At 71.2% G+C, this 53,922-nt stretch carries 54 protein-coding genes (1 of these 54 only partly in view); 31 read left to right on the forward strand and 23 right to left on the reverse strand.

The features are described 5' to 3' along the window. The coding region (locus tag FJ694_RS11890; protein ID WP_157267434.1) for a MerR family transcriptional regulator at nt 1–771 on the forward strand (771 nt) is incomplete at its 5' end. Nucleotides 772–805: 34 nt separating this feature from the next. Here FJ694_RS11890 and FJ694_RS11895 read toward each other — a convergent pair. Then, nucleotides 806–2,047, reverse strand: a complete 1,242-nt coding sequence (locus tag FJ694_RS11895) for an RtcB family protein (protein ID WP_157267436.1) — start codon at nt 2,045–2,047, stop codon at nt 806–808. 65 nt (nt 2,048–2,112) lie between these two features. Beyond that, nucleotides 2,113–2,604 carry a c-type cytochrome gene (locus tag FJ694_RS11900; RefSeq protein WP_157267437.1) on the reverse strand — a complete coding sequence of 164 codons (492 nt, stop codon included), beginning with the start codon at nt 2,602–2,604 and terminating at the stop codon, nt 2,113–2,115. Between the two features lie 202 nt (nt 2,605–2,806). Between FJ694_RS11900 and FJ694_RS11905 the strand changes: the two genes are divergently transcribed. After that, nucleotides 2,807–4,174, forward strand: a complete 1,368-nt coding sequence (locus tag FJ694_RS11905; RefSeq protein ID WP_157267439.1) for a chloride channel protein — start codon at nt 2,807–2,809, stop codon at nt 4,172–4,174. Nucleotides 4,175–4,231: 57 nt separating this feature from the next. On the opposite strand, the gene FJ694_RS11910 is transcribed toward FJ694_RS11905, so the two are convergent. The 3 genes from FJ694_RS11910 to FJ694_RS11920 all read right to left on the reverse strand — a co-directional run bounded on the left by FJ694_RS11910 (nt 4,232) and on the right by FJ694_RS11920 (nt 5,265). Beyond that, on the reverse strand, nt 4,232–4,582 hold the full coding sequence (locus FJ694_RS11910) for a hypothetical protein (RefSeq protein ID WP_157267441.1): 351 nt from the start codon (nt 4,580–4,582) through the stop codon (nt 4,232–4,234). A 43-nt stretch (nt 4,583–4,625) separates the two neighbouring features. Next, nucleotides 4,626–4,841: a hypothetical protein gene (locus tag FJ694_RS11915; protein WP_157267443.1), complete on the reverse strand. Its 216-nt coding sequence runs from the start codon at nt 4,839–4,841 to the stop codon at nt 4,626–4,628. A gap of 127 nt (nt 4,842–4,968) precedes the next feature. Further along, nucleotides 4,969–5,265, reverse strand: a complete 297-nt coding sequence (locus FJ694_RS11920) for a hypothetical protein (RefSeq protein ID WP_157267445.1) — start codon at nt 5,263–5,265, stop codon at nt 4,969–4,971. 125 nt (nt 5,266–5,390) lie between these two features. On the opposite strand from FJ694_RS11920, the gene FJ694_RS11925 reads away from it, so the two are divergent. Next, nucleotides 5,391–5,924 carry a hypothetical protein gene (locus FJ694_RS11925; RefSeq protein ID WP_157267447.1) on the forward strand — a complete coding sequence of 178 codons (534 nt, stop codon included), beginning with the start codon at nt 5,391–5,393 and terminating at the stop codon, nt 5,922–5,924. A gap of 418 nt (nt 5,925–6,342) precedes the next feature. Here FJ694_RS11925 and FJ694_RS11930 read toward each other — a convergent pair whose 3' ends face one another. Further along, a complete protein-coding gene (locus tag FJ694_RS11930) occupies nt 6,343–7,635 on the reverse strand; it encodes a DUF445 domain-containing protein (RefSeq protein WP_232539999.1) in 1,293 nt (430 codons plus the stop codon). Between the two features lie 150 nt (nt 7,636–7,785). On the opposite strand from FJ694_RS11930, the gene FJ694_RS11935 reads away from it, so the two are divergent. Further along, complete coding sequence (locus tag FJ694_RS11935) at nt 7,786–8,118, forward strand: hypothetical protein (RefSeq protein WP_157267449.1); 333 nt, start codon at nt 7,786–7,788, stop codon at nt 8,116–8,118. 67 nt (nt 8,119–8,185) lie between these two features. Then, entirely contained in the window at nt 8,186–9,202 is a 1,017-nt protein-coding gene (locus tag FJ694_RS11940; protein ID WP_157267451.1) for a YihY/virulence factor BrkB family protein, read from the forward strand. On the opposite strand, the gene FJ694_RS11945 is transcribed toward FJ694_RS11940, so the two are convergent. Next, a complete protein-coding gene (locus tag FJ694_RS11945; protein ID WP_157267453.1) occupies nt 9,105–9,434 on the reverse strand; it encodes a hypothetical protein in 330 nt (109 codons plus the stop codon). The genes FJ694_RS11940 and FJ694_RS11945 overlap by 98 nt on opposite strands. Nucleotides 9,435–9,582: 148 nt before the next feature. Here FJ694_RS11945 and FJ694_RS11950 point away from each other — a divergent pair, with 148 nt between their 5' ends. Continuing rightward, entirely contained in the window at nt 9,583–10,065 is a 483-nt protein-coding gene (locus tag FJ694_RS11950; protein WP_157267455.1) for a CreA family protein, read from the forward strand. A 43-nt stretch (nt 10,066–10,108) separates the two neighbouring features. Here FJ694_RS11950 and FJ694_RS11955 read toward each other — a convergent pair whose 3' ends face one another. Continuing rightward, the gene (locus FJ694_RS11955) at nt 10,109–11,902 is read right to left on the reverse strand and encodes a S8 family peptidase (protein ID WP_157267457.1); all 1,794 of its coding nucleotides are present in this window, start codon (nt 11,900–11,902) and stop codon (nt 10,109–10,111) included. 206 nt (nt 11,903–12,108) lie between these two features. Then, entirely contained in the window at nt 12,109–13,599 is a 1,491-nt protein-coding gene (locus FJ694_RS11960) for a S8 family peptidase (RefSeq protein ID WP_157267459.1), read from the reverse strand. Nucleotides 13,600–13,815: 216 nt separating this feature from the next. Here FJ694_RS11960 and FJ694_RS11965 point away from each other — a divergent pair, with 216 nt between their 5' ends. Continuing rightward, nucleotides 13,816–15,192: a glycosyltransferase family 87 protein gene (locus tag FJ694_RS11965; protein ID WP_157267461.1), complete on the forward strand. Its 1,377-nt coding sequence runs from the start codon at nt 13,816–13,818 to the stop codon at nt 15,190–15,192. Here the strand turns inward: FJ694_RS11965 and FJ694_RS11970 are convergent. Further along, nucleotides 15,164–16,060 carry an NAD(P)-dependent oxidoreductase gene (locus FJ694_RS11970; protein WP_157267463.1) on the reverse strand — a complete coding sequence of 299 codons (897 nt, stop codon included), beginning with the start codon at nt 16,058–16,060 and terminating at the stop codon, nt 15,164–15,166. The two genes, FJ694_RS11965 and FJ694_RS11970, sit on opposite strands and share 29 nt — an antisense overlap. A 171-nt stretch (nt 16,061–16,231) precedes the next feature. On the opposite strand from FJ694_RS11970, the gene FJ694_RS11975 reads away from it, so the two are divergent. Continuing rightward, nucleotides 16,232–17,182: an MBL fold metallo-hydrolase gene (locus tag FJ694_RS11975; RefSeq protein WP_157267465.1), complete on the forward strand. Its 951-nt coding sequence runs from the start codon at nt 16,232–16,234 to the stop codon at nt 17,180–17,182. A 7-nt stretch (nt 17,183–17,189) separates the two neighbouring features. Here FJ694_RS11975 and FJ694_RS11980 read toward each other — a convergent pair whose 3' ends face one another. Then, a complete protein-coding gene (locus FJ694_RS11980; RefSeq protein WP_157267467.1) occupies nt 17,190–18,422 on the reverse strand; it encodes a polysaccharide pyruvyl transferase family protein in 1,233 nt (410 codons plus the stop codon). A 192-nt stretch (nt 18,423–18,614) separates the two neighbouring features. Here FJ694_RS11980 and FJ694_RS11985 point away from each other — a divergent pair, with 192 nt between their 5' ends. Beyond that, nucleotides 18,615–19,235: a BPSL1445 family SYLF domain-containing lipoprotein gene (locus FJ694_RS11985; protein WP_157267469.1), complete on the forward strand. Its 621-nt coding sequence runs from the start codon at nt 18,615–18,617 to the stop codon at nt 19,233–19,235. 171 nt (nt 19,236–19,406) lie between these two features. Here FJ694_RS11985 and FJ694_RS11990 read toward each other — a convergent pair whose 3' ends face one another. The 3 genes from FJ694_RS11990 to FJ694_RS12000 form a co-directional block, all read right to left on the reverse strand. Further along, complete coding sequence (locus FJ694_RS11990) at nt 19,407–20,114, reverse strand: phosphatase PAP2 family protein (RefSeq protein ID WP_157267470.1); 708 nt, start codon at nt 20,112–20,114, stop codon at nt 19,407–19,409. Between the two features lie 94 nt (nt 20,115–20,208). Continuing rightward, nucleotides 20,209–21,090 carry a pirin family protein gene (locus FJ694_RS11995; RefSeq protein ID WP_157267471.1) on the reverse strand — a complete coding sequence of 294 codons (882 nt, stop codon included), beginning with the start codon at nt 21,088–21,090 and terminating at the stop codon, nt 20,209–20,211. A gap of 147 nt (nt 21,091–21,237) precedes the next feature. Beyond that, nucleotides 21,238–21,999 carry a TerC family protein gene (locus FJ694_RS12000; RefSeq protein ID WP_157267472.1) on the reverse strand — a complete coding sequence of 254 codons (762 nt, stop codon included), beginning with the start codon at nt 21,997–21,999 and terminating at the stop codon, nt 21,238–21,240. Nucleotides 22,000–22,229: 230 nt separating this feature from the next. On the opposite strand from FJ694_RS12000, the gene FJ694_RS12005 reads away from it, so the two are divergent. The 4 genes from FJ694_RS12005 (at nt 22,230) to FJ694_RS12020 (ending at nt 28,052) form a co-directional block, all read left to right on the forward strand. After that, complete coding sequence (locus FJ694_RS12005; protein WP_157267473.1) at nt 22,230–24,209, forward strand: extracellular solute-binding protein; 1,980 nt, start codon at nt 22,230–22,232, stop codon at nt 24,207–24,209. 6 nt (nt 24,210–24,215) lie between these two features. Then, on the forward strand, nt 24,216–25,253 hold the full coding sequence (locus FJ694_RS12010; protein WP_157267474.1) for a microcin C ABC transporter permease YejB: 1,038 nt from the start codon (nt 24,216–24,218) through the stop codon (nt 25,251–25,253). Nucleotides 25,254–25,362: 109 nt separating this feature from the next. Next, nucleotides 25,363–26,445 (forward strand): ABC transporter permease, encoded by a 1,083-nt coding sequence (locus FJ694_RS12015; RefSeq protein WP_157267557.1) that lies wholly within the window; start codon nt 25,363–25,365, stop codon nt 26,443–26,445. Then, a complete protein-coding gene (locus FJ694_RS12020; RefSeq protein WP_157267475.1) occupies nt 26,442–28,052 on the forward strand; it encodes an ABC transporter ATP-binding protein in 1,611 nt (536 codons plus the stop codon). Before FJ694_RS12015 ends, FJ694_RS12020 begins: the two co-directional genes overlap by 4 nt. Nucleotides 28,053–28,089: 37 nt before the next feature. On the opposite strand, the gene gstA is transcribed toward FJ694_RS12020, so the two are convergent. Further along, nucleotides 28,090–28,698 (reverse strand): glutathione transferase GstA, encoded by a 609-nt coding sequence (gene gstA, locus FJ694_RS12025; RefSeq protein WP_157267476.1) that lies wholly within the window; start codon nt 28,696–28,698, stop codon nt 28,090–28,092. A 73-nt stretch (nt 28,699–28,771) separates the two neighbouring features. Here gstA and FJ694_RS12030 point away from each other — a divergent pair, with 73 nt between their 5' ends. Next, entirely contained in the window at nt 28,772–29,143 is a 372-nt protein-coding gene (locus tag FJ694_RS12030; RefSeq protein ID WP_157267477.1) for a glutaredoxin domain-containing protein, read from the forward strand. 27 nt (nt 29,144–29,170) lie between these two features. Here FJ694_RS12030 and FJ694_RS12035 read toward each other — a convergent pair whose 3' ends face one another. After that, nucleotides 29,171–29,425: a YkgJ family cysteine cluster protein gene (locus tag FJ694_RS12035; RefSeq protein WP_157267478.1), complete on the reverse strand. Its 255-nt coding sequence runs from the start codon at nt 29,423–29,425 to the stop codon at nt 29,171–29,173. Between the two features lie 205 nt (nt 29,426–29,630). On the opposite strand from FJ694_RS12035, the gene FJ694_RS12040 reads away from it, so the two are divergent. The 6 genes from FJ694_RS12040 to FJ694_RS12065 all read left to right on the forward strand — a co-directional run bounded on the left by FJ694_RS12040 (nt 29,631) and on the right by FJ694_RS12065 (nt 35,086). Further along, a complete protein-coding gene (locus FJ694_RS12040) occupies nt 29,631–30,587 on the forward strand; it encodes a PDC sensor domain-containing protein (RefSeq protein WP_157267479.1) in 957 nt (318 codons plus the stop codon). Nucleotides 30,588–30,693: 106 nt separating this feature from the next. Continuing rightward, nucleotides 30,694–30,900 carry a DUF2061 domain-containing protein gene (locus tag FJ694_RS12045; protein WP_157267480.1) on the forward strand — a complete coding sequence of 69 codons (207 nt, stop codon included), beginning with the start codon at nt 30,694–30,696 and terminating at the stop codon, nt 30,898–30,900. Between the two features lie 52 nt (nt 30,901–30,952). Beyond that, entirely contained in the window at nt 30,953–32,953 is a 2,001-nt protein-coding gene (mnmG, locus tag FJ694_RS12050) for a tRNA uridine-5-carboxymethylaminomethyl(34) synthesis enzyme MnmG (protein WP_157267481.1), read from the forward strand. Then, nucleotides 32,940–33,611 (forward strand): 16S rRNA (guanine(527)-N(7))-methyltransferase RsmG, encoded by a 672-nt coding sequence (rsmG, locus tag FJ694_RS12055; RefSeq protein WP_157267482.1) that lies wholly within the window; start codon nt 32,940–32,942, stop codon nt 33,609–33,611. Before mnmG ends, rsmG begins: the two co-directional genes overlap by 14 nt. A gap of 61 nt (nt 33,612–33,672) precedes the next feature. After that, nucleotides 33,673–34,281: a LysE family translocator gene (locus FJ694_RS12060; protein ID WP_157267483.1), complete on the forward strand. Its 609-nt coding sequence runs from the start codon at nt 33,673–33,675 to the stop codon at nt 34,279–34,281. Nucleotides 34,282–34,315: 34 nt separating this feature from the next. Continuing rightward, on the forward strand, nt 34,316–35,086 hold the full coding sequence (locus FJ694_RS12065) for a ParA family protein (RefSeq protein WP_157267484.1): 771 nt from the start codon (nt 34,316–34,318) through the stop codon (nt 35,084–35,086). Between the two features lie 98 nt (nt 35,087–35,184). Here the strand turns inward: FJ694_RS12065 and argC are convergent, their stop codons facing one another. Then, a complete protein-coding gene (gene argC / locus FJ694_RS12070) occupies nt 35,185–36,126 on the reverse strand; it encodes an N-acetyl-gamma-glutamyl-phosphate reductase (RefSeq protein ID WP_157267485.1) in 942 nt (313 codons plus the stop codon). A gap of 58 nt (nt 36,127–36,184) precedes the next feature. Here argC and FJ694_RS12075 point away from each other — a divergent pair, with 58 nt between their 5' ends. Continuing rightward, nucleotides 36,185–36,754 (forward strand): RBBP9/YdeN family alpha/beta hydrolase, encoded by a 570-nt coding sequence (locus tag FJ694_RS12075; RefSeq protein ID WP_157267486.1) that lies wholly within the window; start codon nt 36,185–36,187, stop codon nt 36,752–36,754. Next, complete coding sequence (locus FJ694_RS12080; RefSeq protein WP_157267487.1) at nt 36,748–37,629, forward strand: ParB/RepB/Spo0J family partition protein; 882 nt, start codon at nt 36,748–36,750, stop codon at nt 37,627–37,629. Before FJ694_RS12075 ends, FJ694_RS12080 begins: the two co-directional genes overlap by 7 nt. Nucleotides 37,630–37,726: 97 nt before the next feature. On the opposite strand, the gene otsA is transcribed toward FJ694_RS12080, so the two are convergent. Both otsA and otsB read right to left on the reverse strand, forming a co-directional pair. Beyond that, nucleotides 37,727–39,106, reverse strand: coding sequence for an alpha,alpha-trehalose-phosphate synthase (UDP-forming) (otsA, locus tag FJ694_RS12085; RefSeq protein ID WP_157267488.1), 1,380 nt, complete (start codon nt 39,104–39,106; stop codon nt 37,727–37,729). Between the two features lie 290 nt (nt 39,107–39,396). Further along, nucleotides 39,397–40,158 (reverse strand): trehalose-phosphatase, encoded by a 762-nt coding sequence (gene otsB, locus FJ694_RS12090; RefSeq protein WP_157267489.1) that lies wholly within the window; start codon nt 40,156–40,158, stop codon nt 39,397–39,399. A 510-nt stretch (nt 40,159–40,668) separates the two neighbouring features. Here otsB and FJ694_RS12095 point away from each other — a divergent pair. The 5 genes from FJ694_RS12095 (at nt 40,669) to FJ694_RS12115 (ending at nt 46,954) form a co-directional block, all read left to right on the forward strand. Then, nucleotides 40,669–42,591: a PrkA family serine protein kinase gene (locus FJ694_RS12095; protein WP_157267490.1), complete on the forward strand. Its 1,923-nt coding sequence runs from the start codon at nt 40,669–40,671 to the stop codon at nt 42,589–42,591. Between the two features lie 33 nt (nt 42,592–42,624). After that, complete coding sequence (locus tag FJ694_RS12100) at nt 42,625–43,914, forward strand: YeaH/YhbH family protein (RefSeq protein ID WP_198320806.1); 1,290 nt, start codon at nt 42,625–42,627, stop codon at nt 43,912–43,914. Continuing rightward, a complete protein-coding gene (locus FJ694_RS12105) occupies nt 43,911–45,473 on the forward strand; it encodes a SpoVR family protein (RefSeq protein WP_157267492.1) in 1,563 nt (520 codons plus the stop codon). Before FJ694_RS12100 ends, FJ694_RS12105 begins: the two co-directional genes overlap by 4 nt. 453 nt (nt 45,474–45,926) lie before the next feature. After that, a complete protein-coding gene (locus tag FJ694_RS12110; protein WP_157267493.1) occupies nt 45,927–46,214 on the forward strand; it encodes a hypothetical protein in 288 nt (95 codons plus the stop codon). A 170-nt stretch (nt 46,215–46,384) separates the two neighbouring features. After that, nucleotides 46,385–46,954, forward strand: coding sequence for a cob(I)yrinic acid a,c-diamide adenosyltransferase (locus tag FJ694_RS12115; protein WP_157267494.1), 570 nt, complete (start codon nt 46,385–46,387; stop codon nt 46,952–46,954). Between the two features lie 106 nt (nt 46,955–47,060). Here the strand turns inward: FJ694_RS12115 and FJ694_RS12120 are convergent, their stop codons facing one another. From FJ694_RS12120 to rsmI, 3 genes are all read right to left on the reverse strand, one after another. Beyond that, a complete protein-coding gene (locus tag FJ694_RS12120) occupies nt 47,061–48,188 on the reverse strand; it encodes a 3-deoxy-7-phosphoheptulonate synthase (protein WP_157267495.1) in 1,128 nt (375 codons plus the stop codon). A 282-nt stretch (nt 48,189–48,470) separates the two neighbouring features. Continuing rightward, nucleotides 48,471–49,934 (reverse strand): metalloprotease TldD, encoded by a 1,464-nt coding sequence (tldD, locus tag FJ694_RS12125; RefSeq protein WP_157267496.1) that lies wholly within the window; start codon nt 49,932–49,934, stop codon nt 48,471–48,473. A gap of 197 nt (nt 49,935–50,131) precedes the next feature. Further along, complete coding sequence (gene rsmI, locus FJ694_RS12130; protein WP_157267497.1) at nt 50,132–51,061, reverse strand: 16S rRNA (cytidine(1402)-2'-O)-methyltransferase; 930 nt, start codon at nt 51,059–51,061, stop codon at nt 50,132–50,134. Here rsmI and FJ694_RS12135 point away from each other — a divergent pair. From FJ694_RS12135 to FJ694_RS12145, 3 genes are all read left to right on the forward strand, one after another. Further along, on the forward strand, nt 51,051–51,431 hold the full coding sequence (locus tag FJ694_RS12135; protein WP_157267498.1) for a YraN family protein: 381 nt from the start codon (nt 51,051–51,053) through the stop codon (nt 51,429–51,431). The two genes, rsmI and FJ694_RS12135, sit on opposite strands and share 11 nt — an antisense overlap. Before the next feature lie 99 nt (nt 51,432–51,530). Next, the gene (locus FJ694_RS12140; protein WP_157267499.1) at nt 51,531–52,109 is read left to right on the forward strand and encodes an SIS domain-containing protein; all 579 of its coding nucleotides are present in this window, start codon (nt 51,531–51,533) and stop codon (nt 52,107–52,109) included. Next, nucleotides 52,106–52,729 (forward strand): BON domain-containing protein, encoded by a 624-nt coding sequence (locus FJ694_RS12145; RefSeq protein WP_157267500.1) that lies wholly within the window; start codon nt 52,106–52,108, stop codon nt 52,727–52,729. Before FJ694_RS12140 ends, FJ694_RS12145 begins: the two co-directional genes overlap by 4 nt. Nucleotides 52,730–52,777: 48 nt before the next feature. Here FJ694_RS12145 and FJ694_RS12150 read toward each other — a convergent pair whose 3' ends face one another. After that, the gene (locus tag FJ694_RS12150; protein ID WP_157267558.1) at nt 52,778–53,608 is read right to left on the reverse strand and encodes an NAD(P)-dependent oxidoreductase; all 831 of its coding nucleotides are present in this window, start codon (nt 53,606–53,608) and stop codon (nt 52,778–52,780) included. Between the two features lie 167 nt (nt 53,609–53,775). On the opposite strand from FJ694_RS12150, the gene FJ694_RS12155 reads away from it, so the two are divergent. Then, on the forward strand, nt 53,776–53,922 hold the beginning of the coding sequence (locus tag FJ694_RS12155; protein ID WP_157267501.1) for a YggS family pyridoxal phosphate-dependent enzyme. 567 nt of this gene lie beyond the right edge of the window; only the first 147 of its 714 coding nucleotides appear in the window; it begins with the start codon at nt 53,776–53,778; its stop codon lies off the right edge, out of view.

Raw genomic sequence — 53,922 nt, forward strand, 5'->3', positions numbered from 1 at the left:
GGCGTGCCGGACGGGTCGGCGGACGGTGCCGCCGTGCCGGCCGGCGACACCGCCGCGGGCCATGACGCGGGTGCCGCGGCCCGGGCGCCGCGGGACGCGGACGGCGCGTCGTGGCGCGTGGTCGTGGTGGGCACGGCGCTGGTCAGGCGCCTGGAGCAGCCGGGGCTGCGCACGCGGCTGGGCCGCGCGCCGCAGGCGGTGCGCAGCGGCGAGACGCTGGAGGAGGTGCTCGAAGGCGTGCTGGCCGAGCCGGTGCAGGCCGAGGCCGTGCTGCTGCAGTGCGCGTCACTGCGGCCGCAGGACCTGGCGCCGCTGCAGGCGCTGGCGCAGGGCTGCGGCGCGCAGCGGGTGCACGTGCTCTACGGCTTCGCCACGGCGTCGCTGATCGCGGCCTTCGAGGCCGCCGGCGTGGCGCTGCTGCGCGCGCCGCAGGACGACCGCGCGCTGGCGTCGTGGCTGCAGGCCTCGTGCAGTCCGCTGGCGCTGCCGCTGGTGCTGGCGCCGCGGCGCTGGGACGACGCGGCGCTGGCCGACTTCGCCGCGCTGTCCAACACCATCACCTGCGAATGCCCGCGCCACGTGGCGGATTTGCTGATGCAGCTCTCCAGCTTCGAGTCCTACAGCGGCGAGTGTGCCCACCGCTCCCCGGCCGACGCCGCGCTGCACGCCTATCTCGGCCAGGTCGCCGGCACGGCGCGCGCGCTGTTCGAGCAGGCGCTGGAGCGCATCGCGGCGCAGGAGGGGCTGACGTTGCCGGGCGGGGGCGGATGACGGCCTGCTGAAGCCAGGTGGTTGCGCCCCGCACCTACCCCTTCACGCACACCACCTGCCGCAGCGTGTGCACGACTTCCACCAGGCTGTCCTGCGCCGCCATCACGGCGTCGATGTCCTTGTAGGCGTGCGGTATCTCGTCGATCACGTCCTTGTCCTTGCGGCACTCCACCCCCGCGGTGGCGGCGCGCTGGTCGGCGAGCGTGAAGCGGCGTTTCGCCTCCGTGCGGCTCATGGTGCGGCCCGCGCCGTGCGAGCAGCTGTGGAAGCTCTCCGGGTTGCCCTTGCCGCGCACGATGAAACTGCGCGCGCCCATGCTGCCGGGGATGATGCCCAGCTCCCCCGCGCGCGCGCTCACCGCACCCTTGCGCGTGACCCACAGGTCCTGCCCGAAGTGGCGCTCGCGCTGCACGTAGTTGTGGTGGCAGTTCACAGCCTGCTCCTGCACCTCGAAGCGCTGGCGGATCACCTTGCGTGCGGCCGCAACCACCGCCTTCATCATCAGCTCGCGGTTGAGCGCCGCGTAGCGCTGGGCCCAGCCCACGGCGCGCACGTAGTCGCCGAAGTAGCGTGAGCCTTCCTCCAGGTAGGCCAGGTCGCGGTCGGGCAGGTTGGCCTGGTGGCGCATCGCGTCCTGCTTGGCCAGCTCGATGAAGTGGGTGCCGATGGCGTTGCCCACGCCGCGCGAGCCCGAGTGCAGCAGGAACCACACGGCTTCCGTCTCGTCGAGGCAGACCTCGATGAAGTGGTTGCCCCCGCCCAGCGTGCCCAGGTGCGTGCGCTGGTTCGCCTTCTCCAGCCGCGGGTGCAGCCGGCACAGCTCCCTGAACTCGGGCGCGAGCTGCGCCCAGGCCGCGTCCACCGGCGGCGGCGCCTCGCGCCAGGCGCCGGGGTCGCGCGCGCCGGGCGCGCGCCCGTGCGGCACGGCGTGCTCGATGGCGCTGCGCAGCGGGCCCAGGTTGTCGGGCAGGTCGGCGGCGCCGAGCGTGGTGCGCGCGGCGATCATCCCGCAGCCGATGTCCACGCCCACGGCGGCCGGGATGATCGCCTTCACCGTCGGGATCACCGAGCCCACCGTGGCGCCGATGCCCAGGTGCACGTCCGGCATCGCCGCCACGTGCGGGAACACCACCGGCAGCCGCGCCGCGTTGGCCAGCTGCTGCCGCGCGGCGTCCTCCACCGGCACGCCGCGCGTCCACATCTTCACCGGCACGCCGCCCTCGACCGCCTGCTCCTCGTAATCCCGGTCGCCATCCCTGGCCGCTGACTTCGCCATGGCGCGCTCCTTCACTCGATTCAAAACCGCTTCATTGGACCGGAGCGGCCGGCGGCGCTGCGCCGTCAGGGCTTCTTCGCCTGCGCCGCGTACTGCGCATTGAGGCGGTCGTGCTTCTCCCGCACGGAAGGCGGCCACTTCGACTTGATCCACGACAGCACGGCCACGATCTCCTCGTCGCTGAGCACGCCCTCGAAGGCCGGCATGGCCGACTTGTGGTCCGGCAGGTTGGCGGCGCGGGCGATGCCCAGCTTGGTCATGCGAAACAGCAGCGCGTCGGGGTGGTGCCAGGTGTGGCCGCTCTCGTCGTGCGGCGGCGCGGGCAGCAGCCCGTCGGGGCCGGGCTCGCGCCAGTCGGCCTGGCCCTCGCGGTGGGCGCCGTGGCAGGCGGCGCAGTGCTGCTGGTACAGGCGCTCGCCCTGGCCCACCAGCTGCAGGTCATGGGGCCGCAGCAGCGCCGGCGGCGCGGCGGGCTCGGCAAGGCGCTGGAGGGCAGCCGCGGCCAGGAGCACGCTGCCCGCGGCGGCGACGACAAGGATCAGGGAACGCTTCTTCATCGGCTTCGGGCAGGTCCCGGGGAACCACGCATCAAACCCGGAGCGTGCCACCGCCGGGGCACGCTTTCCGGTGCGGGCGGATGCAACAGTCCTTGTCCGGAGCGCATTACCGCGGGCCCGGTCCTTGCTGGCGCGAGGCGCACCGCCATCCAGCCAGCCAGCACCACCCGCGGCGCCCGCGTGCCGGGCCTGCCGCCGCCCCATGCAGCAGCACGAGCCCGACATCCTGCGCAACCTGCGCGCCGAGCTGGGGGACTGGCGCCCGTGGCTGGACCGCGCGCTGGTGCTGGCCGCGGCGGCCGCCGCCGGGCTGCTGGTGGTGAGCTTCACCTGGCTGGCCGGGCAGGCCCTGCACGCCTTCAACCTGCTGTGGCGCCACGCGCCCTGGGCGCTGTTCGTGGCCGGTCCGCTGTGCGCGGCGGCGATCGCCGCCATCACGCGGCGCTGGCTGCCGGGCGCGGGCGCCTCGGGCATCCCGCAGGTCATGGCGGCGCTGGACACCGCCACGCCGCCGGCGCAGTACGGCCTGTTCGTGTCGCTGAAGATCAGCCTGGCCAAGGTGCTGCTGTCCTCGGCCGGGCTGCTGGCCGGGCTCTCGCTTGGGCGCGAGGGACCGTCGGTGCAGGTCGCCGCCGGCGTGATGCTGGCGGTGCGGCCGTGGCTGTCGCCGCGCACCGTCATCAGCGCGCACGGGCTGCTGGTGGCCGGCGGCGCGGCCGGCGTGGCCGCGGCGTTCAACACGCCGCTGGGCGGGGTGCTGTTCGCCATCGAGCAGCTCTCGCGCTCGCTCAACCAGCGCAGCAGCGGGCTGCTGATCTCGGCCATCGTGCTGGCCGGCCTGATCGCCGTGTCCGTGTTCGGCAATCTCGCCTACTTCGGCGTGATCCGCGTGCCGGCGCTGGGCTGGTCGCTGCTGGGGCCCGGACTGCTGGTCACGCTCGCGGCCGGGCTGCTGGGCGGGCTGTTCGCGCGGCTGCTGGTGGCCTCCATGGCCGGCACGGCCGACCGCTTCAGCGCCTGGCGCCAGCGCTACCCGATCCGCTTCGCCGCCGGCTGCGCGCTGGCCGTGGCCGTGATCGGCGCGGCCACCGGCGGGGCCACCTTCGGCAGCGGCTACGAGCACACGCGCGCGCTGCTGGAGGGCACCGAGTCCGTGGGCGGGCACCAGCCGGGGGTGTTCGTGCTGCTGAAGTTCGCCGCGACCTGGCTGTCGTCCTGGAGCGGCGTGCCGGGCGGCATCTTCGCGCCCTCGCTGTCCATCGGCGCCGGCGTGGGGCAGGACGTGGCGCTGCTGCTGGGCCGCCCGGAACTGGCCACGGCGCTGATCGCCATGGGCATGGTCGCGTTCCTGGCCGCGGTGACGCAGGCGCCGCTCACCGCCTTCATCATCGTCATGGAGATGGTCGCCGGCCACGCCATGGTGCTCAGCCTCATGGCCTCGGCACTGCTGGCCAGCCTGGTGTCGCGCCAGATCAGCCGCCCGCTGTACGAGGCGCTGGCGGAGCTGCAGCTGCGGCGGCTGGAGACGCAGGCACCGGCCGTACCAGCGCGGGACAAGCCCCGCGCCTGACACCGGTCACGCCCGCGCCCGCCGCACCCGCCGGCAGCAGGGCGGCGGCAGGGCCCATCAGGCCGGGCACGGCGACAGCGCCGCCAGCGGCAGCCACAGCGTGGCGATGACGACGCAGCACAGCGCCCCGCAGGCCATGGCCAGCCAGGCGATGAAGCGCCGGCGCTCCTGCGCCGCCAGCGGGTCCGGCGTGTCGGGCAGCATCGAGGGCAGCGGCTCGCTCGGCCGCCGCGCCGCGCGCGCCGCCCACAGCGTCAGTGCCAGGCACGTGAGGAAGGTCGCGGCCATGGGCAGGTGCAGCAGGACACCCTGCTGCCGGTTGCAGCCCGGACCGACCAGCAGGTAGGCGAACGCCAGGCTCGCCAGGGCCAGCAGCGGACTCAGCAGCAGCGGCAGCCAGACTCGCATGGGGTGGGCGCGTGGTCGGGCCGCAGCCGGCTTTCGCGGGCCCTCACCGTGCCGGCGGTGCCGCCTGCGCGGCGCCGGCATTCGGACCCTGCATGCGCGGCTCCGGCAGTCGCGGCGTTCCCGGCTCCGGCACGCGCGGTGCCCCCGGTTCCGGAACGCGCGGCGGCGCGGGGGGTGGCGGGTCGGAGCGCCGACGCTCGCAGCCGCCGGCCAGCGCGGCCAGCGCCAGGACACTCAGCAGCACGGAGACGCGTTTCATCGCGGCGTTTTCCCGGTCGAACCCGGCCCGACGGGGCCTGGGTGAAGAAGGCCCGGCAACCCCCGTGCCGCGCCCGCCGGGCCGGCGGCGCCCCGGTATGGCCGGGGCTGCCGCCTTTTCTTTCCTCTCAGCGCGAGCGGCTGGCGCGCCAGCGCGCGAGCAGCTGCCGCACCAGCGGCACGGTGCACATCATCCCGGCCGAGGCGCCGAAGGCCATGGGCCACATCGAGCCGGTGGCGTCCATGCCCCAGGCGCCCATCAGGATGGCGCCCTGGCCGAGGAAGTAGGTCTGCAGCGGCGTGGTCTTCATGGTGGCGTGGCGGGTGGCGTTCGTGGCGAGCCGCGCGGCGCGCGGCTTCGTCCCTCCTTCGGCCGCGCCGGGGCCGGTCTTGAGCGCCGGCCGCGGCGGCGGCATGCACTCCATCACACCCGCGCCCGCCGCGATGCTCCCGGGGCGCTGGCGGGGACGGGCGCGCGGCTTGCTGACTCCGGCCAAGGCGCCGCGGCATGTGGCGCCGCCCACCGCAACCAGACACAGGAGCTCACACCATGGCTGATTCCCCGTACGTCACCGGCTTGTTCCGCGACCGCGACAGCGCCGAGCGCGCCTACCAGTCGCTGCATGAGCGCGGCTACACCAAGGACGACGTGAACCTGGTGATGTCCGACGAGACGCGCAAGCGCCACTTCGGCAGCGACAGCACCACCACCGGCACGCAGACCGAGCTGGGCAACAAGGCGGCCGAGGGCGCAGGCATCGGCGGCGCCATCGGCGGCACGATCGGCGCGATTGCCGCGGCCGTGGCGGCGGTAGGCACCTCGGTGGCCATCCCGGGCCTGGGCGTCGTGATCGCCGGCCCGATCGCCGCGGCACTGGCCGGCGCCGGCGCGGGTGCCGCCAGCGGCGGCCTGATCGGCGCGCTCATCGGCTGGGGCATCCCGGAAGAGCGCGTCAAGCACTACGAGGAAGGCATCAAGCAGGGCGGCATCCTCATGGGCGTGAAGCCGCGCAGCGAGGACGACGCCGCGCACTTCGAGCGCAGCTGGAAGTCCGCCAACGGCGAGCACGTGTACTACCGCTGAGTGCGCGTCCCCGGGCGCCCGTCCTGACCGGGCGGGCGCCGCCTAGGAGCGACACGGCGGCCTGCGGGCCGCCGTTTTCGTTGGCCGCTGTCCACGAGCCGTCGGTGCAGTGCCATCGGGCAGCCCGAAGCACTGATGTCGTCCTGTCCACGCATGCGCACTGGCGTCCGGGAAAACCGAGCGCGCTGGCATCCCGACAGCACGGGCGTCCCGCCCCCTGCCTCGTCATTCCGGCGAAAGCCGGAATCCACGAATGCTGCAACGCCTCGTTGGCCAGCGTGGGCACGTGCCTGCGCCGGCCTTTCCACCGCAGCGGTGCGCGTGGATTCCGGCTTTCGCCGGAATGACGGATCGGGGTGCGAGGCGTCGTGGCTGACGGGATGCCCGAGCGGATGCTTGCCTGTGCGGCAATGCGCCCTCACCCCCCCAGCGCCACCGTCACCGAGTGGATCAGCAGCCCGATGAGCCCGCCCACGAGCGTGCCGTTGATGCGCACGAACTGCAGGTCGCGCCCGATGTTGCGTTCCAGCTCGGTGGTCAGCTCCTCGGTGGGCCAGGCGTCCACGCGCGCGGTGATGTAGGCGCGGATGTCCTCGCGGTAGCGCTCGATCCAGGCCGGCGCGGCCTGCATCAGCTGCGCGTTGATCCACTCGCGCATGGCCGCGTCCTGCTGCAGCCGCTGGCCCAGCCCCTGGGCGCCCTCGGCCACGCGCAGGCGCAGCGTCGATTCGGAGCGCTGCAGGTCGGCCTGCAGCCAGGCCAGCAGCTGGTCCCACAGCCCGTGCAGGTACTGGCCCAGCGCCGGGTGGCGCAGCCATTCGCTCTGCAGCTCGCGCCCGCGCTCGCGCAGCGCCGGGTCCTCGCGCAACCGCTCGATGCTGCGCGCCATGAAGTCGTCGAAGCGCAGCCGCAGCGGGTGCTCCGGGTCGGCGCCCATCTCGGCCATGAGGTTGCCCAGCGCCGAGATCAGCTTGCGCGTGGCGATGCGCCCGGCCACGGCGTCCAGGCCCAGCAGCTTGAGCATCTTCAGCTCCAGCGCCACGACCTCGGAAATCTTGTCCTGGATGCCCTCGTCCTCCAGCAGCGCCGCGAGCTGCTGCAGCAGCTCGTCGAGCAGTGCCTGGTGGCGGCGCTCGGCCGTCAGCAGCGCCAGCAGCTCGCCGGCCACGGCCGAGACGTCGATCTGCTCCAGCCGCGACAGCACGCTGCCGCGCAGGAAGTGGCGCACGCGCTCGTCGTCCAGCGTCGAGAGCAGGTAGCGCGCGGCCGCCGCCAGGTGCTCGGCCAGCTGCGCCGCGTGGCGCGGGTCGGCCAGCCAGGCCGCCAGGCGCGAGGCGGCGTCGAACTCGCGCAGCTTGGCCAGCACCTGCGGCGTGCCCAGGAAGTTGTTGCAGATGAAATTGGCCAGGTTGCGCCCGATGCGCGCCTTGTTGCTCGGGATGATGGCGGTGTGCGGAATGCGCAGCCCCAGCGGATGGCGGAACAGCGCCACCACCGCGAACCAGTCGGCCACCGCGCCGACCATGGCGGCCTCGGCGAAGGCGGCCAGGTAGTGCCAGCCGCTGCCGGGCCAGCGGTGGTGCAGCACGGTGGCCAGCGCGTACAGCACGGCCGCGCCCAGCAGCAGCCCGAGGGCGATGCGCTTCATGCGCGTGAGGGCCGCCTGGCGCTGGACCGAGGCGGGATCGAGGGTCGGCGTGACGTCGTTCACGGCGGCCATCATGCCCGCCGCGCCGGGGGCCCGGGGAAGCGCCGAACTGCCCGCGCCGGGCCGCGCTTTTCCGGCCATGGCCACCGGGCCGCCGGCCTCATGCTTGCGCATCGCCGGACAGCGCCGGCTCTCCGATTCGCACCTCTCGCCATGAAGAAGCTCCAGATCGACGTCACCAAGTCCCTCTACGACAGCGATGGCTACCGCCACACGCTGGTGACGGCCACGCCGGTGCAGATCGTCACGCTGCTCGAAGGCTTCTACTGGCTGTGGGACCGCGTCACCGGCGTGTGCCTGCTCGAAGGCATGGCTCATGCCCGGCTCACCAACCACATCCCGCCCGGCGAGGACGCGCAGGCGCGGCGCAACCCGGTGGCCGAGACGCGCGCGTTCCTGACCGCGCAGAGCGTCATCCGCAACGCCGCCAGCGGCGGCCGCGACATCGACGACACGCCGGCCGGGCCGCAGGACGTGGCGCATTGACCACCCCCTGACACCCTGACGCCCGGGGCGCGCCCGCCCCGGGCCCGTTCCCTGCTCCAGCGCGCCCATGTCGCGCGCCTTCAACCAGGTGCTGCAGCACCCGGGCCGCTTCCTGGCCCAGTGCCTGGGCGCCTTCCGCAAGAACCAGGGCCTGCTGCTGGCCGGCGCCGTGGCGTACTACGCGCTGCTGTCGCTGGTGCCGCTGCTGATCCTGTGCGTGATCGCGCTGTCGCACCTGGTCAACCCGGCCGAGCTGCTGGCCACGCTCGCGCGCTACCTGGCGTGGCTGCTGCCGGGGCAGAGCGCGCCCCTGGTCGCCGAGCTCGACGTTTTCCTGAGGAACCGCGACACGGTCAGCGTGCTGCTGCTGGCGACGATGCTGTTCTTCAGCTCGCTGGCCTTCACGGTGCTGGAGAACGCGATGTCGGTGATCTTCCTGCACCGCGTCGCCATCCGGCGCCGCCACTTCCTGGTCTCGGCGCTGCTGCCTTACGCCTGCATCGTGGCGCTGGGCCTGGGGCTGCTGCTCATCACGCTGGTGGCCGGCGCGCTGCAGACGCTGGGCACCGACACCGTGCACCTGTTCGGCCGCAACTTCGGGCTCGACGGGCTCTCGGCGGCGCTGCTGTACCTGCTGGGCTTCACCGGCGAGGTGCTCGTGCTCAGCGCCATCTACATGGTCATGCCGGTGGGGCGGCTGCGCTGGCGCCATGCGCTCATCGGCGGCGTCACGGCGGCGGTGTGCTGGGAGATCAGCCGCCACTTGCTGGTGCTGTACTTCTCGACGCTGTCCAAGGTGAACGTGGTCTACGGCTCGCTGGCCACCGCCATCGTCGTGCTGCTGAGCCTGGAGATCGCCGCCACGGTGCTGCTGTTCGGCGCGCAGGTGATCTCCAGCTACGAGCAGCTGCTGCGCGAGGGCCACACCGCCGTGCCCGGTGGCCTGCGCACCGCGGCCCCGGCGCCGGCGGTGGGCCGCGGCCGGCTCAAGTTTCGCGTGCCGGGTCGCCGGGCAGATCCGGACACTCCCAGCCCAGCAGCTCCGACAGCCGCTTCACCACCCAGGCCGCCTCGGCGGCGCTGAAGCCGGATGCCGCATCCGCCAGCCCGGCGTGGTAGCGCAGCAGCAACTCCGGCTCGGAGCCGTGGGCGTGGATGCTGCGGCTGCGCGCGTGCTCGTCGAGCTGCTGCGCCAGGTCCTCGCACAGCTCGTAGCGCGCGCGCACCTCGGCCAGCGGCGCGGTCAGGCGCTGGCGCGCGTCGCGGTACAGGGACAAAAAGGAGTCGGGCAGGTAGATCTGGTTCTCGTCGCTCATGGGCAGGTTCCTTGCGTGTCCGCGGCACGCGCATGGCGGGCCTTGTACCGCATGCCGCGGCCCAGGCCGGCGCTGGTGACAATGGGCTGCATGCGGCGCGCCCCTGCACGGCGCAGCCCCCTGACACCAACCCCGGGAGCCCCTCCTCATGAAATTCCGTCGCCTGCTGCTGATTCCGCCGCTGCTGGCCTGCGCTGCCGCCGCGGCCCGCGCCGAGGCCATCGGCGAGGTGGACACCGTCTTCAAGCTGATCGGCCCGGACCACAAGATCGTGGTCGATGCCTACGACGACCCCAAGGTGCCGGGCGTGACCTGCTACGTCTCGCGCGCCAAGACCGGCGGCATCAAGGGCGCCATCGGCATCGCCGAGGACAAGTCCGACGCCTCCATCGCTTGCCGCCAGGTCGGCCCGATCAGCTTCCCCGACGGCCGGCCGCTGCCCCGGCAGGAGGAGATGTTCAGCGAGCGCATCTCGCTGGTGTTCAAGCGGCTGCGCGTGGTGCGCATGGTCGATGCGCGGCGCAACGCGCTGGTCTACCTGACCTACTCCGAGCGCCTCATCGAGGGCTCGCCGCAGAACAGCATCACGGTGGTGCCGGTGGACGGGGGGACGAGGATTCCGGTGAAGTGAGGGCGCGGACCGCCCGGGCCAACCGGCCACCGGCCCGCCCCCCTCACTCCTCGTCCACCTCCAGCCGGTAGCTCCCCGCCGCGCCGCTGCCCCAGCGCACGCGCAGCACCACCGTCATGGCCGCGCTGCCGGTGTTGCGCACCTGCACCGTGTCGGTCTGCGCGCCGCCCAGGGTGCTGATGGCCAGCCGCGTGCCGTTCGCGTCCACGGCGACCAGGTCGTGGTTGGCCTCGGCGTTGGGCGTGAGCCGCGCCGTGAGGTTGCGGCCGGCGCCGAGCTGCACGGCGTAGAGGTCCAGGTCGTCCGTGGCGCGCAGCGCGCCCTGCACCACGGCCGGCAGCTGCGCGAGCGGCTGGGCGCGGGCGATGTGGTTGTTGGGCTCGACCTCGGCCACCTGCACCGGCGCCGCGGGCGCCACCGCCGCCACGCCGGCGGCGTCCACCGCGGCGTTGGCATCGAGCAGCCCGCTGCCGCAGCCGGCGCAGGCCGCCGGGAAAGGCCGCGCCGAGTCCTTCAGTCGCGCCTCCAGCAGGTCGGGTGTGAGCGCGGGATGGCGCGCGAGCATCAGCGCCGCCGTGCCCGCCACGTGCGGCGCGGCCATCGAGGTGCCCATCAGGGCCGCGTAGCTGTCCGCCCCGGGCACGGTCGTGCCGGCATTGAGCGTGGACAGGATGCGCCCGCTGCCGTCACCGCCCGGCGCCGCCAGCGCCACCGCCGCGCCGTAGTTGGAGTACGAGGCCTTGCCGCCGCCGCGCCCCGTTGCCGCCACCGCGATCACCCCCGGACAGCCGGCCGGCTGCGTCAGCGCGGCGTCGGTGTTGCCGTTGCCCGCGGCCACCACCACCACCGCGCCGAGCGCGCGCGCCGTGGCGATGGCGTTGCGGTAGGTCTGGCTGCAGCTGCCCCCGCCGCCCAGCGACAGGTTCAGCACCCGCGCCGGCGTCGGGTTCGCGGGCTGGTTCGCCACGCTGCCGCCGGCGGCCCAGACCATGGCGTCGGCGATGTCGGAGGTGTAGCCGCCGCAGCGGCCCAGCACGCGCACCGGCAGCACCTTCGCGCCGAAGGCCACGCCCGCCACGCCGATGCCGTTGCCCGCGGCAGCAGCGACGATGCCGGCCACGTGCGTGCCGTGCCAGCTGCTGTTCTTGGCCGCGCTGCCGCCGGCGCATTGCCCGGCCGTGGTCCAGTCGCCGGGGTCGGACGGATCGGCGTCGCGGCCGTCACCGTCGCGCGCTATGAAGGTGTCGGTGATGAAGTCGCGCCCGGGCAGCAGGTTCACCCTGAGGTCCGCGTGCGCTCGCACGCCGGTGTCGATCACCGCCACCACCACGCCGGCGCCGGTGGACTTGTCCCAGGCGGTCGGGGCGCGGATGCCGGCCATGGCGTCCCGCAGCGCCCACTGCTCGGCATGGCGCGCGTCGCCGGGTTCCCACTGCGGCTGCATCAGCGCGTCGGCTTCGGCGTACTCCACGTCGGCGTCGCCGTTGCGCAGGTCGTCGGCCAGGCGGCGCAGCGCCTCGGCCTCCAGCGGCCGGTCCAGCCGGAACACGTGCGCCCCGTCGGCCAGGCGCCGCAGGTGCGACAGCCGCACGCCGTGGCGCTGCACCGCGGCCTCGGCGCGCAGCTGCGCGGCGGCCAGCGGCGCGGCCAGGCGCGCGGCGCTGCGGTACCTGACGATCAGCCGGTCGGTGGCCGCGGGCGCCGACAGGGCGGCCGACGCCGGTGCGCCGTCGCGCTCGAAGGCAGCGGCCGGACGGGCCTGCAGCAGGAGGAGGGGAAGCAGCGCGGCCGCCAGGGCGGCGCCGCGAAGGCGGAAGGGGGAGGACTGCGGTGACATGGACGCCTGGGGCCGTTGCGAAGGGCTGCCGCGGCGTGCACGAGGAAAAACGGCCCGCGCAGGGCAGGCCGTCAGTGGAGGCGCCGGGGGCGCACCGGGTCAACCGCCCGGCTCCGGTCCTCCAGGCAAGCGGAAGTTTCGAAGGAAACCGTCGCCGCAGGATGTTTCAGCCATTCAGCCAGCCGGCGCGCTGCGCCGACCGGGGCTTACTTGCCCTTCTTCGTCGTCGTGGTGGACGTCGTCGGGGCCGGCGAGGTGGTCGTGGTCGGGGTCGGCGTGGGCGAGGTGGCCACCGTGCCGGTGCCGGCCGCGTCCACCGCGGCGTTGGCGTCGAGCAGTCCCGTGCCGCAGCCGTTGCAGGCGCCGGGGAAGGGGCGCACGGCGCCCTTGAGGCGGGTCTCGACGTCGTCGGGCGTGAGGGTCGGGTTGCGCGAGAGCATCAGCGCCGCCACGCCGGCCACGTGCGGCGTGGCCATGGACGTGCCCATGTAGTACGCGTAGCTGTCGGCGCCGGGCGTGCTGGTGCCGGCATTGAGCGTGGACAGGATGCCCGCGCCGCTGTCGCCGCCCGGCGCGGCCAGGTCCACCACGGCGCCGTAGTTGGAATAGGACGCCTTGGCACCGGTGCGGCCCACCGCCGCCACCGTGACCACGCCCGCGCAGTTGGCCGGCGCGGTGTTGGCGGCATCGACGTTGGCGTTGCCGGCGGCCACGACCACCACCGCGCCCCGGGCGCGCGCGGCGTTGACGGCGTTCTGGTAGGTGGTGGAGCACAGCCCCGAGCCGCCCAGCGACAGGTTGAGCACCCGCGCCGGGTTGGGGTTGGCCGGCACGCCGTAGACGCTGCCGCCCGCGGCCCAGACCATGCCGTCGGCGATGTCGGAGTTGTAGCCGCCGCAGCGGCCCAGCACCCGCACCGGCACCACCTTGGCGCCGAAGGCCACGCCGGCCACGCCCAGCGCATTGCCGGTGACGGCGGCAACGGTGCCGGCCACGTGCGTGCCGTGCCAGCTGCTGTTGGTGGCCGCCGAGCCGATGTAGCACTGGCCGGCGGTGGTCCAGTCGCCGGCGTCGGACGCATCGGCGTCGCGCCCGGTGCCGTCGTTGGAAACGCTGGTGCTGGTGATGAAGTCGTAGCCCGGCAGCAGGTTGGCCTTGAGGTCGGCATGCGGGCGCACGCCGGTGTCGATCACGGCCACGACCACGCCGGCGCCGGTGGACTTGTCCCAGGCGGTGGGCAGGTTCAGCCCGGCGGTGGCCTCGAACAGGGCCCACTGCTGGGCGTAGCTGGTGTCGTTGGGGGTGTACTGCGGCTGCGCGATCAGGTCGGGCTCGACGTACTCGACGTCGGCGTCGCCGTTGCGCAGCTCCTCGCCCATGCGGCGCAGCTCGGCCAGCGTCATGGCACGGTCGAGCTGGAACACGTGGGCGCCGTCGGCCAGGCGGCGCAGGTGGCCGAGCCTGGCGCCGCGCTGCTGCGCGATCACCTTGGCGCGCGCCTGCGCGGACGCGCCGGGCGCGTCGGCACCGGCGGCGCTGCGGTACTTCACGATCAGCCGGTCCGTCACCGCCTGCACCGCGGCGGCGCCCGGGGTGACACCGCGCTGGAAGGCGGCGGCCGGCATGGCCTGCAGGGACAACAGCGTGGCGGCGGCCAGGGCCAGCAGCGGGAAGGACTTCTTGGAGCGCGAGGACATCTACAACACCTGCAAGGACGCGCCGTCCGGGGCCAGGGCCGGCTCCGCGGCGATGACCCCTCTTCGTCCCGGAGCCCGTGCTGTTGAGGGCCGGCGTGAAAAAATTTTGTGACCGGCTTCAACGCACGGACACGGACGGCCCTGGCGCAGGGCCGGCATGCTGGCCGCGCCGGCCGCCCTTGGGTGCTGGCGCACTGGCTCTCCCGGGGACGACCGATGAACGAATTGAAACTGCAGCCTGGATTCATTTTCCGGGCGCTGCTGCTGATCGTGGCCGGCGTCGTCGTCATCGACGGTATTCACCAGATTCTTTATGCCAGGTCCGCATTGGGCGAGCTGGGCAAATGGCTGCGCGGCCATGCCACCGACGATTCGTGGCGCCACATGCGCCAGGCTTATGCCGTGCTGCGCGGGCCGCGTGACGATCCGGCCTACCAGGAAATATTCTTTGACCAGAAAATAAAATTCCAGTATCTGCTCACCAGTTTGCTGCCTTTTTATTTTGCCGAGAAGCTGGGCATTTTCCTGGGCAACCGCACGCTGAATTTCGTCAGCGGCATCTGCGTGGTGCTGCAGATATTGGCGGTGGCGCAGGTCGCGGTGATGGCCTTCAGGCGCCGCGTTGCCGCGGGTGCCGGCGCGCTGGTGCCGCAGGGCCCGGCCTGGGGCGTGTGGGCGGTGGCGGCGGTGGCGGCGCTGCTGTTCTACCCGCAGCTCAAGGCCTACAGCCTGGGGCAGGTGCAGGCCTGGCTCAACGCCTGGTTCGCCCTGGCCTGCCTGGCCTGGATGCTCAACCGGCCCTTCGCCGCCGGGATGCTGGTGGCGCTGGTGTGCCTGTTCAAGCCGCAGTTCGCGCTGTTCCTGCCCTGGGCGCTGCTGCGCCGGCAATGGCATTTCGTCGCCGGCTGGTGCGCGGTGGCCTTCACCGGCGCGGCGATGTCGCTGGCCTTTTTCGGCTGGCGCGACAACCTGGACTACCTGTCGGTGCTCTCGTTCATGAGCCGGCACGGCGAGGCCTATTACCCCAATCAAAGCGTCAACGGGCTGCTGAACCGGCTGCTGGGCAATGGTGATTCGACCCAGTGGGAATCCGGCGGATTCCCGCCCTACCACGCGGTGGTGCACGCCGCGACGATATTGACCTCGGCGCTGCTGGTCGGCTTTTGCCTGTTCCACAAGTTCAGGGCGGCGAATTTCAGCGTGGTGGACGTGCTGATTGCCGCGCTGAGCTTCACCATGGCCTCGCCGATCGCCTGGGAGCACCACTACGGCGGCCTGGTGGTGGCCTTCCCGGTGCTGGCGCTGCTGCTGCTGGAGTGGTCGCAGCCCCGCGAGCGGCGCATGCTGCTCGCGCTGCTGGCCGTGAGCTGGCTGCTGTGCTCGCGCTTCTGGCCGTCGGCGCAGGAACTGGCGCCGACGTGGGCCAACCCGCTGCAGAGTTACCTGTTCTTCGGCTTCCTGGCGCTGCTGTGGCTGATGTACAGGGTGCGCGACTTCGCCGCGGACCGGCTGGGCCAGACGCCGGCCACCGCGGGCCGCCGCCCGCAGTGGCCGCTGCGCCGGCTCAGCGCGGCACGATTCGCGCGCCGCTGAGCTGCTCCTGCGCCTCCAGCAGCGAGGGCACGTACTTGGCGCCGTGGCCCAGTGCGCTGGCCAGCGTCAGCGACTGGTGCACCGCCTCGCCCATGACGCTGGGCACGGCCAGGTCCTCGGCCAGGTGGGTGTAGTAGCGCAGGTCCTTGCGCGCGTTGTCCAGGCCGAAGCGGATGCCGGCCAAGTCGCCGCCGAGGCCCTTGGCCATGGCCTGGAACAGCCCGGAGTTGACCGGCCCGGCCGACAGCAGCTCCACCAGCCGCGACAGGTCCACCCCGGCGCGCTGCCCCACCGCGAAGGCCTCGGCCGTGGCGGTGCAGATGGCCTGTCCGATGAAGTTGTTGAGCAGCTTCACCGTATGCCCGGCGCCCGGGCCACCGACGTGGAACACGTTCTCCGCGAAGCAGCGCAGCACCGGCTCCAGCCGCGCGAACACCTCGGCTTCGGCGCCGACCATGACGTTGAGCCGCCCGGCCTCGGCCTCGGTGGGCGTGCGCGCCAGCGGCGCGTCCACCAGCACCGCGCCGGCGCCGGCGCAGGCCTCGCGCAGCCGCGCGGTGGAGCCGGGCTCGCTGGTGGAGCAGTCCACGATCAGCAGCCCGGGCCGCGCGCCGGCGAGCAGCCCGCCCGCGCCGGTCACCACGGCCTCGACCTGCGGCGAGCCGGTGACGCAGACGAAGACGACGTCGCTGTCCTGTGCCAGCGCCGCGGCCGAAGGGGCCTCGACGGCGCCGGCGGCGAGCAGGTCGGCCACGCGCTCGCGGTTGCGGTGCACCGTCAGGCGCAGCTCGTGGCCGCGCGCGAGCAGGTTCTTCGCCATGCCGTGGCCCATGAGGCCCGAGGCGCCGATGAATCCGATGCGTGCCATGCGTGTGTGTCCTTGGTCGGGGGTGATGCGGAAGAGGGGGGGCCGCGGCCCTGACTTCGAGCAGCGGCCGGCGCGGGGCATGGTAGGCAGCGCGGGCCATCCCGCGCCGCCAGGGAAAAGGCCGGCGGCTATGCTCGCGCCGCCTTCGTCCCACCTTCTGGAAAGCACCGCATGAGCGCCTCGCCCGACACCCCCGCCGACACCCTGCGCCGCCTGGGCGCCCGGCTGTTCGTGCGCGGCTGGCTCTCGGCCAACAACGTGCTGTTCGAAGGGGGTGCCGAGGACGGCGCCGCGGTGGTGGACACCGGCTACGTCACGCACGGCGCGCAGACCGTGGCGCTGCTGGAGCATGCGCTCGGGGCCCGGCCGCTGACGCGCATCCTCAACACGCACCTGCACTCGGACCACTGCGGCGGCAACGCCGCGCTGCTGCGGCGCTGGCCGCAGGCGCACCTGAGCGTGCCCGCGGGCTACGCGCCGCACCTGCGGCCCTGGGACGCGCGCGCGCTGGGTTTCACCGACATGGACCAGCAGTTCGAGCCCTTCGAGGCGCACGGCTTCCTGGTGCCGGGCACGACGGTGCGGCTGGGGCTGCACGACTGGGAGATCCACGCCGCGCCCGGCCACGACCCGCATGCCGTGCTGCTGTTCGAGCCGGCCAGCCGCACGCTGGTGAGCGGCGACGCGCTGTGGGAGGGGCGGCTGGCGATCATCTTCCCGGAGCTGGTGGGCCGCTCCGGCTTCGAGGCGGCGCAGCAGGCGCTGGACTGCATCGAGCGCCTGGCGCCGCGCGTGGTGCTGCCTGGCCACGGCGAGGCTTTCACCGACGCGGCGGCGGCGATCGAGGCTTCGCGGCGGCGCCTGGAGGCCTTCATGGCCGCGCCGGCGAAGCACCACCAGTACGCCGCCCGGGCGCTGGTCACCTACCACCTGCTGGAGCACCGCGCCGTGCCGCGCGCCGACCTGGAGCGCTGGATCGTCGAGACGCCGGTGCTGCGCCTGGCGCCGGGCGAGCGGGCCACGCCGCAGGAGCGGCATGAATTCGCCCGGGAGACGGTGCGGCGGCTGGTGGCGGACGCGGTGGTGAGCGAAGAGAACGGCTGGATACGGATGGCGGGGTAGGGCGACCTCAGCCCGGGCGCAGCCACGGCGCGAACTCCCCCTCAAAACCCGCCCTGAACGCCGCTGCCAGTGCGTGCCCATGCGCGCGCAGCCGCGCCGGGTCCGCCGCCAACGCCACCCGCAGCGCCTCGCCCGCGTCCGCCACCGCCACGCAGCCCGGCAGTCCCGGCAATTCCCAGCTCTCGACGTAGGCCCGGTGCTTGGCCGCGCCTTCCACGCTGTCCGCGCCGCCCTGCGGCGGCAGCAGGTTCAGGCGCGGGCGGCCGAAGGCGGTGGCGACGATGCGCCCGTGCAGGCTGCTGCCGCAGTAGGCCGCGCTGCCGGCCAGCAGCGCGCAGAGGTCCCAGAGATGGACGCTGTCCATCACGGCGGCCGGCGCGCGCAGCCGGGCGGCCAGGCGCCGCAGCACCGCGGCGTCGTCGTGCCAGGGCGCGGTGCCGGCCCGGAACAGCACGAGGCCCAAGTCGTGCGCGGCGGCGACGGCGTCGAGCCGCCGTGCCAGCGTGTCGAGGGTGGCGTCGTCGCCGAACTCGGCCGCGAGCTGCAGCGCCAGGTAGCCGCCGCCGAAGCGGGAGCGCAGCGCCGCGATCTCGCCGCGCGCCGCGCGGCGCCGGATGGGAGCGCCGAAGAGCCGTGCCGTCAGCACGGCCGGGTCGGGCAGCAGCCGCGCCCGCACCCCGGCCGCGGCCAGCAGTGCCTGCGTGGCCGCGTCGCGCACCGCCACGGCGTCCATGGCGCGCAGCTTGGCCAGCGCTTCGGCGCGCAGGCGGCGCGGGCCGTGCTCCAGCCCGGCACCTCCCAGGCCCAGCGCTAGCACGGGCGCGAAGCGGCCGGCCAGCGCGCGCGGCAGCAGGTAGGGCACCTGGTCGTCCAGGCCCAGCGAGGCGCGCGTCCAGCGCCGGCGCGCCAGCGCGCGCGGCGCAAGCCAGGCGATGGCGGCGCCGGCCTCTTCGGGCGGCAGCAGCATGGCGGCGGCCTGCCAGGCGCTGCAGGTCAGCAGCTGGCCGCCCACGTGCAGCAGCGGCGCGGGCGGCTCATCCCGCGCCGGCGCGCATTGCGCCAGCGGCCGCACGCGGTGCCCGCCGTCGGCGCGCAGGTCGCGCGCGGCCAGGCCGGCGCAGCGTACGGGGCGCCCGCGCAGCAGCCGGGCCGCGACCCGGGCCAGCAGCAGGTCGCCGAAGTTGTGGCGGTCGAAGGCGCCGAAGAGGGTGACGGGCGGTGCGGGCGCGGCGGGGCTCATCGCGCCATGGTGGCGCCGCGCGACCCGGCCGCGTGGCCGGTCGGGACCAGGCGGGCTGGCCACCGGTGCGCGGGCAGCGCATTTGCCAGGGTGCCGGTGCCCGGACCGGGGCCGTGAAAAGACCCCGGGTGCCGGCCGGCGCCGATGCCTTCGTCGGCAAGCCCAGAACAACGCAACTGGAAAGGACACGTGATGGACCGCAACCTCGTCTCCCGGATCGATTCCCCGTTGCCCGCCGCCGGCCGCCGTGGCGTGCTCGGCGCGCTGGCCGGCGTGCCGCTGCTGCTGCTGGCCTCGGGCTGCGCCGTGACGCGCGGCGGCGACAAGTCGCCTGAAACGAGGCGACGCGATATCAACGCCGGCGCCGACGCCACGCTGGCGCGGCTGCACGAGCAGGTGCGCGGCTCGCGCGAGGTCACGTCCAAGGCCAACGGGCTGCTGGTGTTCCCCTCCATCCTGGCCGCCGGCCTGGTGGTGGGCGGCGAGTACGGCGAGGGCGTGCTGCGCGCCGGGGGCCGTCCCCAGGGCTACTACCGCGCTGCCAGCGGCTCCTTCGGCTTCCAGGCCGGGGCGCAGTCCAAGGCGGTGGTGATCGCGTTCCTGTCGCAGGCCGCGCTGGACAAGTTCCGCAACAGCAACGGCTGGACCGCGGGCGTGGACGGCTCGGTGGCGCTGGCCAAGATCGGCGCCAACGGCGAGGTGGACACCAACTCGATCCGCGGCGACGTTGCCGCCTTCGCGCTGACCAACGCGGGGCTCATGTACAACCTGACCATCGAGGGCACCAAGATCGCCCGCATCAACGACCTGTGAGGGCGACCGGGTCAGCCTCGTCAGGCTGACCCCCTCCCGTTCGCCCTGAGCTTGTCGAAGGGCAGGCGCTGATATGCCGGCGCGTCAGAGGCTTCGACAGGGCTCTCCTGAGCTTGTCGAAGGGCTCAGCCCGAACGGTTTTTGTAGTACGCCAACGGCCTCGAACCCGGCTCAGTCCAGCGGCCGCATCCGCCCGCGCACCATCGGGCCGTTGAAGAAGGGCGGCAGCGGCTGGCCCTGGCGCTGCAGCTCCTGGCGGTAGTCGCGCAGCATCATCCAGCGCTGGTAGGGCTCGTCGCGGCCCGACAGCGCCACCGACAGCCGCATGACCCAGCCGTGCGTTTGCGAGGGCGGGGCGCCGGCGGGCGTGAGCAGCATCCACGCCGCCAGCGCCGCCACCAGCGTGCGCGGCGCGTGCAGCGGCGGCGCGTGCATGCGGCGCAGCGCCACGAAGCTGGCGGCGGCACCCAGCACGAAGCCCAGCACGGCCTCCACCGGCGAGTGCGCCTGCACCACCACGCGCGACCAGGCGATCAGCGCCGCCAGCCCCAGCCCGGTGAGTTCCGCGGCGAGTTGGCGGCGCGGGCCGCGGTCGGCCACCAGCACGCGCGCCAGCACCGGCAGCACCGCGGCGGCGAACATGGCGTGGCCCGAGATGCCGGTGAAGTTCAGCGGCGCGTAGCCGATCTCCCAGCCGAAGAAAGCCACCTTGGTGATGGTGGTCAGCAGCGCCGCCACGCCCGTGCAGGCGGCCCACCACAGCGCCGCGTGCGGCTTGTGCGAGCGCAGCGCCAGCCACGCCGAGGTGGCGAGCATGGCGGGCAGCAGGATCTGGGCTTCGCCCAGGCGCGTCAGCAGGTTCCAGAAGTCCAGCGGCATGTCGTCCGCGCGGCCGGCGCGGTGGGGCAGTGAAAACCGGTGGGCAGCTTACTGGAGGGGCCCGCCGCGGCGGGCCCAAAAGTCAGGGTTCACCCTAGGCAAAACGGCCGGCGCGGAAGTCCTCCACGGCCTGGAACACCTGCTCGTTCGTGTTCATGACGAAGGGGCCGTACTGCGCGATGGGTTCGTTCAGCGGCTGCCCGGCGATGAGCAGGGCGCGCGCGCCTTCGGGACCGGCCGCCAGGCGCACGCCGTCGCTGCCGGCCTCGTTGCGCAGGATCGCCATGCGCTGCAGCGGCACGGCCGTGCCGGCGATGTCCAGCGCGCCGCGATAGACGTAGGCAAACGCGTTGTGTCCCGGCGGCAGGGCCTGCTCGAAGGCCGCGCCCGGCGGCAGCTGCAGATCCAGGTACAGCGGCTCGGTGCGCTCGCGTTGCACCGCGCCGGCCACGCCGTGGCTCGTGCCGGCGATGACGCGCACGCGCACCCCTTCGGCGCTGGTGAACTCCGGGATCTCGCCGGAGGCGATGTCGCGGTAGCCGGGCTCGCACAGCTTCCGGTCCGAGGGCAGGTTCAGCCAGAGCTGGAAGCCCTCCATGCGGCCTTCCTGCTGCTCGGGGATCTCGCTGTGCACCAGGCCGCGGCCGGCGGTCATCCACTGAACGCCGCCGCCCGCCAGCAGCCCCTCGTGGCCGGCGCTGTCGCGGTGGCGCAGGCGGCCGGCGATCATGTAGGTCACGGTCTCGAAGCCGCGGTGCGGGTGATCGGGAAAGCCGGCGATGTAGTCGTCGGGGTTGTCGGTGCCGAAGGCATCGAGCATCAGGAACGGGTCGAGCCGGCGCTGCAGCGGCTGCGTCAGCACGCGCGTGAGTTTTACCCCTGCACCATCGCTCGTCGGCATGCCTGTCACCAGGCGTTCGACGCTGCGCGGGTGGCGGACGGTGTCAGGGGTGGTGGCGGAGGTGGTGGTGTCCATGCAGGTCACTGTAGGCGCCGCATCCCGCCTTGGCATTGCATGCGGCTGCATGCCGGGTTCCATGAAACGAAAGGGGCCGCCCCGAGGGCGGCCCCGTCAGTCAGCGCGTGGCGCGGTGCTGCGGCGCCTTGGCGCCGCCCAGGGTGTTCAGCGCGGCGGCTGGGCGTCGTCCGGGCTGTAGGCCGAGTGCAGGTGCGTGGGCTGCGCGGCGCGCTTGCGCAGGCGGATGTTGAGCATCTCCACAATCAGCGAGAAGGCCATGGCGAAGTAGATGTAGCCCTTGGGCACGTGGTGGCCGAAGCCCTCGGCCAGCAGCACCACGCCCACGGCCACCAGGAAGGAGAGCGCCAGCATCTTGATGGTCGGGTGGTCGGAGACGAAGCGGCCGATGGGGCCGGCGAAGACCATCATCATCCCGACCGAGGCGACGACGGCGGCGATCATGACCGCGACCTCGTCGACCATGCCCACGGCGGTGATGATCGAGTCGAGCGAGAACACCAGGTCGATGATCATGATCTGCAGGATCACGGCGCCGAAGCTCGACGCCACGGCCTTGGACTCGTGGCCTTCCTCGCCTTCGAGCGACTGGTGGATCTCGCCGGTGCTCTTCCAGACCAGGAACAGGCCGCCGAGGATGAGGATCAGGTCGCGCCCGGAGATCTCCTGGCCCAGCACCGTGAACAGCGGCTCGACCAGGCCGATGATCCAGGACAGCAGCAGCAGCAGCCCGATGCGCATGAACATGGCCATGAACAGGCCCAGGCGCCGCGCGAACTCGCGCCGCTCGCGCGGCAGCTTATCGACCAGGATCGATATGAAGATGATGTTGTCGATGCCCAGCACCAACTCCAGCGCGGTGAGCGTGAGGAAGGCGATCCAGGCTTGCGGGTCGGTCAGCAGTTCCATCGAGGTGTGTCCTTTGGGCTGGGCGGCGCGGAGTCCGTGTCCGGGCGCCGCGGGACGCGCGCTTTCAGCATGCGGCATGCCGTGCGTGCGGGCGCGATGCCCATGATGCCCGCGGCGCGGGCACCGGCGGTGCCCGGCGCGCGGCCCTCGCATTGCCGCCGCGGCGCCATTTCGCGCATGATCCTTCGGACCATCCCACCCCGGGCCCGCGGGCCCGTCCGTTGACAACGATGTCCAACAAGCCTGCCGCACCCACGCGGCGCGACCGCCGCCGCTGCGCGGCGCTGCTGTTCTCCACGGGACTGTGGCCGGCCTGGCCGGCGCTGGCGGCGCTGGCGGCCTCCAGGAGCGCTGGCGCCGCCGCTCCCATTGCCCCCGCCACGCCCGCCCCGGCCCCGGCCGACGCCGCGGGCGCCGTGCCCGAAGGCGGGCGCTGGGTGCATGCGCTGGCCGCCTTCGGCGAGCCCAGGTACCCGCCGGGCTTCACGCACTTCGAGTACGTCCGGCCCGACGCGCCCAAGGGCGGCGTGCTGCGGCTGCGCAACCCGGACCGGCGCTCCAGCTTCGACAAGTTCAACCCCTTCACCGTGCGCGGCAACGCGCCGGCGGGGGTGTCGCTGTTCATGTTCGAGGGGCTGTGCACCGCCTCCGACGACGAGCCGCAGACCATGTACGGGCTGCTGGCGGAGGCCTTCCTGGTGGCGCCGGACCGCTCCTCGGTCACGTTCCGGCTGCATCCGCGGGCACGCTTCGCCAACGGCGACCCGGTGACGGCCGAGGACGTGAGGTTCAGCTTCGAGCGCCTCACCAGCAAGCAGGCCTCGCCGGCGCTGGTGCAGACCTACGCGCCGGCCGGCCCGGTGACGGTGCTCGACGAGCGCACGGTGCGTTTCGGCATCAAGGACCGCAGCATGGACACGGTGTTCCTGGTCGGGGGCCTGCCGGTGTTCTCGCGCAAGTGGGGTCTGGGGACGGACGGCAAGATGAAGCCGCTGGACCAGGTCGTCACGGAATACCCCATCACCACCGGCCCCTACACCATCGCCGCGGTGGACATGGGCCGGCGCATCGAGTTCCGGCGCAACCCGGACTACTGGGCCAAGGACCATCCGGCGCGCCGCGGCTGGTTCAACTTCGACCGTGTCGTCTACCGCATGTACAAGGACGCCGCGGTGGCCTTCGAGGCCTTCAAGACCGGCGAGTACGACCTCTACAAGGAGTACAGCTCGCGCGCCTGGGTGCGCCAGCACCAGGGGCCGAAGTGGGAGGACGGGCGCATCGTCAAGAAGTCCTTCGAGACCGCCACCGGCCAGGGGCTGCAGAGCCACCAGTTCAACACCCGGCGCGAGCTGCTGCGCGACCGGCGCGTGCGCGAGGCCATCGCGCTGGCCTACGACTTCGAGCGCATCAACCGCTTCGGGCTGCTCAAGCGCGCCTACAGCGTGTTCAACAACTCCGAGTTCGCGGCCGAGGGGCTGCCCTCGCCGGGCGAGCTGGCGCTGCTGGAGCCCTACCGCCGCGAGCTGCCGGCCGAGGTGTTCGGCCCGGCGTTCCGCCCGCCCAGCACCGCCGGCGGCGCGCCCGACCTGCGGCGCAACCTGCTCAAGGCGCGCGCGCTGCTGGAGGACGCGGGCTGGAAGCTCGCCGCCGACGGCCGGCTGCGCAACGCGCAGGGGCGTGCGCTGGAGCTGGAGTACCTCAACCCCGGTGACAGCGGCGGGCGCATCGCCGACTGGCAGAAGAACTGCGACAAGCTCGGCATCACGCTGCGCGAGCGCAACGTCGATTTCGCGCTCTACCGCAACCGGCTGGAGAACTACGACTTCGACGTCATCACCATCGTCGAGGGCAAGTTCACGCTGCCCAATGCCGCGGGCTACATCACCAGCTACGGCTCGCAGGCCGCCGACGAGAAGGGCAACGGCAACTTCCGCGGCATCAAGAGCGCGGCCATCGACCACATCCTGGCCGTCATGGCCAAGGTGCAGACCCTGGCCGAGCTGCGCGACTGCTGCCGTGCCATGGACCGCATCGTGATGTGGAACCACTGGCAGGTGCCCGACGTGTACGTCGCGGCCGAGCGGGCCTCGTACTGGAACCGCTTCGGCATACCGGCCAAGCCGCCGCTGTACTTCAGCATCGACACCGCGGGCGAGAACAGCGCCTGGCCGATCATGTGCTGGTGGATCCCGGACTCCGAAAGGCGCTGACGACCGATGCTCGGCTACATCCTCAAGCGGCTGCTGCTCATGATCCCCACGCTGCTGGGGGCGCTGACCATCACCTTCATCGTGATCCAGTTCGTGCCCGGCGGGCCGGTGGAGCAGCTCATGGCCGAGGCCCGCGCCAACCAGCGCGGCGGCGACAGCGACGCCTACAAGGCCGGGCGCGACAGCGACGCGCGCCAGATCGAGGAGCTCAAGAAGCTCTACGGCTTCGACAAGCCCGCGCACGTGCGCTACGTCGAGATGCTGGGCCAGTTCGCGCGCTTCGACCTGGGCACGAGCTTCCTGCAGAACAAGGACGTGTGGACGCTCATCAAGGAGAAGCTGCCGGTGTCGATCTCGCTGGGGCTGTGGTCCTTCTTCATCTCGTACCTGATATCGATCCCGCTGGGCGTGGCCAAGGCGGTGCGCGAGGGCACGCGCTTCGATGCGTTCACGACGCTGCTGGTGCTGGTGGGCTACGCGATTCCCGGCTTCGTGCTGGGGGTGCTGCTGATCGTGCTGTTTGCCGGCGGCACCTTCTACGAATGGTTCCCGCTGCGCGGGCTGACCTCGGACAACTGGGCCGAGCTGTCGTGGCCGGCGCGCATCGCCGACTACTTCTGGCACTTGACCCTGCCGCTGATCTGCCTCGTGATCGGCAGCTTTGCCGTGATGACCATGCTGACCAAGAACACCTTCGTCGAGGAGATGCGCAAGCAGTACGTGCTGGTGGCGCGCGCCAAGGGGCTGTCGCAGCGGCGCGTGCTCTACAAGCACATCTTCAGGAACGCGCTGATCCCGCTGGTGACGGGCTTTCCGGCGGCCTTCATCGGCGCCTTCTTCGCAGGATCCGTGCTGATCGAGACGCTGTTTTCGCTCGATGGCCTGGGGCTGCTGGCCTACGAGTCCGTGATCCGGCGCGACTATCCCGTCGTGCTCGGGTCGCTGTACCTCTTCACGCTGATCGGCCTGGTGGTCAAGCTGATCTCCGACCTGCTGTACGTGGTGGTCGATCCGCGCGTGCAGTTCGGCAGCGTGGCTAAGTGAGGCGCGGCGCATGAGCTCATCCCCCCTCCTGCCCGGCGCCTCCGGCGCCCCCGGCCGCGGCCCGGCCACGCCCGCCGCCGCCCAGGGCACCGACCGGCCCGTGGACCTGATGCCCGACGCGCCCGCGGGCGCGGCCGACGCCGCCGCCGCGCCGGCGCCCGCGGCGGCGCAGGCGTCCCGCTCGCGCAACCAGCGCGCCTGGGCCCGTTTCAAGCGCAACCGCGTGGGCTACGTCTCGCTGTGGCTGTTCATCGCGATGCTGGTGGTCTCGACGCTGGCCGAGCTGGTGAGCAACGACCGGCCGCTGGTGGCGAAGTACGAGGGGCGCTGGTTCTTCCCCGTGCTCAGCAACCCGCCGGAGACGGCGCTGGGCGGCGACTTCGCCACGCCCACCGACTGGAAGGACCCCTTCATCGCCGCGCAGTTCGACAAGCCTGGCAACTGGCGGCTGGGCACCGTCAACCCGCATTCCGCCACCTCCACCGACTACTTCTCCAGGCAGCCCGACCCGGCGCCGCCGGGCGCGCGCAACGTGCTGGGCACCGACAGCCAGGGCCGCGACATGCTGGCGCGGCTGCTCTACGGCTTCAGGGTGAGCATCTGGTTCGCGCTGGCGCTGACCTTCGTCGGCACGGTGCTGGGCGTGCTGGCCGGCGCGATGCAGGGCTACTTCGGCGGCAAGCTGGACCTGACCCTTCAACGGGTCATCGAGGTCTGGGGCGCGGTGCCGGAGCTGTACCTGCTGATCATCTTCGCGTCGATCTTCGAGCCCTCGCTGCTGCTGCTGCTGATCCTGCTGTCGCTGTGGGGCTGGATGGGACTGTCGGACTACGTGCGCGCGGAGTTCCTGCGCAACCGCTCGCTGGACTTCGTCAAGGCGGCGCGGGCGCTGGGGCTGACGAACCGGCAGATCATCTTCCGCCACGTGCTGCCCAACTCGCTCACGCCGGTGATCACGTTCCTGCCGTTCCGCATGAGCGCGGCGATCCTGGCGCTGACCTCGCTGGACTTCCTGGGCCTGGGCGTGCCGCCCACCGTGCCCTCGCTCGGTGAGCTGCTCAACCAGGGCAAGGCCAACCTCGACGCCTGGTGGATCATCGTCCCGACCTTCATCCTGCTCGCGCTCACGATGCTGCTGCTGACCTTCATCGGCGACGCGCTGCGCGACGCCTTCGACACGCGCAAGTCATGAGCCACCCCGTGAGTGCATCCGAGCCGCTGCTCAGCGTCGAACACCTGACGGTGCGCTTCGGCGCCGCCACGGTCGTCAATGACGTGAGCTTCCAGGTGCGGCCGAGGGAAAAGTTCGCGCTGGTGGGCGAGTCGGGGTCGGGCAAGTCGATCACCTCGCTGTCGGTGCTGCGGCTGGTGGACGGGGCACAGAGCAGCGGCGTGATCCGCTTCGGCGGTGAGGACCTGATGCGGCTGCCCGAGCGGCGCATGCAGGGCCTGCGCGGGCGCGACATCGGCATGATCTTCCAGGAGCCGATGACGGCGCTGAACCCGCTCTACCGCGTGGGCAACCAGATCGCCGAGGTGCTGGAGCTGCACGAGGCGCTGCGCCCGAACGCGGCGCGCGCGCGCGCCATCGAGCTGCTGGCGCGCACCGGCATCCCCGAGCCGCAGCGCCGGGTGGATGCCTACCCGCACGAGCTCTCGGGCGGGCAGCGCCAGCGCGCCATGATCGCCATGGCGCTGGCGTGCAAGCCCAAGCTGCTGATTGCCGACGAGCCCACGACGGCGCTGGACGTGACGATCCAGGCGCAGATCCTGGCGCTGCTGGATGAATTGCAGGACGAGATGGGCATGGCGCTGCTGTTCATCACCCACGACCTGAACCTGGTGCGCCGCTTCACGCACCGCGTGGGCGTGATGGAGCGCGGGCGCCTGGTCGAAACCGGCGACACGGCCGCCGTGTTCGCCGACCCGCAGCACCCCTACACGAGGAAGCTGCTGGGCAGCCGCCCGAAGCGCGTGGTGCAGCCGGTGCCGGCCGAGGCGCCGGTGCTGCTGCAGGGGCAGGACATCCGCGTGCACTTCCCGCGCAAGGGCAACTGGTTTCGCAAGCAACCACCGTTCGAAGCGGTGCGCCAGGCCACGCTGGAGCTGCGCCGCGGCGAGACGCTGGGCATCGTGGGCGAGTCGGGCTCGGGCAAGACCACGCTCGGAATGGCGCTGCTGGCGCTGCAGCCCATTGCCGGCGGGCAGGTGCGGCTCGACGGGCAGCGCATCGACGACGCCGGGCGCGACGCGCTGCGCGCCATGCGCCGGCGCATGCAGGTGGTGTTCCAGGACCCCTTCGGCTCGTTGAGCCCGCGCATGACCGTGGGCCAGATCGTGGGCGAAGGCCTGGCCCTGCACCAGCCGCAGCTCAGCCGCGAGCAGCGCGAGCAGCGGGTGCTGAAGATGCTCGACGAGGTGGGCTTGAGCGAGCGCCACGGCGTGGCCGACGTGCTGCAGCGCTATCCGCACGAGTTCAGCGGCGGGCAGCGCCAGCGCATCGCCATCGCGCGCGCGGTGGTGCTGGAGCCGGAGCTGCTGGTGCTCGACGAGCCGACCTCGGCGCTGGACGTGTCGGTGCAGCAGCAGGTGCTGGCGTTGCTGGCGCAACTGCAGCAGCGCTACGGGCTGAGCTACGTCTTCATCAGCCACGACCTGGCGGTGGTGCGTGCCATGTCGCACCGCGTGATCGTGATGCGCCAGGGCGAGATGGTGGAGCAGGGCGAGGCGGAAAGCCTGTTCAGCGCGCCGCGCCAGCCCTACACGCAGGAGCTGCTGGCGGCGGCGCGGCTGGGTTGAATGGCCGGGTCAGCTGTTGCGCAGCCGGCCCCAGGCTTTACTTGATCAATCCCTCGTGCTTCATCGCCGCCTGCACCGCCGGGCGCTGCAGCATGCGCTGGCGGAAGGCCTGCAGGTTGGCCAGGTCGGCGATGTCCACCTGCGTGGGCTCGGCCCAGTTCGTCACGGTGAACAGGTAGGCGTCGGCCACGCTGAAGGCGTCGCCCATCAGGTAGGACTTGCCGGCGAGCTGGTCGTCCACGTACTGCAGCTTCTGGCGCAGCCGGGCACGGTAGAGCGCCTTGGCGTCGTCGGGCATGCCTGGCGTGAAGAAGGCGCCGAAGCTCTTGTGCAGCTCGCTGGTGATGAAGTTGAGCCACTCCATGAGGCGGTAGCGCTCCATGGTGCCGGCGGCAGGGGCGAGCTTGCGGTCGGGCACCTGGTCGGCCAGGTACTGCACGACGGCCGGCCCTTCGGTGAGGCGCTCGCCGTTGTCGAGCTCCAGCAGCGGCACCGAGCCTTTGGGGTTGATGGTGTAGTAGTCGGTGCCGTCGGGCAGCTTGTGCGTCTTGGTGCTGGCCAGCACCAGCTCGCAGGGCAGGGCGGCCTCGTGCAGCACGATGTGGGGGCTCAGCGAGCAGGCGCCCGGGCTGTAGTAGAGCTTCATGTGTCGGGTCTCCTTCATTCGGGGGGTCGGCCACGTACGATAGCCGCTGTCGCGGCTTCCCCTTCCTCCTGGCATGTCCCGTTCCATCCTCGAAGAAGCGCGGCTGCATCCGGCCATCCGCGAGCATGTCGCCACGCTGCATGCCGACATCGTGGCCGAGGTGCAACGCGCGGTGGCGGCGCACGCGGTGGTGGTGGTCGGCATGGCGCAGAACCCGTTTCCGAAGCGCGCGCGCCGCGCGCTGGACCGCGCCGGCATCGGGCACTTCGACCTCGACTACGGCAGCTATTTCAGCCAGTGGCGCCGGCGCAATGCGCTGAAGATGTGGACCGGCTGGCCCACCTTCCCGATGGTGTTCGTGCGCGGCCAGCTCGTGGGCGGGGCGCAGGAGCTGGAGAAACTCATGGCCAGCGGGGAGCTGCAGCGGCTGCTGCAGGCCGCTTGAGCGGCAGGCGCTGGAACCGCGGCGCGTTCAGGGCGCCGTCTGGCGTTCCATCCAGGCGAGCCACTGCATCGCCTGCTCGCGGCTCGTACCGCACATGGCCGCGCTCGGTTGCAGCGAGGCGCACACCGCCGGGCGCTTCGGGTGCCCAAAAATGAGGCAGCGCTCGTCCGTGCCCAGCTGCACGCAGCGCACGCCGGCCGGCTTGCCGTCGGGCATGCCGGGAATGGCGCTGGAGATCGAGGGGGCGGTGCAGCAGGCTCCGCAGCCGGGGCGACAGTCCATGAGGCGAAGGCGTGTCCCGCAATGCGGACGAAGCGCGCATTGTGCTGCCTCAGGGTTGGCCCTTGCCTTGGGCGGCTTGTCAGTTTCGATCAATGCAGCGCTGGCAGCATCAACGCATCCCCACTGCGGCCCGCTCCGCTTCCCGCCCTGCCGCAGCCCTGGAGCTGCCTCCTTCCCCTTCCCCTCTCTTGCTTTCCCGCCTGCGATGCGAGCCCCCCGCCGCCTGCTGACCTGGTCCCTGCCCGCTGCCGCCGTGCTGGCCTGCGGCGCGTACTGGACCCAGCTGCTGCATACCCAGCAGCAGGCACGCGAGCGCGCGCTGGTCAACGCGGCCACGCGCGCCACGCACCTGGCCGACACGCTGGCACTCCAGGCCGAGACGCTGCTGCAGTCGGCGGACTTCGTGCTCTCCACCGTGGGCGCCCAGTGGGGGGGCGACCGCCAGCCGCTGCCGCCGCTGCCCTATCCGGCCGGCGCCGTGCTGCAGCTGGGCGTGCTCGATGCCAAGGGCCGGCTGCAGCCGATGGACGGTGGCACCGCGCCGGGAGCGATCGACGGGCTGCCGGCATCCGCCCCCGGTCTTGCGGTCGGCGCGCCGGCGCGTGCGCCGGTGGCCGGTGCAGTGAGCTTCACGCGGCCCTTGCCCGGCCATGGCCAGGTGCTGCTGACGCTGTCGCCCGGCTATCTCACCGGGCTGCTGCGGCGGCTGCAGCCCACGCGCGGCGACCTGCTGCTGCTGGTGCGCAGCGACGGCGTGGCCGTGGCGCGCAGCGACGGGCTGGTGGAGCCGCTGCCTTTCGCGGTGGCGCCGCTGTTCGAGCGCGCGCCGCGTGCCGGTGAAGTGACGAGCCAGAGCTGGCCGCCGGAAGAAGGGCGCCGCATCCTGGGCTGGCAGCGCACGGCCGGCGCAACGCCGCTGCTGGCCCTGGCCGCCGTGGACGAGGCCGGCGTGCTGCGCGGCGTGCAGGCGGAGCAGGCGGCGGTGCGCTACCGCGCCGCCGTCGGCAGCGCCGCGCTGCTGGCGCTGGCCGGCGCTTTCTCGCTCCTGGCCCGGCGCCGGCAGCGCCGCCGTGCCGCCGCGCAGCGGCCGGCAGCGCCTGCGCCCATGGCTACGGCGACGCGCCCGGCCAAGCATCCCGATTCGGCCTCCACGCCCGCTTGACGTCTTCAGGCTATCGCCGGCATGGCGCCAATTGATTGGCGCTTATGTCCTGGGTCCGCCACCATGGCGTCAGGAATCATTCTCATTGAGGCGAACGGAGAACGGCATGGCCAAGACGGCGGCTTTCGGCGTGGTGCACGTCGGCACGGCATTCGGCGTGAGCTACGCCCTGACGGGCAGCGTGGCGGTGGCCGGCGCGGTGACGCTGGTGGAGCCGCTGGTGAACATGGTCGTGCATTACTTCTTCGACAAGACCTGGGAGCGGCATTTCGGCCATGCCCCCGCAGGTGGGCCGGTAGCCCCGCAACCTTAAAATCGAGGGTTTGCCACTTCATGAGGCCGTCGCGGGAGCGGCGGTGTGCGCCGTGCTGCATCCCCAGGAATTCGAGGTCATCGTCGTCGGCGGTGGCCATGCCGGCACCGAGGCGGCGCTGGCCGCGGCCCGCATGGGCTGCCGCACGCTGCTGCTGACCCACAACATCGAGACGCTCGGCCAGATGAGCTGCAACCCGTCGATCGGCGGGATCGGCAAGGGTCACCTGGTCAAGGAAGTGGATGCGCTGGGCGGCGCGATGGCGGCGGCCACCGACGAGGCCGGCATCCAGTTCCGCATCCTCAACGCCAGCAAGGGACCGGCCGTGCGCGCCACGCGGGCACAGGCGGACCGCATCCTGTACAAGGCCGCGATCCGGCACCGTCTGGAAAACCAGCCCAACCTGTGGCTGTTCCAGCAGGCGGTGGACGACCTGATGGTGGAGGGCGACCGGGTGGTGGGCGCGGTGACGCAGATCGGCCTGCGCTTCCGGGCGCCGACGGTGGTGCTGACGGCCGGCACCTTCCTGGACGGCAAGATCCACGTCGGCCTGCAGAACTACAGCGCCGGCCGCGCCGGCGACCCGCCGGCGGTGAGCCTGTCGGCCCGGCTCAAGGAGCTGAAGCTTCCGCAGGGCCGGCTCAAGACCGGCACGCCGCCGCGCATCGACGGGCGCAGCATCGACTTCTCGAAGCTCACCGAGCAGCCCGGCGACCTGGACCCGGTGCCGGTGTTCAGCTTCATGGGCCATGCCTCGCAGCACCCGCGCCAGCTGCCGTGCTGGATCACGCATACCAACGGGCGCACGCACGAGATCATCCGCAGCGGCTTCGACCGCAGCCCGATGTTCACCGGTGTGATCGAGGGGGTCGGCCCGCGCTACTGCCCCAGCATCGAGGACAAGATCAACCGCTTTGCGGACAAGGACTCGCACCAGATCTTCCTGGAGCCCGAAGGGCTGACCACGCACGAGTTCTATCCCAACGGGATTTCCACCTCGCTGCCCTTCGACATCCAGCTCGCGGCGGTGCGCTCCATGCCGGGCCTGGAGAACGCGCACATCCTGCGCCCGGGCTACGCCATCGAGTACGACTACTTCGACCCGCGCGAGCTGTCGCCGAGCTTCGAGACGCGCGCCATCAAGGGCCTGTTCTTCGCCGGGCAGATCAACGGCACCACCGGCTACGAGGAGGCCGCGGCCCAGGGCTTGTTTGCCGGCCTCAATGCGGCGTTGCAGGCCAGGGGCGAGGCGCCCTGGCTGCCCGGGCGGGACCAGGCCTACCTGGGTGTGCTGGTGGACGACCTCATTACCCGCGGCGTGAGCGAGCCTTACCGCATGTTCACCAGCCGGGCCGAGTTCCGGCTGCAACTGCGCGAGGACAATGCCGACCTGCGCCTGACCGAGGAAGGGCGCCGGCTGGGCTTGGTGGACGATGCGCGCTGGGAGGCTTTCAACCGCAAGCGCGACGCTGTTTCACGTGAAACACAGCGCCTGCGCGAGAGTTGGGTGCATCCGCGCTGGCTGGCGGCAGAGCAGGCCGAGGCACTGCTGGGCAAGGCCATCGAGCGCGAGTACGCGCTGGTGGACCTGCTGCGGCGTCCCGGTGTGGATTGGGACAGGATGGCTGCAATCGACGCGCTGGCGAAGCAGGCCCGGGGCAATGAGCGGGGAGCGCCGGAAACCGTTGTTTCACGTGAAACACTGGGCGCCGAGCTGGGCGTGGAACTGGCCGATGCGGTGATCGAGCAGGTCGAGATCGGCGTCAAGTACGCCGGCTATATCGACAAGCAGCAGGAAGAAGTGCAGCGCGCAGCCCAGTACGAGAAGCTGCCGCTGCCCGAGGACCTGGACTATTCGGAAATCACGGCCCTGTCGTTCGAGGTACGGCAGAAGCTGGCCAAGCACCGGCCGGCCACGCTGGGCCAAGCTTCGCGCATTTCAGGCATCACGCCGGCGGCCATCTCGCTGCTGCTGGTGCACCTGCGCAAGGGCAGCTGGAAGGAATTCAAGGTGACGGCATTGGCCGAGGCGGGTGGCGATGCAGCAGCCTGACACCACCGCCGCAGTGCCAGCCGATACCGGGCGCATCGCGGCGCTGCTGTCCGCGCTGGGTCTGCAAGCGGATGAGCGACAGCTTCTGCAGTTGCAGGACTACCTCGCGCTGCTGCAACGCTGGAACAAGACCTACAACCTGACGGCGCTGCGCGATCCGGCGCAGATGTTCACGCATCACTTGGCCGATTGCCTGGCAGCCCTGCCGCCGCTGCAGCGGGCCTGGGGTGGCCGCGAGGGCCTGCGGCTGCTGGACGTGGGCAGCGGCGGCGGTTTGCCGGGCGTGCTGATCGCCATCCTGTGCCCGGCTCTGCAAGTCAGTTGCGTGGACACGGTCGGCAAGAAGGCGGCGTTCATCCGGCAGGCCGGAGCGGAGCTGCGGTTGCCGAACTTGCGTGCCGAGCATGCCCGCGTGGAACAGCTGCCCGGCCGCTACGACCTGATCACCAGCCGGGCCTTCGCCACGCTGCTGGACTTCGTGACGCTGACCCAGGAACGGCTGGCTGCCGGGGGGCTGTGGCTGGCCATGAAGGGCAAGCGGCCCGACGACGAAATGGCCGTCTTGCCGGGCGACGTGGAGGTGTTTCACGTGGAACCGCTCACTGTGCCCGGTCTGGACGCAGAGCGCTGCCTGGTATGGATGCGGCCGCGCGCCTGACACGGGACAATCGAGGCTTCAGCCGGACAGCGGTGCCGGTGTCCAAGCTTTGGAGAACTGCATGCTCGGCATCGACGTCGGCGCGTTCTGCGCGTCCGTGATCCTGTTCCTGGCCTTGCCAGGTCCCGGCACGTTCATGCTGCTGAGCAGTACGGGGCAGGGCGGTTTCAAGGGCGGTGCGGCCGCGACGCTGGGCCTGATCCTGGGCGACCAGGTTTTGCTGTGGCTGGCCGTGGCGGGCATGGCGGCGCTGCTGGCGGCGAATCCGCTGCTGTTCAAGGCGCTGCAGGTGGCCGGTGCGGCTTACCTGGGTTGGTTGGGGCTGAGAATGCTGTTGAGCCGGGACGAAGGCGCCGCCTTGCCCGTGCGCGTCAGTCCGGGGCGCTACCTGCGCCAGGGCTTCCTGATCACCCTGTCCAATCCGAAGGCCATCGTGTTCTACATGGCTTTCTTTCCGCTCTTCATCGACCCCGCGCGCCAGCAGGGCGTCTGGACCTTTGCGTTCATGGCGCTGCTTATCGCCCTGATCACGGCGGCCTGGTGCCTTGCGCTGTGCGCCGGTGCCGAGGCGGTGGCCGGCTACGTGCGAGCCCATCGCCGGCTGGCGCGCGCATTGCAGCGGCTTGCGGGCCTGGCCTTGCTGGGTTTCGGTCTGCGCCTGGTGCGCTGACTCCTTCTTCATCATCACAACAAACACCTCGACCATGGCCAAGATCTTTTGCATTGCCAACCAGAAGGGCGGCGTGGGCAAGACCACCACGGCAGTCAACCTGGCCGCCGGGCTGGCGCGCATTGGCCAGCGGGTGCTGGTGGTGGACCTGGACCCCCAGGGCAACGCCACCATGGGCTCGGGCGTGGACAAGCGCACCCTGGAACACAGCGTGTACGAGGTGCTGATCGAGGCAGCCTCGGTGCGCGACGCCCGCGTGCATGCCGACAAGGCCGGCTACGACGTGCTGGGCGCCAATCGCGAGCTTTCCGGCGCGGAGGTGGAACTGGTGGGCGTGGAGCGGCGCCAGGACCGGCTACGCTCCGCGCTGGCTGCCTGCGATGCCGACTATGACTTCGTGCTGGTCGATTGCCCGCCGTCGCTGAGTCTGCTCACGCTCAACGGCATGTGCGCAGCGCACGGCGTGGTGGTGCCGATGCAGTGCGAGTATTTCGCGCTGGAGGGGCTGACGGACCTGGTCAACACCATCAAGCAGATCCACGCCAGCCTGAACCCGCAACTGCAGATCATCGGACTGCTGCGCGTGATGTTCGACCCGCGCATGACGCTGCAGCAGCAGGTCAGCGAGCAGCTGAAACACCATTTTGGCGATAAGGTCTTCGATACCGTCATCCCGCGCAACGTGCGCCTGGCCGAAGCGCCCAGTTACGGCCAGCCCGGCGTGGTGTTCGATCCGAACGCCAAGGGGGCGCAGGCCTACGTGGAATTTGCCGAGGAACTGGTGAAGCGCTGCGGCAAGCGCTGAGCGCCGGACGGTGCCGAGGTGAAGGCCGCGGGGCCGTGGCTCGCGACCATGAAAAAGCCGCCCGCAGGCGGCTTCATGCAGCGCAGGGCCGCCGGGGTTCAGAGACCCAGGCCCTCATCCAGGCCCAGGTGAATGTTCATCGACTGCACCGCGGCGCCGCTGGCGCCCTTGCCCAGGTTGTCCAGGCGCGCCACGACGATGGCCTGCTTGTCGCTGGCGAACACGGCGATGTCCACGCGGTTGGTGTCGTTGCAGGCCTGCACGTCGAAGAAGTTGCCGTCCAGGTTGGCGGCGTCGCCCAGGGGCAGCACGTTGATGAAGCGCTCGCCCTCGTAGTGCGCGGCGTAGGCGGCGTGCAGCCGCTGCGCGTCGGTGCCGGCGGCCAGTTGCGAAAAGTGCAGCGGCACGCTCACGGCCAGACCCTTCAGGAACGGGCCGACCACGGGCATGAACACCGGCGCCACCTGCAGCCCGGTATGGGCCGTCATTTCCGGGATGTGCTTGTGCGCCAGGCTCAGGCCGTAGGGCCGCGGCGAGGCCAGCTTCGCATTACCGCCCGCCTCGTACTCGGCGATCATGCTCTTGCCGCCACCGGAATAGCCGGTGATGGACGTGGCCGACAGCGGCAGGTCCGGCGCGACGATACCGGCGTCCAGCAGCGGGCGCAGCAGCAGGATGAAGGCGGTGGAGTGGCAGCCCGGGTTCGAGATGCGCTTGGAGCGGCGGATCAGCTCGCGCTGCCCCTTGGCCAGCTCCGGCAGGCCGAACACCCAGCCCGGCGCGGTGCGGTGCGCGGTGCTGGCGTCGATCAGGCAGGCGTCGGGATTGCGCACCAGCGCCGCGGCCTCGCGCGAGGCGGCGTCAGGCAGGCACAGGAAGGACACTTGCGCGGCATCGAGCAACCGGGCGCGCTCGGCCGGATCCTTGCGCTTGTCGGGGTCGATGCGCAGCAGCTCGATGTCGTCGCGCTGCGCCAGGTACTCATGGATGCGCAGCCCGGTGGTGCCCTCCTGACCGTCCACGAACACGGTATGTTTCATCGTCGCTTCTCCAAACTCACTTCACTTCGAGCAAACGCATGAGGATAAGCCAAGGCCCATGGACGACCTGCAAGTACTGATCCTGCCCGGCTGGCAGGGCTCCGGCCCCGAACACTGGCAAAGCCGCTGGGAACAGCGCCCCGGCTTCACCCGCGTGCAGCAGGGCGACTGGCTGTGGCCGCGCCGCGGCGACTGGATGGCGCAACTCGAAGAAGCCGTGCTCGCGCGCCGCGGCCCGCTGCTACTGGCGGCACACAGCCTGGGCTGCCAGCTGGTGGCGGCGTGGGCGGCGCATTCGCGCAACACCGCGCGCGTGGGCGGCGCGCTGCTGGTGGCACCGCCCGACCCGGAGCGCGAGGACATGCCGCCCAACCTCTACAACTGGCGGCCCATCGTGCGCCAGCGGCTGCCGTTCGCGGCCACGGCGGTGATCAGCAGCGATGACCCCTACTGCACCCCGGCGCGCGCCGCCGCCATGGCGGCCGACTGGGGTGCGCGGTGCGTGGACATCGGCCCGCTCGGCCACATCAACGCCGACTCCGGCCTGGGCGACTGGGCACAAGGTCTCGAACTGTTGCGCGAGGTCGCGGTGGCCGCCGGGCTATCGCCGACAATCGCGCCATGGTGACGAAGAAACCCAAGGGGCTGGGACTGGGCCTCGAAGCCTTGCTCGGCCCACGCGTGGAGGCACCCGAGGCGCCGCCGACGGTCTTGAAGCTGGACCTGCTCACGCCCGGGCGCTACCAGCCGCGCACGCGCATGGACGAGGGTTCGCTCTACGAGCTGGCCGAGAGCATCAAGAGCCAGGGCGTGATGCAGCCGATCCTGGTGCGACCGGCCGACGAGGGGCGCTACGAGATCATTGCCGGCGAGCGCCGCAGCCGCGCCGCGCGCATCGCCGGGCTCGAAGAGGTGCCGGTGCTGGTGCGCGAGGTGCCCGACGAGTCGGCGGCCGTGATGGCGCTGATCGAGAACATCCAGCGCGAGGACCTGAACCCGCTGGAAGAGGCGCAGGGCCTGCAGCGCCTGGTCACGGAGTTCAACCTGACGCACGAGCAGGCCGCGCGTGCCGTCGGCCGCTCGCGCAGCGCCGCGAGCAACCTGCTGCGGCTGCTCAACCTGTGCCCGCCGGTGCAGCAGATGCTCATGGCCGGCGACCTGGACATGGGCCACGCCCGTGCGCTGCTGGCGGTGGAGCCGGCACAGCAGATCCTGCACGCCAACGAGATCGTGGCGCGCAAGCTCTCGGTGCGCGAAGCCGAGAAGCTGGTGGCACGCCAGGCGGCGCCGGCACGGCCCAAGCCGGGCCCGGACAAGGCGCAGGACAAGTCGCGCGACCTGCAGCGCATCGAGGAGTTGCTGGCCGACGCGCTCACCGCCGCGGTGGAAATCCGCATCCGCCGCAAGACGCTGCACGGCGAGAAGGGCGAGATCGCCATCGCCTTCGGCTCGCTCGACGAGCTCAACGGCCTGCTCGACAAGCTGGGCGTCAAGGAAACCTGAGCCCGCAGCCGGGCGCGCGGTCGCGCGCGTCCCTTACTTGTTCAGTGTACTGATCCTGCTGCAGGAGCGGGTGACAGGCTGCGCCGGGTGTGGCCGATCACTGGCGCAGTTCGTCCAGGAAACGGCGCTGCCACCAGTGCACATCGAACTCGCGGATGCTGGCCAGCAGCCGCTCGTGGCGCGCCTGGCGCTCTTCGAGCGGCATGTGCAGCGCGTGCTGGATGGCGTCGGCGCTGCCATCGCTGTCGTAGGGATTGACCAGCAGGGCATCGCGCAGCTGCTCCGCGGCGCCGGCGAAGCGCGACAGCACCAGCACGCCGGGGTCGGCCGGGTCCTGCGCGGCGATGAACTCCTTGGCCACCAGGTTCATGCCGTCGCGCAGCGGCGTCACCAGCGCCACGCGGCTGGCGCGGTAGAGGCCCGGCAGCCGCTTGCGCGCCACGGTGCGGTGGATGTAGCGGATGGGCATCCAGTCGAGCTCGCCGAAGTTGCCGTTGATGGAGCCGCATATACCTTCGAGCTGGCGGCGCAGGTCGTTGTAGGCGCCCACGGTCTCGCGCGAGGGCGAGGCGATCTGGATCAGCGTGGCGCTGTTGCAGTTGTCCGGGTAGCGCGTGAGCAGGCTGCGCATGGCGCGCAGGCGCTGCGGCAGGCCCTTGGAATAGTCGAGCCGGTCCACGCCCACGAGCAGCCGCCGCTTCGCGTACTGCTCGCGCATGGTGGCCAGCGTGTCCTGGGCCTCGCGTCCCTGCGTGAGCGCGGCGAACTCGTCGACGTCGATGCCGATGGGAATGGCCTGCACGCGCACGTCGCGGCCGAAGGCGCGGAAGCGGCCGTCGGCCGCCTGCTCGGCCTGCGCCTCGGTGTAGACGTAGCGGGCGAAATGGTTCAGGTCGGCCTGGCTCTGCAACCCGACCAGGTCGTAGGCGAAGAGGGCGCGGATGAGCCACTCGTGCGCCGGGATGGCGGCCATGATCAGCGGCGGCGGCAGCGGGATGTGCAGGAAGAAGCCGATGCGCTGGCGGCAGCCCAGCGCGCGCAGCTCCTCGGCCAGCGGGATCAGGTGGTAGTCGTGGACCCAGATCAGGTCGTCGGGCCGCAGCAGCGGCAGCAGCTGCTGGGCGAAGAGCCGGTTCACGCGCCGGTAGCCGCCGATGAAGCCGGAGTCGAAGTCGGCCAGGTCGAGCCGGTAATGGAACACCGGCCACAGCACGCCGTTGGAGTAGCCGAGGTAGTAGGCGTCGTGGTCTTCCTGGGTCAGATCCAGGGTGGCGAGCGTGACGTCGCCGGCGCGCTGCACGTGCAACCGCGGTGGCGCCGCGGCGCCGCCCTCGGCCTTGTCGAGGATGTTGCCGCTCCAGCCGAACCACAGCCCGCCGGTGGCGTTGAGCGCCTCGCCCAGCGCCACGGCCAGGCCGCCGGCGGCGGTCTTGCGTGGATCGGCCACGCGGTTGGAGACGACGACCAGTCGCGGCATGCGCTTCCCCCTTTCTTTGCGCGCGCCGGTGGCGCGCCGCCTTTGTACGGTGAACATCGCCGCCGCCCCAACAGGTCCACGGCGGTCCCGTCAGCGCCCAGGGCAGGGCGCATGCCTTGCCCTGCGGCTCCCGTGCAACCCGGCTGCGGCAGGCACCGTCCGCGGGCATGCCGCCCCTGCGCGGTGCAGACGCTGACTTGAAGCCAGCGCGCAGGGCAAGCGGCGTGCGCAGCAGGGACCTGGAAACCGGGGCGGCGAACGGCGGTGCGCGGGAAAGGGACCGCGCTGCCTCAGCCCTCCCCGCCGGGCTGCGAGGTTGGGCCCTGCAAGGCCTGCAGCGCCGTCTGCAGCCAGCGCTGCAGCGCAGCAGGGTCCGATATGCGGAAGCCGGCGCAGGTCGGGCCCGGGCCGACCTTGACGGCCACACCACCCAGTGCCTGCACCGCCTCGAATCCGGCCTCGTCGGTGACGTCGTCGCCGAAGAACCAGGGCTGGCGCCCCTGGAACGGCGCTTCGGCCAGGAAGGCGCGCACCGCGTTGCCCTTGCCGGCGGCGCGCGGCTTGAGCTCGACGACCTGCTTGCCGCGCATCAGCGCCATGTCGGGCAGTTGCCGCAGCGCCGCCTCCATGGCAGTCAGGCACGCCGCCTCCAGCTGCGGCGCAAGCCGGTAGTGCAACGCCAGGGCACCGGTCTTGCGCTCCAGCAGCAATCCGGGATGCGCCGCACACAGGGCCTGCAGCGGACCCAGCACGGCGTCCAGGTCGGGTACTGGCAACCGGTGCCAGCCGCCGGCGGCGTCACGGCGCTCGGCGCCATGCACACCCGCCGCGGGCAGGTGCAACGGGTGCAGGAAATGGTCGATCTCGGCAATGGGCCGGCCGGACACCGCGGCCAGCGCGCCATCGAGCGTCGCGGCCAATGCCTGCAGCCGCGCCGGCACGTCCTCGGCCACGACCACGGCCTCGGGCCGCGGCGCGATGTCGGCCAGGGTGCCGTCGAAATCCAGGAACAGGGCGATGCGGGGCGTGGCGGGCAGGGGGGGTGCTTGCATGGGCGCAGCCTAGCCACGCACGGCGAACCGGGGATGCGGCCAAGTCACCGTTGCTGGCGTGGCTTTGAGGCAGGGCTTAGCGTTGCCTCAGGCCACAAGCTGCGGCGCTGGTTCGGGAAAGCCCTCGCAACCCGGCGGCGCGAAATGTGAACGAATGGTTCAAGGCCGGGGGCCTGTTGTAACGCGGGCACCCGTTGCACGAAACGTCAGCCGCCAACAAGGTTGCGGCGTTGAGAATGAGTACAAGCGGGCGCGCCGGCCCCGCACCAGGAAGGAGGGTCCCAGCGGGGCACGGTCCTTGCTGAGGGTGGGGCAGGCGGCATCAAGAAACCCGCCTGGTGAATCGCGCTGACTTTGGCTCCCTTGGAGGGACGATCACGCAAGCCACACGCTGAAGACCGGAAAGCTCTGATGGCGCCCGGGCCCGTACAGCCGGGACTTCATCAGAACTTCCCAGACGCTCTGGCGGCCGGCTACCGCCTGTGTGCGTCTTCCATTCAAGGAGGTCCCATGGACGTGATCAGCAGCTTCGCCGCCCGTTACGAACGCACCCGTGAGGAGGAACTCACGCTGGAGGAGTACCTCGCGGAGTGCAAACGCAATCCGCTGGCCTACGCCACCGCGGCCGAGCGCATGCTCAAGGCCATCGGCGAGCCGCAGATGATTGACACGCGCAACGACCCGCGCCTGTCCCGGCTGTTCGCCAACAAGGTCATCAAGATCTACCCGGCCTTTGCCGAGTTCTACGGCATGGAGGACTCGATCGAGCAGGTCGTCTCCTACTTCCGCCATGCCGCGCAGGGCCTGGAAGAGAAGAAGCAGATCCTCTACCTGCTGGGCCCCGTGGGCGGGGGCAAGAGCTCGATTGCCGAGCGGCTGAAGCAGCTCATGCAGGAAGTGCCCTTCTTCGCCATCAAGGGCTCGCCCGTGAACGAGAGCCCGCTGGGCCTCTTCGACGCGGTGGAGGACGGCCCGATCCTGGAGAAGGAGTACGGCATCCCGCGCCGCTACCTCAACCGCGTGCTCTCGCCCTGGGCGGTGAAGCGGCTGGAGGAGTTTGGCGGCGACATCCGCAAGTTCCGCGTCGTCAAGCGCTACCCCTCGATCCTCAAGCAGGTCGGCATCGCCAAGACCGAGCCCGGCGACGAGAACAACCAGGACATCTCCTCGCTGGTGGGCAAGGTCGACATCCGCAAGCTCGAAACCTATGCCCAGGACGACCCGGACGCCTACAGCTACTCCGGCGGCCTGTGCCTGGCCAACCAGGGCCTGCTGGAGTTCGTGGAGATGTTCAAGGCGCCCATCAAGGTGCTGCACCCGCTGCTCACGGCCACGCAGGAAGGCAACTACAAGGGCACCGAGGGCTTCGGCGCCATCCCCTTCGACGGCGTGGTGCTGGCGCACAGCAACGAGAGCGAGTGGAAGGCCTTCCGCAACAACAAGAACAACGAGGCCTTCCTGGACCGGATCTACATCGTCAAGGTGCCGTACTGCCTGCGCGTGAGCGAGGAGGTCAAGATCTACGAGAAGCTCATCCGCGGCTCCTCGCTGGCGCAGGCCACCTGCGCGCCGGGCACGCTCAAGATGATGAGCCAGTTCGCGGTGCTCACGCGGCTCAAGGAGCCCGAGAACTCCAGCCTGTTCAGCAAGATGCAGGTCTACGACGGCGAGAACCTCAAGGACACCGACCCGCGCGCCAAGAGCTACCAGGAGTACCGCGACTATGCCGGCGTCGACGAGGGCATGAGCGGCATCTCCACGCGATTCGCCTACAAGATCATCTCCAAGGTCTTCAACTTCGACTCCACCGAGGTCGCGGCCAATCCGGTGCACCTGATGTACGTGCTGGAGCAGCAGATCGAGCGCGAGCAGTTCCCGCCGGAGCTGGAGCAGAAGTACGTGGCCTTCATCAAGGAGCAGCTGGCGCCGCGCTACGCGGAGTTCATCGGCAAGGAGATCCAGACCGCGTACCTGGAGAGCTACAGCGAGTACGGCCAGAACATCTTCGACCGCTACGTCACCTACGCCGACTACTGGATCCAGGACCACGAGTACCGCGACACCGACACCGGCGAGGTGTTCGATCGCGCCTCGCTCAACGCGGAGCTGGAGAAGATCGAGAAGCCCGCGGGGATTGCGAACCCGAAGGACTTCCGCAACGAGATCGTCAACTTCGTGCTGCGCGCGCGGGCCAACAACCAGGGCAAGAACCCGGTGTGGACCAGCTACGAGAAGCTGCGCACCGTGATCGAGAAGAAGATGTTCAGCAACACCGAGGAGTTGTTGCCGGTCATCAGCTTCAACGCCAAGGCCAGCGCCGACGAGGCCAAGAAGCACGAGGACTTCGTCACGCGCATGGTGCAGAAGGGCTACACCTCCAAGCAGGTGCGGCTGCTGTGCGAGTGGTACCTGCGCGTGCGCAAGAGCAGCTGAGCCGCGGAGCCGCAAGCACCGATGGGAGACTCCATGCTTCAACAGATCATCGATCGCCGGCTCGCGGGCAAGAACAAGTCCATTGGCAACCGCGAGCGTTTCCTGCGCCGCTACCGTGAGCAGATCCGCGAGGCCGTCAAGCGCGCGGTGGACGGGCGCGGCATCCGCGACATCGAGCGCGGCGAAGAGATATCGATCCCGAAGAAGGACATCTCCGAGCCGGTGTTCCACCACGGCCAAGGCGGCGTGCGCGAGATCGTGCACCCGGGCAACCAGGAGTACGTGCGCGGCGACCGCATCCAGCGCCCCAAGGGCGGCGGCGGCGGGGGCAGCGGCAGCGGCCAGGCCAGCGACTCCGGCGAGGGCGAGGACGACTTCGTCTTCAGCCTGTCCAAGGAGGAGTTCATGCAGGTCTTCTTCGAGGACCTGGCGCTGCCGCATCTCATCCGCACCCAGATCGCGGAAGTGCCGGAGTGGAAGAGCCAGCGCGCGGGCTTCACCTCCGACGGCACGCCCAACAACCTGCACGTGCTGCGCTCGATGCGCGGCGCCCTGGGCCGGCGCATCGCGCTGGGCTCGGAGTCGCGGCGCGAGCTGCGCGATCTCGAGGAGCGGCTGGAGAAGTTGCAGGCGCACCCGCATCCGACCCCGGCGATGGCCGAGCGCGAGATCGGCGAGTTGCTGGAGCAGATCCAGGCGCTGCGTGCCCGGCTCGCGCGCATCCCGTACCTGGACCCGATCGACCTGCGCTTTCGCAACCGGGTGCGCGTGCCGGTACCCTCGTCCAAGGCGGTGATGTTCTGCCTCATGGACGTCTCGGGCTCGATGGACGAGGCGCGCAAGGACCTGGCCAAGCGCTTCTTCATCCTGCTCTACCTGTTCCTGACCAAGCACTACGAGAAGATCGAGCTGGTCTTCATCCGCCACCACACGCAGGCGCAGGAGGTGGACGAGCAGAACTTTTTCCACGCCACCGAGACCGGCGGCACGGTGGTCTCCAGCGCGCTGGTGCTGATGGAGGAGATCGTGCGCCAGCGCTACGCCGGCGGCGAGTGGAACATCTACGGCGCGCAGGCCAGCGACGGCGACAACTGGCACCACGACAGCGGCCGCTGCCGCGAGCTGCTGGCCGACAAGATCCTGCCCATGTGCCGCTACTACGCCTACGTGCAGGTGGCCGAGGAAGAGCAGAACCTTTGGGAGGAGTACACCCAGCTGCTGGCCGCGCACCCGCACTTCGCCATGCGCAAGGCCACCGAGGCCTCGCAGATCTACCCCGTGTTCCGCGACCTCTTCAAGAAGGAAGGAGCGGTGGCCGCATGAATGCGCTTGTCATCAAGAACCCGCTGCGCGAGCCCAAGCTGCTGGCCGAGCGCCCGCGCGAGCCGCTGCCCGGGCCCAGCGACTGGACCTTCGAGCTGATCCAGCAGTACCACGACGTGATCCGCGCCACGGCGGAGCGCTTCGGCCTGGACACCTATCCCAACCAGCTGGAGATCATCACCGCCGAGCAGATGATGGACGCCTACGCGTCGGTGGGCATGCCGGTGAACTACCGGCACTGGAGCTACGGCAAGGAGTTCATCGCCACCGAGAAGAACTACCGCCGCGGCTTCATGGGCCTGGCCTACGAGATCGTCATCAACTCCAATCCCTGCATCAGCTACCTGATGGAGGAGAACACGATGGCGATGCAGGCGCTCGTGATCGCGCACGCCGCCTACGGCCACAACAGCTTCTTCAAGGGCAACTACCTGTTCCGGATGTGGACCGACGCGTCGTCGATCATCGACTACCTGGTCTACGCCAAGAACTACATCGCCGAATGCGAGGAGCGCCACGGCCTGGACACGGTCGAGGCCTTCATCGACTCCTGCCATGCGCTGGCCAACTACGGGGTGGACCGCTACCGCCGGCCGAGCAAGCGCACGCTGGCCCAGGAGCTCGCCGAGCGCAAGGACCGCGAGAACTACGCGCAGCAGCAGGTCAACGACCTGTGGCGCACGCTGCCGCGGCGCCAGGACGAGAGCAAGGAAGCGCCCGAGGCACAGCGCCGCTTTCCCGATGAGCCGCAGGAGAACCTGCTCTACTTCATCGAGAAGAACGCGCCGCTGCTGGAGCCCTGGCAGCGCGAGGTCGTGCGCATCGTGCGCAAGGTGGCGCAGTACTTCTACCCGCAGCGCCAGACGCAGGTGATGAACGAGGGCTGGGCCACCTTCTGGCACCACCGGCTGCTCAACCAGATGTACGACGACGGCTACCTCACCGACGGCGTGATGATGGAGTGGCTCAAGTCGCACACCAACGTCATCTACCAGCCACCCGTGGGGCACAAGGCCTACAGCGGCCTGAACCCGTATGCGCTGGGCTTCGCGATGTACACCGACTTGCGGCGCATCTGCGAGAACCCCACGGCCGAGGACCGGCAATGGTTCCCCGACATCGCCGGCGCGCCCTGGCTGCCCACGCTCGACGAGGCGATGCGCAATTTCAAGGACGAAAGCTTCGTCGGCCAGTACCTGTCGCCGAAGCTCATGCGCGACTTCCGCCTCTTCGCCATCGTCGATGACGAGAAGGACTCCGAGATCGAGGTCAGCGCCATCCACGACGAGCAGGGCTACCGCCGCGTGCGCGAGGCGCTGTCGCGCCAGTACGACCTGGGCACGCGCGAGCCCAACATCCAGGTCTGGAACGTGAACCTGCGCGGCGACCGCTCGCTGACGCTGCGCCACACCCAGCACCAGGACCGGCCGCTGGCCGACTCCGCCCAGGAGGTGCTGCGCCACGTGGCGCGGCTGTGGGGCTTCGGCGTGCACCTGGAAAGCGTGGACAGCCGCAACGAGGTGCGCAAGCGCTGGTCGGTGCCGGCGCCGCCGGCCTGAGCTGAAAGTCTCCCTCGCCGCCACCGGACCGCGTCCGGTCCGGCGGTGCGCGGCTGGCCTGCCGATGCCCGGCACGCCGGGTCCGTCCGAAGGGTGTTCATTCGCCCGCGCAAGGGGCCGGCACCGCGCCGTGCCGGCGTTGCAGTTGCGACTGCCTGGGTGCTTGGAGCCCTGCCGCCAGCGGCAACGACGGCGGCAAACCGTGCCGATGCGCGGTAATTCACGGCAGATCAGGGCAAGTTAAAGCCCCCGTGCTTCACTTGTCGGGTGTTAACCCCAACAATGTCGGCTGTTGGGGCCGTCGCAGTCCGGTTCTCGGGAACTGCGTCTTTTCCTCGCGTGCGCGATGCCGCCGCCAGCGCCTTCACGGGGCGCGGCGCGTCGAAGTCATGCCAACGCTTGTCGCATCCTTCCCGTCGGTTTCAGGCGGGATCAATTCCTCGCAGTACCCGCATGAAAATCCTGGGCGTTCAACTCCGCAAACCTTCCTTCAACGAAGTCACCGCCTCGGCCGTCATGGCCTCGGGCCTGTGGCTGCTCTACGTGGCGGCGATGCATGCCACGGGCAGCGTGATCGATCCCATCAATGCCGGCGCCACGCTGCTGGTCATCTTCTGGGGCTGCGTCTGCGTGCGCCTGGGCATCCACGTCGGCCGCGGCCTGCCGCACCTGGCCCTGAACGTGGGCTTCGGGGCCGCATTGCTGGGCGTGTACCAGGCACTCATCACGCTCTTCGGCTAGTCGGCAAGCGGCGTACCCGCTTTTGTGTGCGCTTGGCGCCGCCAGCGCACGATCGGCGGCCAACGCCCGATGTCTCCTTTACTGACTCGGTAAGCCTGAAGCGCCGCGCCTGCCACGGCAAGCCTGGGCAATCGGGCAGCCGCCGTGCCTGCGGCTGCTAGCATCGTTCGATGGCAAACCGACTCACACAAATCGCCACCCGCACCGGCGACGACGGCAGCACCGGCCTGGGCGACGGCAGTCGCGTACCCAAGAGCCACCTGCGCATCCATGCCTTGGGCGAAGTGGACGAGCTCAATTCGCACCTGGGCGTGCTGCTGTGCGAGCCGCTGCCCGACGAGGTGCGCGAGCTGCTGGTGAGGATCCAGCACGAGCTGTTCAACCTGGGCGGCGAAATCTCGATTCCTGGCTTCGAGCTGCTCAAGCCCGACGCGGTGTTGCGCCTGGACGAAGCGCTGGCCGAGTACAACGCCCGGCTGCCGCGGCTGCAGGAGTTCATCCTGCCCGGCGGCAGCCGCAGCGCCGCGCTGGCGCACGTGGCACGCACCGTGGCGCGACGCGCCGAGCGCTCATTGGTGGCGCTGGGCACGCAGGAGCCGCTGCGCCCCGAGCCGCGCCAGTACCTCAACCGCCTGTCGGACCTGCTGTTCGTGCTGGCGCGCGTGCTCAACCGCGCCAACCTCGACGGCCTGGGCGGCGACGACGTGTACTGGCACAGCGAGCGGCTGCAGCGCGGCTGAGGCGCCGCAGCCGGGGTCTGTTTCAGGCCCCCCTTTCAAACCCCTCCTGAAAGCCGGCCGCGGGCCGGCTTTTCCATTCCAGGCAGGGTGGTGGCTTGGAGGGGCCTCAGCCCCGGCGCGCCTTCACCGCCGCGCTGAGTTCCTCCAGCACCGTCAGCGAGTCCTCCCAGCCGATGCACGCGTCGGTGATGCTCTGGCCGTAGGCCAGCTTCGCCGGGTCGTCCTTGCCCGGCGTGAACTTCTGGGCGCCGGGCTGCAGGTGGCTTTCCACCATCACGCCGAAGACCGCGCGGCTGCCGCCGCGGATCTGGCCGGCGATGTCGCGCGCCACGTCCACCTGGCGCTCATGCTTCTTGGAGCTGTTGGCGTGGCTGAAGTCCACCATCAGCGAGCACTCCAGCCCCGCGGCCTCCAGGTCGCGGCAGGCGGCGGCGACATGGTCGGCGTCGTAGTTGGGCGCCTTGCCGCCGCGCAGGATGACGTGGCAGTCCAGGTTGCCCTTGGTCTGCACCGTGGCGACCTGGCCGTTCTTGTGCACCGACAGGAAGTGGTGCGGGCGCGAGGCGGACTGGATCGCGTCGATGGCGATCTTGATGTTGCCGTCGGTGCCGTTCTTGAAGCCGATGGGCGCCGAGATGCCCGAGGCCAGCTCGCGGTGCACCTGGCTCTCGGTGGTGCGTGCGCCGATGGCGCCCCAGGCGATCAGGTCGCCGATGTACTGCGGCGAGATCACGTCCAGGAACTCGCTGGCCGCCGGCAGGCCCAGCCGGTTGATCTCCACCAGCAGCTGCCGCGCCATGCGCAGGCCCTCGTCGATGCGGTAGCTCTCGTCCAGGTACGGGTCGTTGATCAGCCCCTTCCAGCCCACCGTCGTGCGCGGCTTCTCGAAGTACACGCGCATCACCACTTCCAGCGTGTCGGCGTAGCGGCGGCGCTGCTCGACCAGGCGGCGCGCGTATTCCAGCGCGGCCTGCGGGTCATGGATGGAGCAGGGGCCCATGATGACCAGCAGCCGGTCGTCCTTGCCGTGCAGCAGGTTGCCGATGCGCTGGCGCGTCTGCGTCACCAGCGCCTCCACGGGCGTGTTGCGGATCGGGAAGAAGCGGATGAGGTGTTCGGGCGGAGGCAAGGGCGTGATGTCCTGAATGCGGGCGTCGTCGGTCTGGCTGGTGCGGTCCGGCGGCGCCTGCCAGCCCTCGACAACGGCGGGCGGCGACTTCAGGTTCTCGTTCATGTCTTGCACTCCTGGGAAAAGATGCGGGTTCGAAAAGGTCGGGGTGAAAAAAAACCGCCGGGGTTCACCCGGCGGTTTCGAGGATCTTGCGCTGCGCTTTGGCTGTCGGCTTAAGCGCGGGCCTCTCCTCCGCCGGGGCGGTGCGAGAACCAGTAAAAGCCGAAGAAAAATCGTGCAAAGCGCATAAGTCCCGGATCATGGGGGTGACCTCCTGAATGCGTCAACGCATTTCGGGTACGTACCAGATCGTTCATTTCGCTGTCCCGCACCCGAGGCCCTGCATCAGGCCGTGCCGCCGACGGTCAGGCCGTCGATGCGCAGCGTGGGCTGGCCCACGCCCACGGGCACGCTCTGGCCTTCCTTGCCGCAGGTGCCCACGCCGGAGTCGAGCTGCAGGTCGTTGCCGATCATCGACACGCGCGTGAGCGCGTCCGGCCCGTTGCCGATGAGCGTGGCGCCCTTGACCGGGTAGAGGATCTTGCCGTTCTCGACCCAGTAGGCCTCGCTGGCCGAGAACACGAACTTGCCGCTCGTGATGTCCACCTGCCCGCCGCCGAAGTTCGTGGCGTACAGGCCCTTCTTGATCGAGGCCACGATCTCGTCCTTGGGCTTGTCGCCGGCGAGCATGTAGGTGTTGGTCATGCGCGGCATGGGCAGGTGCGCATAGCTCTCGCGCCGGCCGTTGCCGGTGGCCTTGACCTTCATGAGCCGGGCGTTGAGCGCGTCCTGGATGTAGCCGCGCAGGATGCCGTCCTCGATCAGCACCGTGCGCTGCGTGGCGCAGCCCTCGTCGTCCACATTGAGCGAGCCGCGGCGGTCGGGCAGCGTGCCGTCGTCGAGCACCGTCACGCCCTTGGCCGCCACGCGCTGGCCGATGCGCCCGGCAAAGGCGCTGGAGCCCTTGCGGTTGAAGTCGCCTTCCAGGCCGTGGCCGATGGCCTCGTGCAGCAGGATGCCCGGCCAGCCCGGGCCCAGCACCACGGTCATCTCGCCGGCCGGCGCGGGGCGCGCCTCCAGGTTGGTGAGCGCGGCATTGACGGCCTGGTCCACGTAGCGGTCGATCACGTCGTCCTGGAAGTAGCCCAGGCCGAAGCGCCCGCCGCCGCCGCCGGAGCCGATCTCGCGCCGGCCGTTGGACTCGGCGATCACGGTCACGCTCAGCCGCACCAGCGGGCGCACGTCCGCCGCGCGCGTGCCGTCGGCGCGCGCCACCAGCACCACGTCGTGCTCGGCGGCCACGCCGGCCATGACCTGCACGATGCGCGGGTCGCGTGCGCGGGCGCGCTGCTCCACCTTCTCCAGCAGCGCGACCTTCTGCGCGCTGTCGAGGGTGCCGATCGGGTCGGTGGGCGCGTACAGCGCGCGGCTGCCGGCCACGCTGGTGGCCGCGGGCACCTTCACGCGCCGGCTCTGTCCTGCCGCGGCGATGCTGCGCACGGTGCGCGCCGCGTCCAGCAGCGCGGCCTCGGAGATGTCGTCGGAGTAGGCGAAGGCCGTCTTCTCGCCGGCCACGGCGCGCACGCCCACGCCCTGGTCGATGCTGAAGCTGCCGCTCTTGACAATGCCTTCCTCCAGGCTCCAGCCCTCGTGGCGCGTGGTCTGGAAATACAGGTCGGCGTCGTCGATGCGGTGCTCGCTGATCAGGCGCAGCGCCTGCGTCAGCGTGGCCTCGCTCAGGCCGTAGGGGTCGAGCAGCAGCGACTGCGCCTGGGCCAGTCGTTCGAGAGTGGGTTCGCGGGAAATCATGGCGTTTCTGGGCTGAGCCCTGGGTGGGATAGGGAACATCATGGCCGACGGCAGCGGTGCCGCGCCACGCCGGCCGTGCCGGCGCCGTTGGAAAGCGGCTTCGATGTTCCCACGCCCGTGCCCGCGGCAAGTGCGGCGCGCCGCAATGCCCCGGCCACCGCCGGCCCGGCATGCGCTGCCGGGTGCTGCCGCGGCGCTCAGCCGGCGTCCGCGTCCTCGTCGCGCAGCGCCAGCGCGCGCTGGTAGAGCGCGTTGCGCGGCGCGCCGCTGAGCGTGGCGGCCAGCGCCACGGCCTGTTTCAGCGGCAGCTCGGCCAGCAGCGTGCGCAGCGCGCGCTCGGCCTCGGCGGGCAGCGCGTCGGCCTCGTCGGACACCGGCACCGCCTCGGGGGCATGCAGCACCAGCACGAACTCGCCGCGCAGGCGCTGCGCGTCGCCCGCGAACCAGTCGGGCAGCTCGGCGGCCGTCAGCGTGTGGATGCTCTCGAACTGCTTGGTCAGCTCCCGGCAGACGCTCACGCGCCGCGTCGGCAGGCCCTGCGCCAGCTCGGCGGCCAGCGCCTGCACGCGGTGCGGCGCCTCGAACAGCACCTGCGCCCGCGGCTGCGCGGCCAGCGCCTGCAGCGCCGCGCGGCGTTCCGCGCCCTTGGCCGGCAGGAAGCCGACGAACTCGAAGCCGCTGCTGCGCACGTCGCCCGCGGCGCTGAGCGCCGTCACGGCGCTGCTGGCGCCGGGAATGGGCACGACGCGGTGCCCGGCCGCGCGCACCGCCGCCACCAGCACCGCGCCGGGGTCGGAGACGGCGGGCGTGCCGGCGTCGCTGACGTAGGCCACGCGCTGGCCCTGCGCCAGGCGCTCGACCACGCCCTGCGCCGCGCCGTGCTCGTTGTGCTCGTGCACGGCCAGCAGCGGCTTGTCCAGGCCCAGGTGGCGCAGCAGCGCCGCGCTCACGCGCGTGTCCTCGCAGGCCACGGCGTCGGCGCGCGCGAGCACCTCGATGGCGCGCAGCGTCAGGTCGGCCAGGTTGCCGATCGGCGTGGCCACCACGTACAGAGAAGCGGCGGGATACTGCTGCGCACCCGCGGCCGCGGTGGCCGCCTGACGGAGCAGGGAAGCGATGTTGGACAAGGGACAGACGACCAGGCAGCGGGGAGAGGCAGCCGAGGCGCTGGCACTGGCGCACTTGCAGCGCCACGGCCTGCGGCTGGTGGAGCGGAATTATCGGCTGGCGCAGGGCCCGGCCGCGCACGGCGGCGAGATCGACCTGATCCTGCGCGAGCGCGACGGCACGCTGGTGTTCGTGGAGGTGCGCTCGCGCCGCAGCCGCGCCTGCGGCGGCGCCGCGGCCAGCATCGGCGCGTCCAAGCAGCGCCGACTGCGCCGCGCCGCCGAGCATTTCCTGCTGCGCTGGCCCGTGCTGCCGCCGTGCCGCTTCGACGTGGTGGCGATCGACAACGGCGAGGTGACGTGGCTGCGCGGCGCCTTCGGCGTGGACTGAAGCCCGGAAAACGGCCTTCCGACACCGGATCGCGGCTCCCGGCGCGGGCTTCCTCCACCGAAACAGGGCGTTCACACCGCGTCGCTATCATCCCCGCCCATGCTTGAGCAGCGCATCCAACAACATTTCTTCGAGAGCGCCGACCTGCTCTACCAGGTGGCCGAGACGCTGTCGCGACCGATCGCCGACGCGGCGCAGGTCGTGGTGGCCAGCATCACCGGCGGCGGCAAGGTGCTGCTCGTGGGCCAGGGCCCGTGGCTGGGCCTGGCGCAGAGCTTCGCGGCGCAGTTCACCGGCCGCTTCGAGCGCGAACGCCCGGGCCTGGCGGCGCTGGTGCTGGGCGACGCCGGGCTGCTGAGCCTGCCGGGGCTGGACGAGCCGGCGCAGGCGCGGCAACTGCAGGCGCTGGGCGCGCCGGGCGACCTGCTCATCGCGCTGGGCGCCACGGCCACGCCGGCGCTGGTGGCCGCGGTGCAGGCCGCGCACGGCCGCGACATGACGGTGCTGGCGCTCACCGGCCGCGCCGCCGGCGCGCAGGCGCTGCAGCTGGCCGAGACCGACGTGCACATCCCCGTGCCGCACGAGCGTGCGGCGCGCATCCTGGAGCTTCACCTGCTGGCGCTGCATGCCATCTGCGACGCGGTGGACCTCCAACTCATGGGCGAACAGGACGAATGAGCAAGCTTTCCAAGACTTCCCGCCGCGCCGTGCGGCTGTTGGCCGTGCTGGGCGCGGCTGCCTGGGTCAGCGGCTGCGCGCCGCTGGTGGTGGGCGGCGCCGCCGTGGGCGGCGCCATGGTGTTCAGCGATCGCCGTACCTCCGGCACGCAGCTGGAAGACCAGGCCATCGAGCTCAAGGCCGCCAACCGCGCGCGCGAGGTGCTGGGCGACCGCGGGCACCTGAACTTCACGGCCTACAACCGCACGCTGCTCATCACCGGCGAGGTGCCCACCGAGGAGGACCGCCAGGCCGTGGAGCGCGCCGTCGCCGGCGTGGAGAACCTGCGCTCGGTGGTCAACGAGCTGGGCGTGCTGGGCAACAGTTCCCTGACCGCGCGCTCCAGCGACGCCATCATCACCAGCAAGGTCAAGGCGAGCTTCGTCGACGCCAAGGACCTGCAGGCCAGCGCCGTCAAGGTCACGACCGAGCGCGGCGTGGTCTACCTGATGGGCCGCGTCACCGAGCGCGAGGCCACCCGCGCCACCGAGCTGGCGCGCAACGTCGGCGGCGTGACCAAGGTGGTGCGGGTGTTCGAGATGCTCACCGAGACCGAGCTGTCCAACCTCACCACGAAGTGATCCCGCGCAACGCGGCGGCTGGCCATCGGCGCGCCGCCGCGCGGCGGCTCACTTGAGCCGCTTGACCAGGCTCGACGTGTCCCAGCGCCCGCCGCCCAGGGCCTGCACGTCGGCGTAGAACTGGTCCACCAGCGCCGTCACGGGCAGCCGCGCGCCGTTGCGCCGGGACTCCTCCAGCACCAGGCCCAGGTCCTTGCGCATCCAGTCCACGGCAAAGCCGAAGTCGAACTTGTCCTCGACCATGGTCGTGCCGCGGTTCTCCATCTGCCAGCTCTGCGCCGCGCCCTTGGAGATGACCTGCAGCACCTGCTGCATGTCCAGCCCGGCGCGCTGGCCGAAGGCCACGGCCTCGGACAGGCCCTGCAGCAGCCCGGCGATGCAGACCTGGTTGACCATCTTGGCCAGCTGCCCCGCGCCGGCCTCGCCCACGCGCGTGACGGCGCGCGAATAGGCCAGCGCCACCGGCTTCATGGCTTCAAAAGGCTCGGCGTCGCCGCCGCACATCACCGTGAGCACGCCGTTGACGGCGCCGGCCTGGCCGCCCGACACCGGCGCGTCCACGAAGTGCAGCCCCGCCGCGCGCGCCGCGGCATGCAGCTCGCGCGCCACCTCGGCCGAGGCGGTGGTGTGGTCCACGAACACGGCGCCCGGGCGCATGCCGGCGAAGGCGCCGTCGGCGCCCAGCACCACGCTGCGCAGGTCGTCGTCGTTGCCCACGCAGGCGAAGACGAAGTCCGCGTCCTGCGCCGCCTCGCGCGGCGTGGCGGCGGCGCGCCCGCCGTGCTCGGCCGCCCAGGCCTGCGCCTTGGCCGCGGTGCGGTTGTAGACCGCCACGGTGTGTCCGGCCTTGGCCAGGTGCCCAGCCATCGGGTGGCCCATCACGCCCAGGCCCAGGAAGGCCACGCGCGCCGGCGTCGTCGCGGCGGCTGCTTGCTGATCGCTCAAATCCGTTCTCCTGTGAATCACGCCGCGCCTGGCCAGGCGCCGGCCGCGAAGCGCGGATCATGGCCCATCCGTTCCGGGGGGCATCGGCTAGGCTCGCCGCCATGACGAGCATTGCCCACCACTTAGAACACACCCGCGCGCGCATCGCCAGCGCCTGCGCCGCCGCCCGGCGCGACCCGCAGGCCGTGACGCTGCTGGCGGTGAGTAAAACCTTTGGCGCCGACGCGGTGCGCGAGGCGCATGCCGCC

Origin of the sequence: Azohydromonas aeria (assembly GCF_009760915.1) — a bacterium.
In the GTDB taxonomy this organism is placed as follows: domain Bacteria; phylum Pseudomonadota; class Gammaproteobacteria; order Burkholderiales; family Burkholderiaceae_C; genus Azohydromonas; species Azohydromonas aeria.

What these genes read in the sequence shown, in the direction of transcription:
- FJ694_RS11895 (WP_157267436.1), bottom strand. Translation starts at nt 2,047, where the DNA reads ATGGCGAAGTCAGCGGCCAGGGATGGCGACCGGGATTACGAGGAGCAG.
- FJ694_RS11900 (WP_157267437.1), bottom strand. Translation starts at nt 2,604, where the DNA reads ATGAAGAAGCGTTCCCTGATCCTTGTCGTCGCCGCCGCGGGCAGCGTG.
- FJ694_RS11905 (WP_157267439.1), top strand. Translation starts at nt 2,807, where the DNA reads ATGCAGCAGCACGAGCCCGACATCCTGCGCAACCTGCGCGCCGAGCTG.
- FJ694_RS11910 (WP_157267441.1), bottom strand. Translation starts at nt 4,582, where the DNA reads ATGCGAGTCTGGCTGCCGCTGCTGCTGAGTCCGCTGCTGGCCCTGGCG.
- FJ694_RS11915 (WP_157267443.1), bottom strand. Translation starts at nt 4,841, where the DNA reads ATGAAACGCGTCTCCGTGCTGCTGAGTGTCCTGGCGCTGGCCGCGCTG.
- FJ694_RS11920 (WP_157267445.1), bottom strand. Translation starts at nt 5,265, where the DNA reads ATGGAGTGCATGCCGCCGCCGCGGCCGGCGCTCAAGACCGGCCCCGGC.
- FJ694_RS11925 (WP_157267447.1), top strand. Translation starts at nt 5,391, where the DNA reads ATGGCTGATTCCCCGTACGTCACCGGCTTGTTCCGCGACCGCGACAGC.
- FJ694_RS11935 (WP_157267449.1), top strand. Translation starts at nt 7,786, where the DNA reads ATGAAGAAGCTCCAGATCGACGTCACCAAGTCCCTCTACGACAGCGAT.
- FJ694_RS11940 (WP_157267451.1), top strand. Translation starts at nt 8,186, where the DNA reads ATGTCGCGCGCCTTCAACCAGGTGCTGCAGCACCCGGGCCGCTTCCTG.
- FJ694_RS11945 (WP_157267453.1), bottom strand. Translation starts at nt 9,434, where the DNA reads ATGAGCGACGAGAACCAGATCTACCTGCCCGACTCCTTTTTGTCCCTG.
- FJ694_RS11950 (WP_157267455.1), top strand. Translation starts at nt 9,583, where the DNA reads ATGAAATTCCGTCGCCTGCTGCTGATTCCGCCGCTGCTGGCCTGCGCT.
- FJ694_RS11955 (WP_157267457.1), bottom strand. Translation starts at nt 11,902, where the DNA reads ATGTCACCGCAGTCCTCCCCCTTCCGCCTTCGCGGCGCCGCCCTGGCG.
- FJ694_RS11960 (WP_157267459.1), bottom strand. Translation starts at nt 13,599, where the DNA reads ATGTCCTCGCGCTCCAAGAAGTCCTTCCCGCTGCTGGCCCTGGCCGCC.
- FJ694_RS11965 (WP_157267461.1), top strand. Translation starts at nt 13,816, where the DNA reads ATGAACGAATTGAAACTGCAGCCTGGATTCATTTTCCGGGCGCTGCTG.
- FJ694_RS11970 (WP_157267463.1), bottom strand. Translation starts at nt 16,060, where the DNA reads ATGGCACGCATCGGATTCATCGGCGCCTCGGGCCTCATGGGCCACGGC.
- FJ694_RS11975 (WP_157267465.1), top strand. Translation starts at nt 16,232, where the DNA reads ATGAGCGCCTCGCCCGACACCCCCGCCGACACCCTGCGCCGCCTGGGC.
- FJ694_RS11980 (WP_157267467.1), bottom strand. Translation starts at nt 18,422, where the DNA reads ATGAGCCCCGCCGCGCCCGCACCGCCCGTCACCCTCTTCGGCGCCTTC.
- FJ694_RS11985 (WP_157267469.1), top strand. Translation starts at nt 18,615, where the DNA reads ATGGACCGCAACCTCGTCTCCCGGATCGATTCCCCGTTGCCCGCCGCC.
- FJ694_RS11990 (WP_157267470.1), bottom strand. Translation starts at nt 20,114, where the DNA reads ATGCCGCTGGACTTCTGGAACCTGCTGACGCGCCTGGGCGAAGCCCAG.
- FJ694_RS11995 (WP_157267471.1), bottom strand. Translation starts at nt 21,090, where the DNA reads ATGGACACCACCACCTCCGCCACCACCCCTGACACCGTCCGCCACCCG.
- FJ694_RS12000 (WP_157267472.1), bottom strand. Translation starts at nt 21,999, where the DNA reads ATGGAACTGCTGACCGACCCGCAAGCCTGGATCGCCTTCCTCACGCTC.
- FJ694_RS12005 (WP_157267473.1), top strand. Translation starts at nt 22,230, where the DNA reads ATGTCCAACAAGCCTGCCGCACCCACGCGGCGCGACCGCCGCCGCTGC.
- FJ694_RS12010 (WP_157267474.1), top strand. Translation starts at nt 24,216, where the DNA reads ATGCTCGGCTACATCCTCAAGCGGCTGCTGCTCATGATCCCCACGCTG.
- FJ694_RS12015 (WP_157267557.1), top strand. Translation starts at nt 25,363, where the DNA reads ATGCCCGACGCGCCCGCGGGCGCGGCCGACGCCGCCGCCGCGCCGGCG.
- FJ694_RS12020 (WP_157267475.1), top strand. Translation starts at nt 26,442, where the DNA reads ATGAGCCACCCCGTGAGTGCATCCGAGCCGCTGCTCAGCGTCGAACAC.
- gstA (WP_157267476.1), bottom strand. Translation starts at nt 28,698, where the DNA reads ATGAAGCTCTACTACAGCCCGGGCGCCTGCTCGCTGAGCCCCCACATC.
- FJ694_RS12030 (WP_157267477.1), top strand. Translation starts at nt 28,772, where the DNA reads ATGTCCCGTTCCATCCTCGAAGAAGCGCGGCTGCATCCGGCCATCCGC.
- FJ694_RS12035 (WP_157267478.1), bottom strand. Translation starts at nt 29,425, where the DNA reads ATGGACTGTCGCCCCGGCTGCGGAGCCTGCTGCACCGCCCCCTCGATC.
- FJ694_RS12040 (WP_157267479.1), top strand. Translation starts at nt 29,631, where the DNA reads ATGCGAGCCCCCCGCCGCCTGCTGACCTGGTCCCTGCCCGCTGCCGCC.
- FJ694_RS12045 (WP_157267480.1), top strand. Translation starts at nt 30,694, where the DNA reads ATGGCCAAGACGGCGGCTTTCGGCGTGGTGCACGTCGGCACGGCATTC.
- rsmG (WP_157267482.1), top strand. Translation starts at nt 32,940, where the DNA reads ATGCAGCAGCCTGACACCACCGCCGCAGTGCCAGCCGATACCGGGCGC.
- FJ694_RS12060 (WP_157267483.1), top strand. Translation starts at nt 33,673, where the DNA reads ATGCTCGGCATCGACGTCGGCGCGTTCTGCGCGTCCGTGATCCTGTTC.
- FJ694_RS12065 (WP_157267484.1), top strand. Translation starts at nt 34,316, where the DNA reads ATGGCCAAGATCTTTTGCATTGCCAACCAGAAGGGCGGCGTGGGCAAG.
- argC (WP_157267485.1), bottom strand. Translation starts at nt 36,126, where the DNA reads ATGAAACATACCGTGTTCGTGGACGGTCAGGAGGGCACCACCGGGCTG.
- FJ694_RS12075 (WP_157267486.1), top strand. Translation starts at nt 36,185, where the DNA reads ATGGACGACCTGCAAGTACTGATCCTGCCCGGCTGGCAGGGCTCCGGC.
- FJ694_RS12080 (WP_157267487.1), top strand. Translation starts at nt 36,748, where the DNA reads ATGGTGACGAAGAAACCCAAGGGGCTGGGACTGGGCCTCGAAGCCTTG.
- otsA (WP_157267488.1), bottom strand. Translation starts at nt 39,106, where the DNA reads ATGCCGCGACTGGTCGTCGTCTCCAACCGCGTGGCCGATCCACGCAAG.
- otsB (WP_157267489.1), bottom strand. Translation starts at nt 40,158, where the DNA reads ATGCAAGCACCCCCCCTGCCCGCCACGCCCCGCATCGCCCTGTTCCTG.
- FJ694_RS12095 (WP_157267490.1), top strand. Translation starts at nt 40,669, where the DNA reads ATGGACGTGATCAGCAGCTTCGCCGCCCGTTACGAACGCACCCGTGAG.
- FJ694_RS12100 (WP_198320806.1), top strand. Translation starts at nt 42,625, where the DNA reads ATGCTTCAACAGATCATCGATCGCCGGCTCGCGGGCAAGAACAAGTCC.
- FJ694_RS12105 (WP_157267492.1), top strand. Translation starts at nt 43,911, where the DNA reads ATGAATGCGCTTGTCATCAAGAACCCGCTGCGCGAGCCCAAGCTGCTG.
- FJ694_RS12110 (WP_157267493.1), top strand. Translation starts at nt 45,927, where the DNA reads ATGAAAATCCTGGGCGTTCAACTCCGCAAACCTTCCTTCAACGAAGTC.
- FJ694_RS12115 (WP_157267494.1), top strand. Translation starts at nt 46,385, where the DNA reads ATGGCAAACCGACTCACACAAATCGCCACCCGCACCGGCGACGACGGC.
- FJ694_RS12120 (WP_157267495.1), bottom strand. Translation starts at nt 48,188, where the DNA reads ATGAACGAGAACCTGAAGTCGCCGCCCGCCGTTGTCGAGGGCTGGCAG.
- tldD (WP_157267496.1), bottom strand. Translation starts at nt 49,934, where the DNA reads ATGATTTCCCGCGAACCCACTCTCGAACGACTGGCCCAGGCGCAGTCG.
- FJ694_RS12135 (WP_157267498.1), top strand. Translation starts at nt 51,051, where the DNA reads ATGTTGGACAAGGGACAGACGACCAGGCAGCGGGGAGAGGCAGCCGAG.
- FJ694_RS12140 (WP_157267499.1), top strand. Translation starts at nt 51,531, where the DNA reads ATGCTTGAGCAGCGCATCCAACAACATTTCTTCGAGAGCGCCGACCTG.
- FJ694_RS12145 (WP_157267500.1), top strand. Translation starts at nt 52,106, where the DNA reads ATGAGCAAGCTTTCCAAGACTTCCCGCCGCGCCGTGCGGCTGTTGGCC.
- FJ694_RS12150 (WP_157267558.1), bottom strand. Translation starts at nt 53,608, where the DNA reads ATGGGCCACCCGATGGCTGGGCACCTGGCCAAGGCCGGACACACCGTG.